The organism is Streptomyces kurssanovii (genome assembly GCF_040677245.1).
In the GTDB taxonomy this organism is placed as follows: Bacteria; Actinomycetota; Actinomycetes; order Streptomycetales; family Streptomycetaceae; genus Streptomyces; species Streptomyces kurssanovii.
On the sequence record NZ_JBFAQK010000022.1, the window covers coordinates 1 to 55,898 of the forward strand.

At 71.7% G+C, this 55,898-nt stretch carries 51 protein-coding genes and 2 pseudogenes (1 of these 53 running past the window's edge); 29 read left to right on the plus strand and 24 right to left on the minus strand.

The features are described from left to right. Positions 1-98 (plus strand): annotated as a pseudogene (locus AB0K36_RS34725) (ROK family protein); the annotation flags it as partial. A 10-nt stretch (positions 99-108) separates the two neighbouring features. Here the strand turns inward: AB0K36_RS34725 and AB0K36_RS17530 are convergent. Together AB0K36_RS17530 and AB0K36_RS17535 are read right to left on the minus strand one after the other, a co-directional pair. Continuing rightward, positions 109-315, minus strand: a complete 207-nt coding sequence (locus AB0K36_RS17530; RefSeq protein ID WP_189466524.1) for an acyl-CoA carboxylase epsilon subunit — start codon at positions 313-315, stop codon at positions 109-111. 31 nt (positions 316-346) lie between these two features. Further along, complete coding sequence (locus AB0K36_RS17535; RefSeq protein ID WP_364594721.1) at positions 347-1,954, minus strand: acyl-CoA carboxylase subunit beta; 1,608 nt, start codon at positions 1,952-1,954, stop codon at positions 347-349. A 149-nt stretch (positions 1,955-2,103) separates the two neighbouring features. Here AB0K36_RS17535 and AB0K36_RS17540 point away from each other — a divergent pair, with 149 nt between their 5' ends. The 5 genes from AB0K36_RS17540 (at position 2,104) to hutH (ending at position 8,230) form a co-directional block, all read left to right on the plus strand. Then, positions 2,104-2,961 (plus strand): biotin--[acetyl-CoA-carboxylase] ligase, encoded by an 858-nt coding sequence (locus tag AB0K36_RS17540; protein WP_364594724.1) that lies wholly within the window; start codon positions 2,104-2,106, stop codon positions 2,959-2,961. A gap of 142 nt (positions 2,962-3,103) precedes the next feature. Then, complete coding sequence (locus AB0K36_RS17545; RefSeq protein ID WP_364594727.1) at positions 3,104-4,318, plus strand: adenylate/guanylate cyclase domain-containing protein; 1,215 nt, start codon at positions 3,104-3,106, stop codon at positions 4,316-4,318. A gap of 227 nt (positions 4,319-4,545) precedes the next feature. Next, on the plus strand, positions 4,546-5,346 hold the full coding sequence (locus tag AB0K36_RS17550; protein ID WP_364594730.1) for an enoyl-CoA hydratase/isomerase family protein: 801 nt from the start codon (positions 4,546-4,548) through the stop codon (positions 5,344-5,346). A gap of 83 nt (positions 5,347-5,429) precedes the next feature. Next, the gene (locus tag AB0K36_RS17555) at positions 5,430-6,596 is read left to right on the plus strand and encodes a GGDEF domain-containing protein (RefSeq protein ID WP_364594733.1); all 1,167 of its coding nucleotides are present in this window, start codon (positions 5,430-5,432) and stop codon (positions 6,594-6,596) included. 92 nt (positions 6,597-6,688) lie between these two features. Beyond that, a complete protein-coding gene (hutH, locus tag AB0K36_RS17560) occupies positions 6,689-8,230 on the plus strand; it encodes a histidine ammonia-lyase (RefSeq protein ID WP_189467248.1) in 1,542 nt (513 codons plus the stop codon). Between the two features lie 67 nt (positions 8,231-8,297). On the opposite strand, the gene AB0K36_RS17565 is transcribed toward hutH, so the two are convergent. Further along, positions 8,298-8,585, minus strand: coding sequence for an LPXTG cell wall anchor domain-containing protein (locus tag AB0K36_RS17565; RefSeq protein WP_364594736.1), 288 nt, complete (start codon positions 8,583-8,585; stop codon positions 8,298-8,300). A gap of 107 nt (positions 8,586-8,692) precedes the next feature. Here AB0K36_RS17565 and AB0K36_RS17570 point away from each other — a divergent pair, with 107 nt between their 5' ends. From AB0K36_RS17570 to AB0K36_RS17590, 5 genes are all read left to right on the plus strand, one after another. After that, a complete protein-coding gene (locus AB0K36_RS17570) occupies positions 8,693-9,106 on the plus strand; it encodes a hypothetical protein (protein WP_364594739.1) in 414 nt (137 codons plus the stop codon). A gap of 308 nt (positions 9,107-9,414) precedes the next feature. Further along, complete coding sequence (locus tag AB0K36_RS17575) at positions 9,415-10,680, plus strand: L,D-transpeptidase (protein ID WP_364594742.1); 1,266 nt, start codon at positions 9,415-9,417, stop codon at positions 10,678-10,680. Between the two features lie 134 nt (positions 10,681-10,814). Continuing rightward, a complete protein-coding gene (locus AB0K36_RS17580; RefSeq protein ID WP_364594745.1) occupies positions 10,815-11,807 on the plus strand; it encodes a GNAT family N-acetyltransferase in 993 nt (330 codons plus the stop codon). A gap of 99 nt (positions 11,808-11,906) precedes the next feature. Beyond that, on the plus strand, positions 11,907-12,260 hold the full coding sequence (locus AB0K36_RS17585; protein ID WP_364594748.1) for a DUF1330 domain-containing protein: 354 nt from the start codon (positions 11,907-11,909) through the stop codon (positions 12,258-12,260). A 191-nt stretch (positions 12,261-12,451) separates the two neighbouring features. Continuing rightward, positions 12,452-12,859, plus strand: coding sequence for a helix-turn-helix domain-containing protein (locus tag AB0K36_RS17590; protein ID WP_364594751.1), 408 nt, complete (start codon positions 12,452-12,454; stop codon positions 12,857-12,859). Positions 12,860-12,916: 57 nt separating this feature from the next. On the opposite strand, the gene abc-f is transcribed toward AB0K36_RS17590, so the two are convergent. Continuing rightward, complete coding sequence (gene abc-f / locus AB0K36_RS17595; RefSeq protein WP_364594754.1) at positions 12,917-14,575, minus strand: ribosomal protection-like ABC-F family protein; 1,659 nt, start codon at positions 14,573-14,575, stop codon at positions 12,917-12,919. 365 nt (positions 14,576-14,940) lie between these two features. On the opposite strand from abc-f, the gene AB0K36_RS17600 reads away from it, so the two are divergent. Further along, entirely contained in the window at positions 14,941-15,288 is a 348-nt protein-coding gene (locus AB0K36_RS17600) for a DoxX family protein (protein WP_364594757.1), read from the plus strand. Positions 15,289-15,349: 61 nt separating this feature from the next. On the opposite strand, the gene AB0K36_RS17605 is transcribed toward AB0K36_RS17600, so the two are convergent. From AB0K36_RS17605 to AB0K36_RS17625, 5 genes and pseudogenes are all read right to left on the minus strand, one after another. After that, positions 15,350-16,261 carry a DUF5829 family protein gene (locus AB0K36_RS17605; protein ID WP_364594974.1) on the minus strand — a complete coding sequence of 304 codons (912 nt, stop codon included), beginning with the start codon at positions 16,259-16,261 and terminating at the stop codon, positions 15,350-15,352. A gap of 105 nt (positions 16,262-16,366) precedes the next feature. Next, on the minus strand, positions 16,367-17,029 hold the full coding sequence (gene msrA, locus AB0K36_RS17610) for a peptide-methionine (S)-S-oxide reductase MsrA (RefSeq protein WP_364594760.1): 663 nt from the start codon (positions 17,027-17,029) through the stop codon (positions 16,367-16,369). A 61-nt stretch (positions 17,030-17,090) separates the two neighbouring features. Next, positions 17,091-17,411, minus strand: a pseudogene (locus AB0K36_RS17615) (hypothetical protein); the annotation flags it as partial. Positions 17,412-17,523: 112 nt separating this feature from the next. Next, complete coding sequence (locus tag AB0K36_RS17620) at positions 17,524-17,676, minus strand: hypothetical protein (protein ID WP_364594763.1); 153 nt, start codon at positions 17,674-17,676, stop codon at positions 17,524-17,526. A gap of 113 nt (positions 17,677-17,789) precedes the next feature. Further along, the gene (locus AB0K36_RS17625; protein WP_364594766.1) at positions 17,790-18,893 is read right to left on the minus strand and encodes a hypothetical protein; all 1,104 of its coding nucleotides are present in this window, start codon (positions 18,891-18,893) and stop codon (positions 17,790-17,792) included. A gap of 70 nt (positions 18,894-18,963) precedes the next feature. Between AB0K36_RS17625 and AB0K36_RS17630 the strand changes: the two genes are divergently transcribed. Then, positions 18,964-20,118 carry a cystathionine gamma-synthase gene (locus AB0K36_RS17630; protein ID WP_189466488.1) on the plus strand — a complete coding sequence of 385 codons (1,155 nt, stop codon included), beginning with the start codon at positions 18,964-18,966 and terminating at the stop codon, positions 20,116-20,118. Positions 20,119-20,184: 66 nt separating this feature from the next. On the opposite strand, the gene AB0K36_RS17635 is transcribed toward AB0K36_RS17630, so the two are convergent. From AB0K36_RS17635 to AB0K36_RS17650, 4 genes are all read right to left on the minus strand, one after another. Continuing rightward, positions 20,185-20,376: a DUF1059 domain-containing protein gene (locus AB0K36_RS17635; protein ID WP_364594769.1), complete on the minus strand. Its 192-nt coding sequence runs from the start codon at positions 20,374-20,376 to the stop codon at positions 20,185-20,187. Positions 20,377-20,439: 63 nt separating this feature from the next. Then, the gene (locus AB0K36_RS17640; RefSeq protein ID WP_364594772.1) at positions 20,440-20,688 is read right to left on the minus strand and encodes a hypothetical protein; all 249 of its coding nucleotides are present in this window, start codon (positions 20,686-20,688) and stop codon (positions 20,440-20,442) included. After that, positions 20,685-21,137 (minus strand): sigma factor-like helix-turn-helix DNA-binding protein, encoded by a 453-nt coding sequence (locus AB0K36_RS17645; protein WP_435877881.1) that lies wholly within the window; start codon positions 21,135-21,137, stop codon positions 20,685-20,687. The genes AB0K36_RS17640 and AB0K36_RS17645 overlap by 4 nt, the downstream gene beginning before the upstream one ends. Before the next feature lie 53 nt (positions 21,138-21,190). Next, positions 21,191-21,721 carry a MarR family winged helix-turn-helix transcriptional regulator gene (locus tag AB0K36_RS17650; RefSeq protein ID WP_189466479.1) on the minus strand — a complete coding sequence of 177 codons (531 nt, stop codon included), beginning with the start codon at positions 21,719-21,721 and terminating at the stop codon, positions 21,191-21,193. Positions 21,722-21,968: 247 nt separating this feature from the next. Between AB0K36_RS17650 and ilvA the strand changes: the two genes are divergently transcribed. The 3 genes from ilvA to AB0K36_RS17665 all read left to right on the plus strand — a co-directional run bounded on the left by ilvA (position 21,969) and on the right by AB0K36_RS17665 (position 25,266). Further along, positions 21,969-23,195, plus strand: coding sequence for a threonine ammonia-lyase (gene ilvA, locus AB0K36_RS17655; protein ID WP_364594778.1), 1,227 nt, complete (start codon positions 21,969-21,971; stop codon positions 23,193-23,195). A gap of 197 nt (positions 23,196-23,392) precedes the next feature. Next, on the plus strand, positions 23,393-24,418 hold the full coding sequence (locus AB0K36_RS17660) for an ATP-binding cassette domain-containing protein (RefSeq protein WP_364594781.1): 1,026 nt from the start codon (positions 23,393-23,395) through the stop codon (positions 24,416-24,418). Then, positions 24,415-25,266, plus strand: coding sequence for an ABC transporter permease (locus AB0K36_RS17665; RefSeq protein ID WP_364594784.1), 852 nt, complete (start codon positions 24,415-24,417; stop codon positions 25,264-25,266). Before AB0K36_RS17660 ends, AB0K36_RS17665 begins: the two co-directional genes overlap by 4 nt. A gap of 61 nt (positions 25,267-25,327) precedes the next feature. Here the strand turns inward: AB0K36_RS17665 and greA are convergent, their stop codons facing one another. Continuing rightward, positions 25,328-25,825, minus strand: coding sequence for a transcription elongation factor GreA (gene greA, locus AB0K36_RS17670; protein WP_364594787.1), 498 nt, complete (start codon positions 25,823-25,825; stop codon positions 25,328-25,330). 162 nt (positions 25,826-25,987) lie between these two features. Continuing rightward, positions 25,988-26,395 (minus strand): DUF4307 domain-containing protein, encoded by a 408-nt coding sequence (locus AB0K36_RS17675; RefSeq protein WP_364594790.1) that lies wholly within the window; start codon positions 26,393-26,395, stop codon positions 25,988-25,990. Between the two features lie 97 nt (positions 26,396-26,492). Here AB0K36_RS17675 and mca point away from each other — a divergent pair, with 97 nt between their 5' ends. Both mca and AB0K36_RS17685 read left to right on the plus strand, forming a co-directional pair. Then, a complete protein-coding gene (gene mca, locus AB0K36_RS17680; protein WP_364594793.1) occupies positions 26,493-27,374 on the plus strand; it encodes a mycothiol conjugate amidase Mca in 882 nt (293 codons plus the stop codon). Continuing rightward, positions 27,367-27,612: a hypothetical protein gene (locus AB0K36_RS17685; protein WP_364594796.1), complete on the plus strand. Its 246-nt coding sequence runs from the start codon at positions 27,367-27,369 to the stop codon at positions 27,610-27,612. Before mca ends, AB0K36_RS17685 begins: the two co-directional genes overlap by 8 nt. 233 nt (positions 27,613-27,845) lie before the next feature. Here the strand turns inward: AB0K36_RS17685 and AB0K36_RS17690 are convergent, their stop codons facing one another. Next, positions 27,846-28,751, minus strand: coding sequence for a LysR family transcriptional regulator (locus AB0K36_RS17690; RefSeq protein WP_364594799.1), 906 nt, complete (start codon positions 28,749-28,751; stop codon positions 27,846-27,848). A gap of 113 nt (positions 28,752-28,864) precedes the next feature. On the opposite strand from AB0K36_RS17690, the gene AB0K36_RS17695 reads away from it, so the two are divergent. Further along, the gene (locus AB0K36_RS17695) at positions 28,865-29,215 is read left to right on the plus strand and encodes a DoxX family protein (protein ID WP_364594802.1); all 351 of its coding nucleotides are present in this window, start codon (positions 28,865-28,867) and stop codon (positions 29,213-29,215) included. A 71-nt stretch (positions 29,216-29,286) separates the two neighbouring features. Here AB0K36_RS17695 and AB0K36_RS17700 read toward each other — a convergent pair whose 3' ends face one another. After that, positions 29,287-32,499 (minus strand): tetratricopeptide repeat protein, encoded by a 3,213-nt coding sequence (locus AB0K36_RS17700; RefSeq protein WP_364594805.1) that lies wholly within the window; start codon positions 32,497-32,499, stop codon positions 29,287-29,289. A 190-nt stretch (positions 32,500-32,689) separates the two neighbouring features. Here AB0K36_RS17700 and AB0K36_RS17705 point away from each other — a divergent pair, with 190 nt between their 5' ends. Then, entirely contained in the window at positions 32,690-33,391 is a 702-nt protein-coding gene (locus AB0K36_RS17705) for a helix-turn-helix domain-containing protein (protein ID WP_364594808.1), read from the plus strand. Positions 33,392-33,503: 112 nt separating this feature from the next. Continuing rightward, a complete protein-coding gene (locus tag AB0K36_RS17710; RefSeq protein ID WP_364594811.1) occupies positions 33,504-34,058 on the plus strand; it encodes a dihydrofolate reductase family protein in 555 nt (184 codons plus the stop codon). Here the strand turns inward: AB0K36_RS17710 and AB0K36_RS17715 are convergent. Then, positions 34,040-34,273, minus strand: a complete 234-nt coding sequence (locus AB0K36_RS17715) for a hypothetical protein (protein ID WP_364594997.1) — start codon at positions 34,271-34,273, stop codon at positions 34,040-34,042. The two genes, AB0K36_RS17710 and AB0K36_RS17715, sit on opposite strands and share 19 nt — an antisense overlap. A 52-nt stretch (positions 34,274-34,325) precedes the next feature. Here AB0K36_RS17715 and AB0K36_RS17720 point away from each other — a divergent pair, with 52 nt between their 5' ends. From AB0K36_RS17720 to AB0K36_RS17740, 5 genes are all read left to right on the plus strand, one after another. Continuing rightward, the gene (locus tag AB0K36_RS17720; protein ID WP_364594814.1) at positions 34,326-36,344 is read left to right on the plus strand and encodes a thioredoxin domain-containing protein; all 2,019 of its coding nucleotides are present in this window, start codon (positions 34,326-34,328) and stop codon (positions 36,342-36,344) included. A 168-nt stretch (positions 36,345-36,512) separates the two neighbouring features. Beyond that, complete coding sequence (locus AB0K36_RS17725) at positions 36,513-37,784, plus strand: glycosyltransferase (protein WP_364594817.1); 1,272 nt, start codon at positions 36,513-36,515, stop codon at positions 37,782-37,784. Beyond that, positions 37,781-39,457, plus strand: coding sequence for an ArnT family glycosyltransferase (locus AB0K36_RS17730; RefSeq protein WP_364594820.1), 1,677 nt, complete (start codon positions 37,781-37,783; stop codon positions 39,455-39,457). The genes AB0K36_RS17725 and AB0K36_RS17730 overlap by 4 nt, the downstream gene beginning before the upstream one ends. Next, positions 39,454-40,659 carry a glycosyltransferase gene (locus AB0K36_RS17735; RefSeq protein WP_364594823.1) on the plus strand — a complete coding sequence of 402 codons (1,206 nt, stop codon included), beginning with the start codon at positions 39,454-39,456 and terminating at the stop codon, positions 40,657-40,659. The genes AB0K36_RS17730 and AB0K36_RS17735 overlap by 4 nt, the downstream gene beginning before the upstream one ends. Before the next feature lie 117 nt (positions 40,660-40,776). Next, positions 40,777-43,155 (plus strand): galactose oxidase family protein, encoded by a 2,379-nt coding sequence (locus AB0K36_RS17740; protein ID WP_364594977.1) that lies wholly within the window; start codon positions 40,777-40,779, stop codon positions 43,153-43,155. A gap of 102 nt (positions 43,156-43,257) precedes the next feature. On the opposite strand, the gene AB0K36_RS17745 is transcribed toward AB0K36_RS17740, so the two are convergent. Continuing rightward, positions 43,258-46,704, minus strand: a complete 3,447-nt coding sequence (locus AB0K36_RS17745) for an ABC transporter substrate-binding protein (RefSeq protein WP_364594826.1) — start codon at positions 46,702-46,704, stop codon at positions 43,258-43,260. Positions 46,705-46,788: 84 nt separating this feature from the next. Here AB0K36_RS17745 and AB0K36_RS17750 point away from each other — a divergent pair, with 84 nt between their 5' ends. After that, on the plus strand, positions 46,789-47,805 hold the full coding sequence (locus tag AB0K36_RS17750; RefSeq protein ID WP_364594980.1) for a chitinase: 1,017 nt from the start codon (positions 46,789-46,791) through the stop codon (positions 47,803-47,805). Positions 47,806-47,811: 6 nt separating this feature from the next. On the opposite strand, the gene AB0K36_RS17755 is transcribed toward AB0K36_RS17750, so the two are convergent. From AB0K36_RS17755 to trhA, 3 genes are all read right to left on the minus strand, one after another. Then, positions 47,812-48,435 carry a TetR/AcrR family transcriptional regulator gene (locus tag AB0K36_RS17755; protein ID WP_435877882.1) on the minus strand — a complete coding sequence of 208 codons (624 nt, stop codon included), beginning with the start codon at positions 48,433-48,435 and terminating at the stop codon, positions 47,812-47,814. A 5-nt stretch (positions 48,436-48,440) separates the two neighbouring features. After that, the gene (locus AB0K36_RS17760) at positions 48,441-49,904 is read right to left on the minus strand and encodes an MFS transporter (RefSeq protein WP_364594983.1); all 1,464 of its coding nucleotides are present in this window, start codon (positions 49,902-49,904) and stop codon (positions 48,441-48,443) included. A gap of 140 nt (positions 49,905-50,044) precedes the next feature. Further along, a complete protein-coding gene (trhA, locus tag AB0K36_RS17765; protein ID WP_364594832.1) occupies positions 50,045-50,722 on the minus strand; it encodes a PAQR family membrane homeostasis protein TrhA in 678 nt (225 codons plus the stop codon). 207 nt (positions 50,723-50,929) lie between these two features. Between trhA and AB0K36_RS17770 the strand changes: the two genes are divergently transcribed. Further along, positions 50,930-52,750: a phosphoenolpyruvate carboxykinase (GTP) gene (locus tag AB0K36_RS17770; RefSeq protein ID WP_364594835.1), complete on the plus strand. Its 1,821-nt coding sequence runs from the start codon at positions 50,930-50,932 to the stop codon at positions 52,748-52,750. Positions 52,751-52,969: 219 nt separating this feature from the next. Next, positions 52,970-54,706, plus strand: a complete 1,737-nt coding sequence (locus tag AB0K36_RS17775; RefSeq protein WP_364594838.1) for an Ig-like domain repeat protein — start codon at positions 52,970-52,972, stop codon at positions 54,704-54,706. Between the two features lie 150 nt (positions 54,707-54,856). Here the strand turns inward: AB0K36_RS17775 and AB0K36_RS17780 are convergent, their stop codons facing one another. Together AB0K36_RS17780 and AB0K36_RS17785 are read right to left on the minus strand one after the other, a co-directional pair. Then, entirely contained in the window at positions 54,857-55,243 is a 387-nt protein-coding gene (locus AB0K36_RS17780; protein ID WP_364594841.1) for an SCO4983 family protein, read from the minus strand. A 92-nt stretch (positions 55,244-55,335) separates the two neighbouring features. Continuing rightward, positions 55,336-55,898, minus strand: partial view of a pyridoxal phosphate-dependent aminotransferase gene (locus AB0K36_RS17785; RefSeq protein ID WP_005312781.1) — the 3' end only. 649 nt of this gene lie beyond the right edge of the window; only the last 563 of its 1,212 coding nucleotides appear in the window; its start codon lies beyond the right edge, outside the window — the gene reads right to left on this strand; it ends in the stop codon at positions 55,336-55,338.

Sequence of the window (55,898 nt, forward strand, 5' to 3'; positions counted from 1 at the left end):
AGGGCTGCTGGGAGCAGTACGCCTCCGGCCGCGCGCTCGTCCGCTACGCCAAGCAGCGCGCCAACGCCACACCGGAGAACGCGACGATCCTGCTCACCCCGCTGTCCGTCACACAGGCCAGTAGCTGCGTGCCCACGCCCGCGGGCCGGGGAGCGGCCTGCTGCTGCGGGCGATACGCGCCGGGTCCGACCAGCCCTCCGGCATCCGCGGTTCCCCGGCCGCGGCACCGGCGCTCGCCGCGGCGCGGGCCTGGACCACCGCCAGTGCGGCGGCCAGCTCCTCGGGGGTCGGGTTTCCCCGTACGACCCTGATCATCGTCGCGTCCCTTCCTCGTGCCTCGGAGCCCCTACAGGGGGATGTTCCCGTGCTTCTTGGGGGGCAGACTTTCCCGCTTGGTGCGGAGCTGGCGCAGGCCCTTCACGATCTGCGCCCGGGTCTCCGAGGGCATGATCACGGCGTCGATGTAGCCGCGCTCGGCCGCCGTGTACGGGTTGAGCAGCGCGTCCTCGTACTCCTGGATGAGCCGCGCCCTCGTCGCTTCCTGCTCCTCCGCGCCCTCGACGGCGGCGATGGTGCGGCGGTGCAGGATGTTGACCGCGCCCTGGGCGCCCATGACGGCGATCTGGGCGGTGGGCCAGGCCAGGTTGAGGTCGGCGCCCAGGTGCTTGGAGCCCATGACGTCGTAGGCCCCGCCGAACGCCTTGCGGGTGATGACGGTGATCAGCGGGACGGTGGCCTCGGCGTACGCGTAGATCAGCTTGGCGCCGCGGCGGATGATGCCGCCGTACTCCTGGTCCACGCCCGGCAGGAAGCCGGGGACGTCGACGAAGGTCAGCACCGGAACGTTGAACGCGTCGCAGGTGCGCACGAAGCGTGCGGCCTTCTCGGAGGCGTTGATGTCCAGGCAGCCGGCGAACTGCATCGGCTGGTTGGCGACGATGCCGACCGGGAAGCCCTCGACCCGCCCGAAACCGGTGACGATGTTCGGGGCGAACATCGACTGGGTCTCGAGGAACTCGCCCTCGTCCAGGACGTGCTCGATGACGGTGCGGATGTCGTACGGCTGGTTCGCCGAGTCCGGGATCAGCGTGTCCAGCTCGCGGTCCTCGTCGCTGACCGCCGTGTCCGCCTCCTCGGGGAACGACGGCGGCTCGGAGAGGTTGTTGGACGGCAGGTACGACAGCAGGGACTTGACGTACTCGATCGCGTCCTTCTCGTCGCCCGACATGTGGTGCGCGACACCGGAGGTGGTGTTGTGGGTGCGGGCGCCGCCCAGTTCCTCGAAGCCGACGTCCTCACCGGTGACCGTCTTGATGACGTCGGGGCCGGTGATGAACATGTGCGAGGTCTGGTCGACCATCACCGTGAAGTCGGTGATCGCCGGCGAGTAGACCGCGCCGCCCGCGCAGGGGCCGACGACGAGCGAGATCTGCGGGATGACGCCGGAGGCGTGGGTGTTGCGGCGGAAGATCTCGCCGTACATGCCCAGCGCGCTGACGCCTTCCTGGATGCGGGCGCCGCCGGAGTCGTTGATGCCGATGACCGGGCAGCCGGTCTTCAGCGCGAAGTCCATCACCTTGATGATCTTCTGTCCGAACACCTCGCCGAGAGCGCCGCCGAAGACGGTGAAGTCCTGCGAGAAGACCGCGACCGGGCGGCCGTCGACCGTGCCGTAGCCGGTGACGACACCGTCCCCGTACGGCCGTGTCTTCTCCAGCCCGAAATTGGTCGAGCGGTGGCGGGCGAACTCGTCGAGCTCCACGAAGGAGTCCTCGTCCAGCAGCAGACCGATCCGCTCCCGGGCCGTCAACTTGCCCTTCGCGTGCTGCTTTTCCACCGCGCGGGCGGAGCCGGCGTGCGTCGCCTCTTCGATACGGCGCTGAAGATCCGCGATCTTTCCCGCGGTGGTGTGGCTGCTCGGACTCTGGGAGAGGGCGTTTTCCGGCTCGGACATCGGGATGCGGCTCCCTGGCTGGTCACGGGGACGGCTTACGGGGGACTGGGTAACCGGGACGTGTTAACGATCGGTTGCTACTGACTCGTAGCGTATCGGCGCGGATACGGTTCAGCAGTGCGGCGTTGGCCACACCTAACCTGGCTTGCATGACGCCTCCCAATGCGCCCGAGAGCCGCTGGTCCGACCTCGAGCGACCCCCTCTGAACGCCTCCGTGCTGCGCCGTGCCGTCGTCGTGCCCGGCGGCCTGTGGACCTCGCTGGACGTGGTGGCGTCCACCGGCTCCACCAACTCCGACCTGGCCGCACGGGCCGTCTCCCTGCCGGAAGGGGCGGTGCTCGTCGCGGAGGAGCAGACCGCGGGACGGGGCCGGCTGGACCGCATCTGGACCGCCCCTGCCCGTTCCGGCCTCTTCTTCTCCGTACTCCTGCGGCCCGGCCCCGACGTGCCCGTGACGCGCTGGGGGTGGCTGCCGCTGCTCGCCGGTGTCGCGGCCGCGACCGCCCTCGCGCGGGCCGCCGGCACGGACATGTCCCTCAAATGGCCCAATGACCTGCTGGTGGTCGTCGACGGCGAGGAACGCAAGGCCGGCGGCATCCTCGCGGAACGCGCCGGGGACGACGGCGTGGTGCTCGGGCTCGGCATCAACGTCTCCCTCCACGCCGACGAGCTGCCCGTCCCCACCTCGGGTTCCCTGGCGCTCGCCGACGCGGTGTCCACCGACCGTGACCCCCTGCTGCGGGCCGTACTGCGCTCCCTGGAGAAGTGGTACACCGCCTGGCGCACCGCCGGCGGCGACCCGGCCGCCTGCGGGCTCCAGGAGGCGTACGTGGCGGGCTGCGCCACCCTCGGCCGCGACGTCCGCGCCGAGCTGCCCGGCGGCACGGCCCTGACCGGGGAGGCGGTCGCCCTGGACGGCGACGGCAGGCTGGTCCTCGCCACCGCGGAGGGCGAACGTCACTCGGTGAGCGCGGGCGACATCGTGCACCTGCGGCCGGCCCGCTGACGGCCACCGCGGTGTCCCCGGCGGCAGCGGACGAACCTCCTCGGCCGCCGGGACGTGAGCTGGGGCACACCTGCCGTATCGTTGAGGCGATCGCGCGACAGATCGGCAGGGCATTGCGCAGGGAACGGGCAGGAGGCGGCTGGTGACCGTCGACGACACCACTTCCGGCGCGGGCGCGCAGCCGCCGTCGGACGGCTCTTCCGGCGCGTCCGCCTCGTCATCGGGGTCCTCGGGATCCGGGGCCGGGCCCTCCGGGTCGGTGCACCCGAAGCCCCACCACGAGGTCGACCACACGGCGGAGCCGTCGGACGACCCGCTGGCCATACGTCTGGAACACCTGATCCTCGGCGCCGAGCGCCGCTACACCGCCTTCCAGGCGGCCCGCACCGCCGGCGTCTCCATGGAGCTCGCCGCCCGCTTCTGGCGGGCCATGGGCTTCGCCGACATCGGACAGGCCAAGGCCCTCACCGAGGCGGACGTGCTCGCCCTGCGCCGGCTCGCCGGCCTTGTCGAGGCCGGCCTGCTCAGCGAACCCATGGCGGTCCAGGTCGCCCGCTCCACCGGGCAGACCACGGCGCGGCTGGCCGACTGGCAGATCGACTCCTTCCTCGAAGGGCTCACCGAGCCGCCCGAGCCCGGCATGACCCGCACCGAAGTGACCTATCCGCTGGTCGAGCTGCTGCTGCCCGAGCTGGAGGAATTCCTCGTCTACGTCTGGCGGCGGCAACTGGCGGCGGCGACCGGCCGCGTCGTGCAGGCCGCGGACGACGAGGAGATGGTCGACCGCCGCCTGGCCGTCGGCTTCGCCGACCTGGTCGGCTTCACCCGGCTGACCCGCCGCCTGGAGGAAGAGGAGCTCGGCGAGCTCGTCGAGTCCTTCGAGACCACGTGCGCGGACCTGGTCGCCGCCCACAGCGGCAGGCTCATCAAGACCCTCGGCGACGAGGTGCTGTACGCCGCGGACGACGCCGGCACGGCCGCCGAGATCGCCCTGCGGCTCATCGAGACGATGACGGACGACGAGTCGATGCCGGCGCTGCGGGTGGGCATCGCCTTCGGCACGGTCACCACGCGCATGGGCGATGTCTTCGGCACGACGGTGAACCTGGCGAGCCGGCTGACGTCGATAGCTCCGAAGGACGCCGTACTGGTCGACGGGGCGTTCGCCGAGGAAGTGATCAGGACAGGGGACGCGCCGGCCTCGGAGGCGGAGGCGGCGGAGGAAGCGGTCAAGGCGGAGAAGGAGGGCCGTGAGGTCCCCACGTACCGCTTCGCGCTCCAGCCGATGTGGCAGCGGCCGGTGCGAGGTCTTGGCGTGGTGGAGCCGTGGCTCCTGTCCCGCCGCCCGTCCTCCTGACGGAGCCGCCTGCCGCGCTCCGCGCGGTGTCCTCGGCCCGGCGGCCGTGGGAGGTGCCCCCATGCGGGCTGGATCTGCCTGGCAACTTGAGCCCCGCCGGCGATCGAGGCGCGGGGGTCCGGGGGCGGAGCCCCCGGTTACGGGAAGGGGCGGGTGGGGAAACGGCCCCGCGGAGCGGAGGCGCGCCTATGATCCCGGTGAACCATCGTTAACCGGGAGGGTGCCCCATGTCCGAGTCCGAGCAGCGGTTCGGCGAGTTCGTCGTCGTACGCAGGCATGAGCAGGGCCACGTCGCCGAGCTCGTCCTCGACCGCCCCAAGGCCATGAACGCGGTCTCCACCGAGATGGCCCGTTCCATCGGTGAAGCCTGTGACGCGCTCGCTGCGGACCGGGACGTGCGGGTGGCCGTGGTCGCGTCGAGCAGTGAGCGTGCCTTCTGCGTGGGCGCCGACCTGAAGGAGCGCAACTCCTTCTCCGACGCCGAGTTGGTGCGGCAGCGGCCCACGGCCCGGCGCGCGTACACCGGCGTGCTGGAGCTGCCGATGCCGACCGTCGCCGCCGTGCACGGCTTCGCGCTCGGTGGTGGCTTCGAGCTGGCGCTGTCCTGCGATGTGATCGTCGCCGACGCGACCGCGGTCGTGGGGCTGCCCGAGGTGTCCGTCGGTGTCATCCCCGGCGGTGGCGGTACGCAGCTGCTGCCCCGCCGGGTAGGGGCCGCCCGCGCCGCCGAGCTCGTCTTCACGGCGCGGCGCGTGGAGGCCGCGGAGGCACGGGAGTTGGGGCTCGTCGACGTCCTCGGGGAGGACGCCCGCGCCGAGGCGCTCGCGCTCGCCGCCCGTATCGCGGTGAACTCCCCGGTCGGCCTGCGCAACGCGAAGAAGGCCATGCGGCTCGGGCAGGGGCTCGACCTGCGTGCCGGGCTCGAGGTCGAGGACGCGGCATGGCGGGCCACGGCGTTCTCCGGGGACCGTGCGGAGGGCGTCGCGGCCTTCAACGAGAAGCGGAAGCCGCAGTGGCCCGGGGAGTGAGCGGGGGACCGGTTTCGCGGCCGGTCCACGTCCCGGGTCAGCAGATCTGATCAAATCGGCCGAAACCTCCCTAAGCTGGGTGGATGGCTGTGGATGGGCGGTTGCGAGCCGTGGTGGCGCTGGCGCAGGCGATGGCCGCGGCCACGACCCCGCGTGAGTCCTGGCGGGCGGCGGCCCTCGGCGCGTGCGGCGCGCTCTCCGGGTCGTTCGCGGCCCTGTCCGTGTGGGAGCGCGAGCGCGGGCGGCTGAGGGTGCTCGTGAACGCGGGTGAACGCGCGCCGGACGAGGAGGAGTTCCCGGAGTCGGAGACCTACCCGGTGAACCGTTTCCCCGAGATCACCGAGTTCCTGCACGAACGCTGGGCGGGCGGGGGCGAGCCGGACGCGTGGGTGGAGACCGCCCAGGGTCCCGCGACGCCGGGGCACGGCTACTGCCACCAGCGGGTGGCGGCGTTGCGCCGGCGCGGCCGGGGCTGCTGCGTCGTCGCGCCGATCGTGCTGCACGGCAGGGCCTGGGGCGAGCTGTACGTGGCCAGGCCGGAAGCGGCGCCCGTGTTCGGCAGGGAGGACGCCGATTTCGCGACCGTCCTGGCGTCCGTCGTGGCCGCGGGCATCGCGCAGACCGAGCGGCTGGAGGAGGTCCGCAGGCTCGCGTTCACCGATCCGCTCACGGGCCTCGCCAACCGCCGCGCCGTCGACACCCGGCTCGACGAGGCGCTCGAGCAGCACCGGGCGGACGGTTCCGTGGTCAGCCTGGTGGTGTGCGACGTCAACGGCCTCAAGCAGGTGAACGACACCCAGGGGCACGCGGTCGGTGACCGGCTGCTGGAACGATTCGGCTCCGTCCTGTCCCTGTGCGGGGCGATGCTGCCGGGCACCCTGGCGGCCCGGCTCGGCGGGGACGAGTTCTGCCTGGTCACGCTGGGGCCGAGCGCCGACGAGGTGGTCGACGTCTCCGACGATCTGTGCGTACGGGCGAAGGAGCTGGAGCTCGGCGAGGGCGTCGCGTGCGGCGTCGCGTCGACGGGTGACCCGATCGGGGAGGTGCGGTCGGCCCGGCGGCTCTTCCGGCTGGCGGACGCGGCGCAGTACCGCGCCAAGGCCGCGCGCTCCCCGAAGCCGGTGGTGGCCGGGCGGGACGGCACGGTGATGCGGCTGGCGGACTCCCCGCCCCGGTCCGCGCAGGACCGCCGCCGCTTCCGGGACGCCCGTCCGGAGGCGGAGGAGGACGAGCCGTGGAGCGAGCCGTGACGGCCGGCGTGCCGTGACCAGCTTGTAAGGGGCCGGACCGCGTACCGGTGGTGACAGGTTTGGATTCAATCCGTACGCTGCTGAATATGGATATGCAAACAGTCGTGGTGGGGACGTCCGGTACCACCGCCGATGACGTCATCGCCGTGGCCCGCCACGGCGCCCGGATCGAGCTCTCCGCCGAGGCCGTCGCCGCCCTCGCCGCGGCCCGCGGGATCGTGGACGCGCTGGCCGCCAAGCCCGAGCCCGTCTACGGCGTCTCCACCGGATTCGGCGCCCTCGCCACCCGCCACATCAGTCCCGAGCTCCGTGCCCAGCTGCAGCGCAACATCGTGCGCTCCCACGCCGCGGGCATGGGCCCCCGCGTCGAGCGCGAGGTCGTGCGCGCGCTGATGTTCCTGCGCCTGAAGACCGTGTGCTCCGGCCGTACCGGCGTACGCCCCGAGGTGGCGCAGACGATGGCCGACGTACTGAACGCGGGCATCACGCCCGTCGTCCACGAGTACGGCTCCCTCGGCTGCTCCGGCGACCTCGCGCCGCTGTCCCACTGTGCCCTGGCCCTCATGGGCGAAGGCGACGCGGAGGGGCCCGACGGCTCCGTGCGCCCCGCGGGCGAGCTGCTCGCGGAGCACGGCATCGCGCCCGTCGAGCTCCGCGAGAAGGAGGGCCTCGCCCTCCTCAACGGCACCGACGGCATGCTCGGCATGCTGGTCATGGCCCTCGCCGACCTCCACCGCCTCTACAAGTCGGCCGACATCACCGCCGCCCTGACGCTCGAGGCACTGCTCGGCACCGAGAAGGTCCTCGCCCCCGAACTGCACGCCATCCGCCCCCACCCGGGCCAGGGCGCCGCCGCCGCCAACATGCTCGCCGTCCTCGAGGGCTCGGGCCTCACCGGCCACTTCCAGGAGGAGGAGGCGCCCCGCGTCCAGGACGCGTACTCGGTGCGCTGCGCCCCGCAGGTCGCCGGCGCCGGCCGGGACACCATGGCCCACGCCCGCCTGGTCGCCGACCGCGAGCTCGCCTCCGCCGTCGACAACCCGGTCGTGCTTCCCGACGGCCGCGTCGAGTCCAACGGCAACTTCCATGGCGCGCCCGTCGCCTACGTCCTGGACTTCCTCGCCATCGCCGCCGCCGACCTCGGCTCCATCGCCGAGCGCCGCACGGACCGGCTCCTCGACAAGAACCGCAGCCACGGACTGCCGCCGTTCCTCGCCGACGACGCCGGGGTCGACTCGGGCCTGATGATCGCCCAGTACACGCAGGCCGCGCTGGTCAGCGAGCTGAAGCGGCTCGCCGTCCCCGCCTCCGCCGACTCCATCCCGTCCTCCGCCATGCAGGAGGACCACGTCTCGATGGGCTGGTCGGCCGCCCGCAAACTGCGCACCGCCGTGGACAACCTGACGCGCGTCATCGCCGTCGAGCTGTACGCGGCGACCCGTGCCATAGAGCTGCGCCGCCACCTCACCCCGGCCCCGGCCTCGCGTGCCGCCATCGAGGCGCTGCGCGCGGCAGGCGTCGAGGGCCCCGGCCCGGACCGGTTCCTCGCTCCGGACCTCGCCGCCGCGGACGCGTTCGTACGGGACGGACAGCTCGTCGCCGCCGTGGAGAAGGTGACGGGGCCGCTCGCCTGACCCCACGCGACACCGAGGCCGCCCCCGCCGTCACGGCGGGGGCGGCCTCGGTGTGTCGGCGGACCGGTCAGGCGGTGCCGGGTTCGCGCCGGCGCATCGAGTACGCGACGAAGCCCGCCCCTATACCGAGGGACAGCGTGCCGCCGATCACGTACGGGGTGGTGTCCACGCTGCCGGTCTGCGCAAGCAGGAGCCCCTCGCCGGCCGACTGCGCCGCCGCCCCGGAACGCGAACCGCCGGACTCCTGCGCGGCCTGTCTCTCGGCGGTGGCGTTCGCCGAAGGAACGAACCACAGCGCACACAGGAGAGTCCCTGCGGCAGCGGCGGTGAGCAGCGGTCGACGTGCGACGGACACGAAGTCGATCCCCCTTGAGGCATCCTCGAATTGGCCGGTGGGGCGATGCTAGTGAAAGCAGCGGGTCGTGGGAAAGCCGCGGCCCGAAGGGCCATACCCTCCGTCGTATGACCACCTCTGAGACATCACGCTATGTGCGCCTGCGAGTGGAATTGGTGATCGAGGTCGACGACTCCGGCGCCCTGACCGGGGCGGCGCTCGAGCGGATCGCCGACGACGAGTTCATGCCCGACGACGAGCGGACGCACGCGCAGTCCGCGGTGCGCGAGGAGGAGGCCGAGGCCCTGGCGTACCTGGTCGACCCCTTCGACCTGGTCAGCGAGGTGCCCGGGATCGAACTCGCGCAGGCGTCGTGGAGCTGCGAGCAGATCGACTACGACCCGGACTCCGCCGACTGGGAGCTCGACATCGACGAGGACGAAGTCGATGGTTACGAACCGGGCCCGGACGGTTACCCGCTGCTGGAGAACGACCGCGGCGTCGAGGGTGACGGCGACGGCGACACCGGCCGGTGGCCGTAACGGGACCGGGAAGTGACCTGTTACACGCTTCGGGCCCGGATCGCCGGGCAGGCACCCCCGTACTCCCGCCCGGGCTTTCCCGGGCAGGAGCGCGGGGGCGACAATCGAAAGACGAAGCCGGACCGGGAACGGTGCAACCGATGAGGCGGATGCAGCGTCGATCAGTTCGGTGGGAGGTGTACCCGGCGGGCGCGGTGTCCGGCGGGCGCACCCGGTGAGGTGTTGTTCCCCACATCGTGCACCGATGTGGAACCGGATGACCTGAAATGGGGGTTGTCCACAGTGGTTGATCAGGGGACTCGGCAACGATGGAGACGCGTGTGATGACGGACAGCAAGCGGCGCAGCGGATGGAAGGTCGCATCCGTGCTGCTCGGGGGTGTGCTGGCCCTGTCGGCCTGCAGCGGCGAGGACGGCAAGGACGCGGCTGCCGAGGCCTCCAAGACGTCACAGGCGCAGATCGACGAGGCTGCCGCGAAGGCGGTCTCGAAGGCGCGAATAGCGATTTCGCCGAAGAACGGCACGAGCAACGCGAGCATCAACAACGCGGCCAAGGTCACCGTCACCGACGGCACCCTGTCCGAGGTCACGATGACGACCGCGGACGGCACCGCCGTGGCCGGCACTCTCGCCGCCGACGGCAAGAGCTGGAAGCCGGACGGCCAGCTCGAGCGCTCGACGACGTACAAGATCTCCGCCACGGCCAAGGACGCCGACGGCCTCGAGGCCCACGAGAACGCGTCGTTCACGACCGTCTCGCCGGCCAACAGCTTCATCGGCAACTTCACGCCGGAGGACGGCTCCACCGTCGGCGTCGGCATGCCCGTGTCGATCAACTTCAACAAGGCGATCACGGACCGCAAGGCCGTCCAGTCCGGGATCACCGTGACGTCCAGCAGCGGCCAGGAGGTCGTCGGTCACTGGTTCAACAGCCAGCGCCTCGACTTCCGCCCCGAGCAGTACTGGGCGGAGGGCTCCACCGTCACCATGAAGCTCGAGCTCGACGGCGTCGAGGGCGCCGACGGTGTCTACGGCGTGCAGCAGAAGACGGTCACCTTCAAGATCGGCCGCAACCAGGTCTCCACCGTCGACGCCGCCAGCAAGATCATGACGGTCACGCAGGACGGCAAGACGATCAAGACCATCCCGATCTCCGCCGGCTCCTCCGAGAACCCGACCTACAACGGTCAGATGGTGATCTCCGAGAAGTTCAAGGAGACCCGGATGAACGGTGCGACGGTCGGCTTCACCGACGACGACGGCAAGGGCGAGTACGACATCAAGGACGTCCCGCACGCCATGCGGCTGTCCACGTCGGGCACGTTCATCCACGGCAACTACTGGGGACCCGACTCGGTCTTCGGCAGCGCCAACACCAGCCACGGCTGCGTGGGCCTGAACGACGTCAAGGGCGCCGGCGACCCGAAGCAGCCCGCCGCCTGGTTCTACAACAGCTCGATCGTCGGTGACGTCGTCATCGTCAAGAACTCCAAGGACACCACCATCAAGCCGGAGAACGGCCTGAACGGCTGGAACATGAACTGGGCGCAGTGGAAGGCCGGCTCCGCCGTCTGACCCGCCCGTGACACCTGACGGTGGCGGCACCCGCGAGGGGTGCCGCCACCGTCGTCGTTCCGGGCCGCCCGCGCCGGCGCCGGGCGGCCGTAATTCCGAGCGGCCGCGAGGGAGGGAGACGTACTCTCCCCGGCATGACGATCACCACTCTCCCCACGTCGCCCTCCGACTCCGCCGTGGACGCCTGGCACACCGTCGTGCGTGCCGCGCACCTCCACGACCTGCCGGGGCATGTGCCCGCGCCGGGCCGGGTGGAGACCGAGGGGAAGCTGCGGACGGCGTCGGTCAACAGCCGGGCCGTCCATCGCGCGGTCGTGGCGGCCGACGGCTCGTACGACGGCGTGGCATCGGTGGTGCTCTTCACCGACGAGAACAACCGGCACACCGCCTTCCTCGACCGGCTGACCGTCCACCCGAGGGCCAGACGCCGCGGGGTCGGGAGCCGGCTCTGGGCGGCCGTGCGCGACGATCTCGCCGCGGACGGCCGTACTTCGGTCACTTCGGAGACCGAACTCGGCGGGCCCGGCGAGGAGTTCGCCGCCCGCCACGGCTTCGACAAAGCCCTCCGGCTGGCCTGGCACGTGCAGAACCTCCAGGACGCGCTCGCCGCCCACCCGGTGCGGCCCGCACTCCCCGACGGATACGCCTACGCGCACTGGACCGGCGTGGTACCCGACGGGCTCGCCGACGCCTTCGCCGAGGCCCACAACGCCATGGACGACGCGCCCATGGGGGACGTGGACCGCGCCATGCCGAAATGGGACGCGGAACGGGTACGGGCAGCGGCCCGCGTGATCGAGGACCGCGGCGGCGTCATACTCTCCTCGGCCGTCGTGCACACGGCCGACGGCGCCGACACCGTCGCCGCCTACACCGAACTGGTGCTGCGCGACCCGTCCGACGTCCGGGCCCTGCAGTACGACACGGCCGTCGTGCCCGCCCACCGCGGCCGCCGCCTCGGCCTGGCCGTCAAGCGCCACATGATGGGCGTCGTTGCCACCGAGTGCCCCGGAGTCCGCGAGACGGCCACGACCGTCGCCGACGAGAACGGCCCGATGCTGGCCGTCAACGAACAGCTCGGCTACCGGCGCGAACGCGAGATCGGGTACGTCCAGGCCAAGCTGTGAGCCGTCCGGCCCGCCCCCTTACCCGGCAGGTAATCGCCTGACGCGCCCCCTCCCGGCAGGATCGAGGCACATCGAGCCGCCGATCCACGGGAGGACACCATGACCGCGTACGCCGTCGGCAATCTGCAGCCCGCCGCCCGCCTCGACGACGAGGTCTTCGACTACATGGAGCGCATCCAGTCGACCCTCGACCCCTATGAGGGCCGCTTCCTCGTCCACGGCGCGACCCTCGACGTCCGCGAGGGCGAGTGGCCCGGCGCGCTGGTCGTCATCGGCTTCCCGACGCTGCGTCAGGCAAGCGACTGGTACGAGTCGCCGGCCTACCAGGAGCTGATACCGCTGCGCACCCGCCACCTCACGGGCGACGTGATCCTCGTCGACGGAGTCGCCCCCGGCTACGACGCCTCGGCCACGGCGGCCCGCCTGCGCCGGGACCAGGAGGCGGTCTCCTGACCGCCGGCCCGTTCGGCCCGTTCGGCCCGTGCGGGGCCGGCCGAGGCGGCGGCCTGCTGAGCCGGGTACGGGGACGGCGCGGCGGGGCCCAGGCCGGGTACGGAAGGACGCGGACCGGGTCGCGCCGGGTTTCGCCCCTGGCGCAACCACTCCTGCTCCACAGCCCGTTGCCGCCCTTCTACGCTGGGCGGGTGAGCAGCCACGAGACGAACCGAGCCCGTGTCGTTCCCCTGCGCCCGGCCGCGGCGCCCGCCACCGACGGGCCGGCACGGGCACCGGGGCAGGCGCCCAGGGAGCCGCTCTGGCGGGACGTCGTCGGCGGCGTCCTGCGCCGGGAGCGGCTGGCGCAGGAGCGCACCTTGAAGGACGTGGCGGACGCCGCCCGGATCTCGGTGCCCTACCTCTCCGAGCTCGAACGCGGCCGCAAGGAAGCCTCCTCCGAGATCCTCGCCGCCGTCGCGCACGCCCTCGGCTTCGGCCTCGCGGACCTGCTCGCCCTGTCCCACCGCGAACTGGTCCGCCCGGCCCTCTCCACCACGGCCCGGCTCGGCCGGACCGTGGGGGCGGCACGGCAGGGGGACGTGCGCCTCGCCGCGTGACCGTCACGTCAGGGTCCCGGGCCCCGGACTGACGGGCTGCCAGGGGAGGGCGGAGCCTCAGTCCTCTCCAGCGGCACCGCCGCGGCCACTGTGTGCCACGGCGCGGCCGGCGCGGAGCTCCAGCCGGTCGCCGGTGAAACCGCCGCAGAAACGCCGGTCGTGGGAGACCGCGACCACGGCGCCCTCGTACGAAGCGAGCGCCTCCTCCAGATCCTCCATCAGGTCGGGGGCCATGTGGTTCGTCGGCTCGTCCAGGACGAGCAGATCGGCCGGTGACGCCAGCAGGCGGGCCAGTTGGAGCCGCCGCTGCTGCCCCACGGACAGGGCGCGGACGGGTACGTGCAGATCCTCCTCGCGGAACAGGCCCAGGCCGAGCAACTCGTCGGCGAACTCCTCCGGCAGGCCCGGCCGGCCCGCCGCGTAGGCCGACAGCAGCGGTCCGCGCGGCGCGGCCACGGGCAGCTCCTGCGCGAGATAGCCGATCGTGACCTGCTCCCCGTGCCGCACCGTGCCCTCGTCCGGCCGGAGTTCCCCGGCCAGCACCCGCAGCAGTGTGGTCTTGCCCGCGCCGTTCGGGCCGGTCACCAGCAGCCGCTGCCCCGACTCCAGCCGCAGACCCGCGAGACGCAGCCGGTCACCGACCCCGATGTCCGTGAGCTCGGCGAGCAGTCCGGCGCGGCCCGACGTGCGTGGCCGCGCCGTGAACCGCAGCGGCGGCGCCGGCGCGGCCACCGGCTCCCGCTCGAGCCGTTCCAGACGCTGCCGCGCCGCCCTGACCCGGCCCGACAGCTTCGCCTCGTGCGACCGGCGGTGCTTGCCGAAGCCCTGGCGCGGATCCTTACCCGTCGCCGCCAGGCGCTGCCCGGACGCGGCCACCAGCTCCCGCGTGCGCGCCAGTTCGTCCCGCCATTCCTCGTACTCCTGCTCCCGGCGGCGGCGTGCGGCGGCCTTCGCCGCCCGGTGGCCCGCCCAGCCGTCGCCGTGCCGGTGCACGGCGCGCGTGTCGCGGTCGACCTCGAGGATCGTGGTGGCGATCCGTTCGAGGAAGGCCCGGTCGTGGGTGACGGCCACCACCGTGCCGCGGTGGCCGCGCAGCTGCTCCTCGAGCCACTCGGTCGCCTGCCGGTCCAGATGGTTGGTCGGTTCGTCGAGGAGCAGCAGTTCGGGGGAGGCGGCCAGCACGCACGCCAGGGCGAGCCGTGACTGCTCCCCGCCGGACAGGGAGCCGAGGCGCCGCCCGGGCGGCAGCCCGCCGAGGCCCAGCGCGTGCAGGGCGGCGTCGGTCCGGGCGTCGGCCTCGTAACCGCCGCGCTCCTCGAAGGCGGTCAGCAGCTCGCCGTAGGCGGCGAGTTCGGCCTCGCCCGCGTCGGCGAGGGACGCCTCCGCCTGCCGCATCCGCCGTTCGAGGCCGCGCAGTTCGGCGAGCGCCGTGTCGATGGCGTCCCGCACGGTGTGGCGGGGACCGAGCCCGAGCGTCCGCTCGAGGGTCTGGTCGAGATGCCCGGTGCCGCCGGGCGCGCTGACCGTGATCCCACCCGAGTCGGGTGTCTCGTCGCCGGCCATGAGCCGCAGCAGCGTCGACTTGCCGGAGCCGTTCTCCCCGATGACGCCGGCGCGTTCACCGGGCCGCACGGTCAGCGACACCTGATCGAGGACGGCACGGCCGTCGTACGCCTTGGAAACGTCTTTCATGGTCAGTCGGGCGCGTTCGCGCATGGTCTTTCCCTGGGTGACAGGCCCGCTCGGCGGCATGCGCGCAGTGCGCCTGCGGGCATGCCGGGGCAGGGCCGGGTGCTGTCGGACGGACGCGGGAGGGACGTCAGCGGAGTCCTACGACTCGCACGCTGCGTCCGCGTCCGGAATCAGAGAAAGAAGTAGTGCTTGTGCGAACCCATACGCCCAGTGTGCCATCACCGGGCCGGCGACCGGCCGGGACCGAGGGGGTGACCACGGCCACCGGTCGCGACATCCGTGCCGGCTCGCCTGTCACATTCGCGCGGCCTCGCGGGTCAAGGCAGTGACGCACTCGAGACCCGTCCGGAGCGACCGGCTCCGGCGCCCGCCCGATGGGAGCATCTGTGATGTCCACCGCCTATGTCGTCGTCACCGTCCTGGCCGCCGCCATGGTGGGTTTCTCCGCCGTCTCCGTCTTCCTGCGCACCCGGTGGGTCGTGCAGCCCATGGCCGACTACGGCGTCCCCATGTCCTGGCTGCCCTGGCTCGGTACGGCCAAGGCGGCCGGCGCCGCGGGCCTGCTCGTGGGCCTGTTCGTGCCGGTCGTCGGTGTCCTGGCCGGGGCCGGCCTGGTGCTGTACTTCACCGGGGCCGTCGCCACCGTGGTCCGGGCGCGCTGGTACGCGCACATCCCGTTCCCGCTGGTGTACGCGGCCCCGGTGGTCGCGGCGCTGGTGCTGGGGACGGCCGGCTGAGGCTCGCTCGGGGTCCCGTGCTCCGGGTCCCAGCTCGGGGTCCCGTGCTCCGGCTCCCGTTCTACGGGGTCCCGGCGAAGGTCCACACGGCACGGGAGCCCGGGCCGACGACGAGGGTCGAACGGCCGATCCGCTCCTCGTGCCGGTACTCCACTGCCCGGTTGAGCGACAGACCGACCTGCCGCAGGCCCGCCTCCTCGCGAGGGACGGCGTCGAACCGGAGCGTGGTGCCGCCCCGCACCGCGAGGACGCCACCGGCCACGGGCCGTACGACGAACCCGCCGGCCCGCAGCAGCGGCTCCGTGTTCGCGAGGTCCGCCTCCGTGACCGCGAGGCGTATGTACGTCACGTCACGCATCAGCCGGTCCTGGTAGCCGTCGGACAGATAGCGCTCCCGGCCGACGTCGCCCGGGTAGGAGGCAGGCTCGGTGTTGCCGCGCGGGTCGGCGAAGTACTCCGGCAGGTACTCCATCCCCCAGGCGCCGAAGGCGTCGTACCGGGCGGAGGTGAAGACGGCGTCGAACCACGGCACGGGCACGCCGTCGCCGAAGTCCCGTGTCTGGCGGAACCGCACCGGTTCGGCGATCCCCTGGTCGCGCAGCCGCTGGATGACCGTCGCCAGGTCACCGGCGCGCTCGGTGGACAGACCCGTCCCGGCGGCGCCGAAGGTGCCGTCCTGGCCGGGCAGGTCCCCCACCCCGAACAGTTCGAGGTAGGTCTCGCGGCCCAGCAGGTAGCGGCCGGTCCAGGTCTGCCCGTCGGCTCCGGTCGTGGTGCGGACCTGGAAGTCGGCGAACGTCCGCAGATAGCCGGAGTGCTCGATCGCGTCGGCGGTCTCCCGGTCGAGCACCCCGTAGGCGTGGTTGTAGAACAGCAACTGCCGGTCGGCCGGCGGCCGGCTCTCCTCGGCCAGCGCCGTGCTCGTACCGCCCCCGACGGCACCCGCGAGGGCCAGAACGAGGACCATGGTCATCCGTAACACCCGGCGAAGCAGCATGCCAGGGATCGTAGGAGGACCGCCTCGCATCCGCCGTCGATTCACCGAAACCCGGCCCGCGCCCCGGCCGGCGGCCCGGGGTCAGCCCTCGGCGCGTGCCACGCCGATCGGGCAGGAGACGCCCGTACCGCCGATGCCGCAGTAGCCCGCCGGGTTCTTGTCCAGGTACTGCTGGTGGTACGCCTCTGCCGGGTAGAACGGCCGGCCCTCCGCCGGGAGGATCTCGGTGGTGATCGAGCCGTAGCCGGAGCCCGTCAGGACCTTCTGGTAGGCGTCGCGGGAGGACGCCGCCGCCGCGGCCTGGGCGGGGGAGTGGGTGTAGACGGCCGAGCGGTACTGGGTGCCCACGTCGTTGCCCTGGCGGAAGCCCTGGGTCGGGTTGTGGGACTCCCAGAACAGCTTCAGCAGCGACTCGTACGTGACCTGCGACGGGTCGAAGACGACGCGGACCGCTTCCGTGTGGCCGGTCAGGCCCGAGCAGGCCTCTTCGTACGTCGGGTTGGGCGTGTAGCCGCCCTGGTAGCCGACGAGCGTCGTCCACACACCCGGTGCCTGCCAGAACTTGCGCTCCGCGCCCCAGAAACAGCCGAGCGCGAAGTCCGCGGTCTCCAGGTGCTCCGGGTAGGGGCCGAGCAGGGGGTTGCCGAGGACGGTGTGACGGTCGGGGACCGTGAAGGTCGGCTCCGGGCGGCCCTTGAGGGCCTGCTCGGGGGTGGGCAGCACGGGCGTACGGCCGAAGAGCATGGCTGGTTCTCCTTCACGGTGACGGCACCGGGACAACGTCCCGGGGCCGTCCGGAATTCCGTCAGTTCGCGGCGGCGGCCTGGAGCACCGTCATGTCGCGCAGCCGGCAGTACTCGCTCGCCGGGTCGCCGCGGTATCGCCAGGGCAGGGCGTCGACATGGCCGTCCACGAGGCGGAACTGCTCGACCGCCGCCTCGTCCCGGTCCTGAAGGGAGAGGTAGTACGCGAGGAGGTGGCGCACCTCGGGCAGCCGTGGATGGCCGGGGTCCGCCGCGGCCGCGTCGGCGAGGCAGGCGTCGACGAGGGCGCGCATCCCGGGCGTCCGGTCGCCCTCCGCGGAATCGGAGTCGTCGTGCTCGAAGTGGGCGATCAGGGGGAACACGCCGGGGATGCGGGCGCGGCGGGGCGCTCGGTGCGCAGGGGGCGAGTTCCGGTTGGCGGGCGGTGAGCAGGTGGCCGAAGCCGCCGAAGACCTCACCGCGGGGCGACAGCACTCATGTGGGGACGCCGAGCATCGCGTAGCCGTTCATGAACATCCCGCCGGCCGCGACGGCCGGCGGCAGCAGGACGCCGAGCGGATGGAAGCCGGCGAGCAGGGCGAGCACGGAGCGCTCGCAGGATCGAGCCCATCGGGCGGTGCCCCCCACGGGAATGAGAATGGACATGGCGACGCGTGGGGGGAAGCGGAGTATCGCCTACCGGATGCACCGGGGGCAAGAACCCTCCCCGGCCGGCATGGATCCCTGCCGGCCGGCGGGGATCAGCGCAGCAGTGTCGCCGGGCTGCCGCCGTTCGCCTCGTAGCCGGCGACCGCGAGGGCGCGGTAGACGGTGTACGCCGCCGCCGGGTCGGGCTCCGTCGTCCAGGGCAGCGCGCCCACGTGGCCGTCCACCTGCACGAGCTGGTGCATCGCCTCGGCCCACCGCTCGGAGTTCACCAGGAACACGATGAGCAGGTGGCGTACGTGCGCGAGCATCGGGTCGTCCGGGCGGGCGGAGTGCACGGCGAACAGCGCGCCCTCCATGGCCTTGGTGACCACCGCGCTCTGGTAGAAGGAGCGCACGAGGTTCACCTCGGGCAGGTGCTCGTAGACCGCGAAGAGCGGGAGCGCCGCGAGCAGCGACCCGCGCGGGGCGCGGGCCGCCGCCGTCGTGGCGAAGTGGTCGGCCTCCTCGCGGGAGCCGTGCCACTTCTCGCACAGGTGGTGCAGCGCGGCCAGGTGGGCGCCCATGTGGTCGGGCGCGCGGTCGATGACCTTCGCCCAGAGCTGGTCGAACTGCTCGTGGCTGTAGCCGAGTCCGCGGGCGACGGCCAGCTCGATGATGTAGGGCACGGGGTCGCCGGGCGCGAGCAGCGCGGCCTCGCCGCAGACGGTCCGGGCCTCCTCCAGGATGATCCGGAAGTCGTCCGCGCCGACGGCCGACGAGCGCCACGCCTGCTGCACCAGGAACTCGGCGTGCACCTGCGCCGCGCCCGCGTCCTTCGGCGCCTCCGAGCGCCACCTGCGCAGCCACGCGCCGCCGACGCCGGGCTGCCGGGCCAGTTCCAGGGACGCGGCCCCGGCGAAGGCCTGGACGCGCTGCCAGCGCCGCTCGCCCTCCTTCGGCGTACCGGCGAGCAGCTGGGAGGCGGCCTTCCAGTCCTGGGTCCGCTGGACGACGTCCAGTACGTCGAGGAGGTCCTGGTCCGGTCCGGGCATCCGGACGTCCAGCTGCTCCTGGCGCACGAATCCGTAGGTGTCCGGGTCTGCGGCGTCGGGCGAGCCGGGCCGGGCGAGCCGGATGCCGTTCCGGCGGCGCAGCACGACGGGGCCGATGATCGCGGTCAGCATGCACAGTGCGATCAGGAACCAGAGAATCTCCATGGGCCCATTGTCCCGGACGCCCGCGGCGTGCGGCCACGGCCGGTCCCGCACCGGACTACGCTCGGGCCTCATGAGCGACCAGCACAGCTTCCACAGCTTCGAGACCCGCGCCATCCATGCGGGCAACACCGCGGACCCGCTGACCGGCGCGGTCGTACCGCCCATCTACCAGGTGTCCACGTACAAGCAGGACGGCGTGGGCGGTCTGCGCGGCGGGTACGAGTACAGCCGCAGCGCCAACCCGACGCGCACCGCGCTGGAGGAGAACCTCGCCGCGATCGAGGGCGGACGCCGGGGTCTGGCCTTCGCCTCCGGCCTCGCTGCCGAGGACTGCCTGCTGCGTACGCTGCTGCGCCCCGGCGACCACGTGGTGATCCCGAACGACGCGTACGGCGGCACCTTCCGGCTCTTCGCCAAGGTGGTCGAGCGGTGGGGCGTCGACTTCTCCGTGGCCGACACCTCCGACCCGGCGGCCGTCCGCTCCTCGGTCACCGACCGCACGAAGGTGATCTGGGTCGAGACGCCGTCGAACCCGCTGCTCGGCATCACCGACATCGCGGCCGTCGCGGACATCGCCCGCACGGCGGGCGCGAAGCTCGTCGTCGACAACACCTTCGCCAGCCCCTACCTCCAGCAGCCGATCGCGCTCGGCGCCGACGTCGTCGTGCACTCGCTGACCAAGTACATGGGCGGCCACTCGGACGTCGTGGGCGGTGGGCTGATCGCCGCGGACGCCGAGCTGGGCGAGGAACTGGCGTACCACCAGAACGCGATGGGGGCGGTCGCCGGACCGTTCGACGCGTGGCTGGTGCTGCGCGGCATCAAGACCCTGCCGGTGCGTATGGACCGCCACAGCGAGAACGCGACGCGGGTCGCGGAGATGCTCACCAGCCACCCGAAGGTCACCCAGGTCCTCTACCCGGGTCTGCCGGAGCACCCGGGCCACGAGATCGCGGCGAAGCAGATGCGGGCGTTCGGCGGCATGGTCTCGTTCCGCGTGCAGGGCGGCGAGCAGGCGGCGGTCGAGGTGTGCAACCGGGCGAAGCTGTTCACGCTGGGTGAGTCGCTGGGCGGTGTGGAGTCGCTGATCGAGCACCCGGGCCGGATGACGCACGCATCCGTCGTGGGCTCCGCCCTCGAGGTGCCGGCGGATCTGGTCCGTCTCTCCGTGGGCATCGAGGCGGCCGACGACCTTCTCGCCGATCTCCAGCAGGCACTGGGCTGACCTGCCCCGACGCTCCCTCGGGCCCCGGCGAACCCGCCGGGGCCCGAGGGCCGGACCGGGATCCGGTCAGACGGGGGCCTTCTCGTCCTGCAGGGAATCGCGCACCATCTGCCTCAGCTCGGGGGTGTCGGTGTGCTCGTGCACGGAGATCGCGTGCTCCACGGCCGCCCGCACGACCTCCTCCTCCTCACCACTGATCGTCAAGGTGCATCCGGAGACGCTGGGAGTGTTGCGGCAGTCGGCGACTTTCCTGGTCATGACGGCCTCCTGGGCTCGTTCGTCCCACCCCTCTCTTCAGAGTAGATCCGCGACGAGCGGCCGCTACCAGTCGAGCGGCGGTGTCGTGTCCGACGGAGGCACCGCCCACGGTTCGGTCACCGTCGCCCACACCGCGCACGCGATCACCAGCACCACCAGCAGCCCGATCCACGCCCGGCGGACCGCCCGGTGGCGGCGCAGCAGCCTCGCGCCCTGTTCCGCGGCGCGCGGGCCGAGGCCGGCGGGGACCACGGGATGGGGTACCTCCATCATCCGCCTGACCTCGTCCTCCTTGCGCTCCGGGCCGTTCACGAGGCCGTCCTCAGGAGCGGGCGGCCGGGGGCCCGGCGGGCGCCGCGCATGGTGGAGACCGCCCGGCTGCAGATGGCCCGCACCCGGTCCGCCGGAAGCCCGATGATCGCGGCGGTCTGCTCCTCCTCGACCCCCTCGTACAGGCGCAGCACGAGGATCAGGCGTTCCTGCGGGGTGAGACGGTCCAGTACACCGCCGCGCACCCGGTGGTAGCGCCAGGCGCTGCGGGCGAAGCGGAGGGCGAGTTCCTGGCGGGTGCGGTTGTACGGGTCCTCGCCGCGCAGCCGGTCCCAGTGCGCGTAGGTGCGGGCCAGGGCACCGGTCAGCAGCCGCTGTGCCAGCGGGTTGGCGGTGGGGGGCTCGGCCGTGAGCAGGGTCGCGGCGTGCAGCAGTCGGCTCGACGCGCCCGCCACGAAGGCTTCGAACTCATGGACGCGACGGCGGTCCATGGCTGAATTCCGCTCGCTCACGTCCTCATATAGGGCCCGGCGACGGCCCTGGGTCAAGAGGTCGGCGGCGTCTCCGTCTCACCGGCGGGAAGACCGGCCTGGCGGGCGGAGAGCGCCGTGTTGAAACGGGTGAGCAGAGTGCAGAAGGATTCCCGCTCGTTCTCCGTCCAGCCGTCCGTCACCTGGGCCATCAGTTCACGGCGTGAGGCGCGGACCTCTTCGAGCTTGGCCAGGCCGCGCGGGGACAGCTGGAGCACGACCGCGCGGCCGTCCTCCGGGTGCGAGGTGCGTTTGACCAGGCCGCTGTCGACGAGCGGCGCCACCTGCCTGGTGACGGTCGAGGAGTCGATGCCCATCCCGGCGGCCAGCGCCTTGACGCCCATCGGACCTTCGAGGTCCAGGCGGTTGAGCAGCAGGTACGCGGCACGGTCCATCGAGTTGCGGACCTGGCCGACTCCGCCGAGCCGTGTCTGTTCCGCGCGGCGTGCGAACACGGCCACCTGGTGCTGGAGGGCATCGAGGAGACCGGGGCCGCCGGGGGGTTCGGGGGAGGTCCCCCGAGAGGCAGACGCAGTGGTCGTCATGTCCTGAGAAGTGGGCATGGCTGCGGGGGCTCTCTTGTGCGGTGGTCGGTTGGTGGGGGACAGAGTACGCGGCCCCGGGTCCCCGCGTACCTGCGCTGCACAATCCGGTACGGGCCCCTTACGCGGCCGGACTCCGGGCCGGTCCGCCCGCCCCGCCGGCGGCCCCGTCCCGGGTGACGGCGGCGGCCGCCGGACCGGGATGCGGACGACGCCACCCGGCGGGACCCGAACTGCCAGACTTGGCAGCATGAGCTTCCGTACGCCCGAGATTCCTTCCGTGATCCTCGACGACATCCGGGGAGCGCAGAAGATGCTGTCCGGCGTCGCCAGAGTCACGGCGATGGAGGGCAGCAGGCATCTGTCGCAGCTGGTGGGGGCGCCGGTCCATCTCAAGTGCGAGAACCTTCAGCGCACCGGCTCGTTCAAGCTGCGCGGCGCGTACGTGCGGATCGCCGGCCTCCGGCAGGAGGAGCGGGCGGCAGGCGTCGTCGCCGCCTCCGCGGGCAACCACGCGCAGGGCGTGGCGCTGGCGTCGTCGCTGCTGGGAGTGCGCTCCACGGTCTTCATGCCGGTGGGCGCTCCGCTGCCGAAGGTCGCCGCGACCAGGGAGTACGGGGCCGATGTGCGTCTGCAGGGGCAGGTCGTCGACGAGACGCTGGCCGCGGCGCAGGAGTACGCGCGGGAGACGGGCGCCGTCTTCATCCACCCCTTCGACCACCCGGACATCATCGCCGGGCAGGGCACGGTGGGGCTGGAGATCCTCGAGCAGTGCCCGGAGGTGCGGACGATCGTCGTCGGTGTCGGCGGCGGCGGGCTGCTGGCCGGGATCGCGGTCGCGGTGCGGGCGCTGCGGCCCGACGTGAAGCTGATCGGCGTGCAGGCCGAGGGCGCCGCCGCTTATCCGCCGTCGCTGGCGGCGGGGCATCCGGTGTCCGTCGAGCGGCCCTCGACGATGGCGGACGGCATCAAGGTGGGGCGGCCGGGCGATGTGCCCTTCAAAATCATTGGCGATCTTGTCGACGAGGTTCGTACCGTCTCCGAGGACGCGCTCTCCAGTGCGCTGCTGCTGTGCCTCGAGCGGATGAAGATGGTCGTCGAGCCGGCCGGGGCGGCCACGGTGGCGGCACTGCTGAGCGATCCGAGGTCCTTCGATGGCCCGGTCGTCGCCCTGCTGTCGGGCGGCAACGTGGACCCGTTGCTGATGCAGCGCATCCTCCGGCACGGCATGGCCGCGGCGGGCAGGTACCTGTCGCTGCGGCTGCGGCTGACGGACCGGCCGGGTGCGCTCGCGGGTCTTCTCGGCCTGTTGTCAGTGGCGGATGCCAATGTTCTCGATGTGAGCCATGTACGGACCGACCCGCGGCTCGGGCTCACGGAGGTGGAGGTGGAGCTGCACCTGGAGACCAAGGGGCCCGAGCACTGCGAGGAGGTCGCGGCGACCCTGCGCGCCGCGGGTTACACGGTGATGGTCTGAGCGCTTCCGCGCCCGCGGGAGGGCGAGGCGCCTGTATCGCGATACCCGGCGCGGACGACAACGCGACACCCTCTTGAGAGACGCGATGTATCGCGTTACGGTGTGGGCCCTGCCATGCTCCCGCAAAGGGAGCGGCCGAGCCGGCCTTTCACGCGCAAGCACTCATCCGACCCACCCGTCACCATGGGAGACCCCCTATGCCAGGCGCCATCTACGCCGAAGGTCTGGTCAAGACCTTCGGTGACGTAAGGGCACTGGACGGCGTCGATCTCGACGTCCCCGAAGGCACGGTCCTCGGACTTCTCGGCCCGAACGGCGCCGGCAAGACCACCACCGTGCGCGTACTGACCACGCTCCTCCAGCCGGACAGCGGCTCCGCGGTCGTCGCCGGCATCGATGTGCTCAAGCACCCCAACGAGGTGCGCCGGTCGATCGGCCTCTCCGGCCAGTTCGCCGCCGTCGACGAGTACCTGACCGGCCGGGAGAACCTCCAGATGGTCGGGCAGCTCTACCAGATGAGCGCCAGGGACGCGAAGAAGAGGGCAGGTCAGCTGCTCGAGCGGTTCAACCTGGCCGACGCCGCCGACCGCCCCGCCAAGACCTACTCCGGCGGTATGCGCCGCAGGCTCGACCTCGCGGCGGCGCTGGTCGTGTCCCCGCCCGTGATGTTCATGGACGAGCCGACGACCGGCCTCGACCCGCGCAACCGGCAGCAGTTGTGGGAGGTCATCCAGGAACTCGTCGGCGGCGGTACGACGCTGCTGCTGACCACCCAGTACCTGGAGGAGGCCGACCACCTCGCCGACGACATCTGCGTCGTCGACCACGGCAAGGTCATCGCCCGCGGCACCTCCGACCAGCTCAAGGCCCGCACCGGCGGCGAGCGGGTCGAGGTCGTCGTCCACCAGCCCGACCAGATCGCGCCCGCCCGCGAGGTCCTCGCCGGCTACGGCAAGGGCGAGGTCGCCGTCGCCGAACACACCCGCAAGCTCACGGTCCCGGTCACCGGCGGCGCCAAGCTGCTCGCCGAGGTCATCCGCGACCTCGACGCGCGCGGCGTGGAGATCGACGACATCGGCCTGCGCCGCCCCACCCTCGACGACGTCTTCATCTCGCTGACCGGCCACGCGGCGGAGGCCGCGGAGGGCAACGGCGAGAACGAGGACGCCGTGGCCGGCAAGCCCGGACAGGGCAGGAAGTCCCAGAAGGAGACCGCGCAGTGAGCACCCAGGTGGAAGCCGCCCCGATCGCGGCCCCCAGACCCCGCGGCGGCATCGCGCAGTCGGTCAACGACTCGCTCGTCGTCGCCAAGCGCAACCTGATCCGGATGACCCGGATTCCGGAGATGATCATCTTCGGCATGATCCAGCCGGTCATGTTCGTGGTGCTGTTCAGCTACGTCTTCGGCGGCTCGATGCAGATCGGGAACTCGACCTCCCCTGAGGTCTACCGCGAGTTCCTGATGGCCGGCATCTTCGCCCAGACCGTCACCTTCGCGACGGCGGGCGCGGGCGCCGGCATCGCCGACGACATGCACAAGGGCCTCATCGACCGCTTCCGCTCGCTGCCCATGGCGCGTGGCGCGGTCCTCACGGGCCGTACGCTCGCCGACCTCGTGCAGACCACGCTCACCGTCGTCGTGCTCGTGGTCGTTGCCCTGCTCGTCGGCTGGCGGGTGCACGAGGGCATCCCCAAGGCGCTGGCCGCTTTCGCCCTGCTGCTCCTGCTCGGCTACGCCTTCTCCTGGATCGGTGCGCTCATCGGCCTGTCCGTGCGCACGCCGGAGGCGGCCACGTCCGGCGGTCTGATCTGGCTCTTCCCGGTCACGTTCATCTCGAACGCGTTCGTGGACTCCAGCAATCTCACACCGTGGCTGCGGCACATCGCCGAGTGGAACCCCTTCAGCGCCACCGTCCAGGCCTGCCGCGAGCTGTTCGGCAATCCGGGCGTCTCCACGTCGGACGCCTGGCCGATGCAGCATTCGGTGCTGGCGTCGGTGATCTGGTCCGTCCTGATCATCGTTCTCTTCCGCACGCTCGCGGTGCGCAAGTACCGCTCCGCGACGGCCTGACCGGCGCACGAAGGGGCCGGACCGCTTCCGCGGTCCGGCCCCTTCGTCGTCCGTGTCCCGCTCAGCCCGAGTAGGGCTTGGCCGCGAGGATCTTCACCGCGGCCTTCTTGCCGTTGGGCAGTTCGTACTCGGCGTCGTCGCCGACCTTCTTGCCGTTCACACCGACGCCCAGCGGCGACTGCGGCGAGTACGTCTCGATGTCCGCGGTCGCGTACTCGCGGGACGCCATCAAGAACGTCAGGGTGTCGTTCTCGTCGCCGTCGAAGGCGATCGTGACGACCATGCCGGGCTCGACGACGCCGTCGTCCGCCGGGGCCTCGCCGACCTTGGCGTTGTCCAGGAGCTGGGTCAGCTGGCGCACACGGAGTTCCTGCTTGCCCTGCTCCTCCTTGGCCGCGTGGTACCCGCCGTTCTCCCGCAGGTCGCCCTCCTCGCGCGCCGCCTCGATCTTCTTGGCGATCTCGGTGCGCGCGGGACCAGACAGGTACTCCAGCTCGGCCTTGAGCTGGTTGTACGCCTCCTGGGTAAGCCAGGTGACGTTGTCGCTGGTCTGGGTCACAGGTGCTCCTCGTAGGTACTGGGAATACAAAGCATCGCCCTACCCACAAGGATGTACCCCCATGGGTGGGCGAAACCACGAGCCTAACAATTCCGGCGGGAAAGGGGGAGGACAAAGGCCTCGGTACCTGCAGAACCCCTGCTCAGCGAGGGGTGCGGGGTGTCACGCGGCGTTGCAGCCCATCAGCTCGGCGCTCGTCGCCTGCCGCGTCGTACGGATCTTCACGACCTCGTCGATGCGGTTCTCACCCTCTTGGCCGATCGCCACGTCCAGCCGGCCGACCTCGGCGCCGTCCTCCGCGAGGGCCCGCACCGTGCAGCTGCCGGCGGCCCCCGCGTCCTTGCGGACCTCGAGATGGACCTGGACCTCGTCGACGCCCTCCATGACGTCGAACTTGATCACCTCGGCGCTGATCCGCGTACCGGCGACGTAGTCGTAGCCGAACCAGCCGACGAGAGCGAGCATGCAGGCGCCGAGAACGGCCCCCACGATCCGCAGCTTGCGGTCCGCGCGCTCGTCCGCCGTGCGCCCGTAGCGCCCCCGCGGAAGCTTTTCGCCGACAGCCGCCATGATCGTTCCTCTCGAGAGCCGGAGGCAGGAATTTTCCGTCCGCCGATTCGGTCACTATAGAAGTTGCACGACGCGACTATTCATTGAGGATCGAGTCTTGACTGAGCAGCTGCGACTGATGGCCGTGCACGCCCACCCCGACGACGAGTCGAGCAAGGGCGCGGCGACGATGGCCAAGTATGTGTCCGAGGGGGTGGACGTGCTGGTCGTGACCTGCACGGGAGGCGAGCGCGGCTCCATCCTCAATCCCAAGCTCCAGGGCGACGCCTCTATCGAGGAGAACATCCACGAGGTGCGCAGGAAGGAGATGGACGAGGCCCGCGAGATCCTCGGGGTCAAGCAGGACTGGCTCGGCTTCGTCGACTCCGGTCTGCCGGAGGGCGACCCGCTGCCGCCGCTCCCGCAGGGCTGCTTCGCCCTCGAGGACGTCGACAAGGCGGCCGGTGAGCTGGTGCGCAGGATCCGCGACTTCCGTCCCCAGGTCATCACGACCTACGACGAGAACGGCGGCTACCCGCACCCCGACCACATCATGACCCACAAGATCACGATGGTGGCGTTCGAGGGCGCGGCCGACGCGGAGAAGTTCCCCGAGTCCGAGTACGGGCCGGCCTTCCAGCCCCAGAAGCTCTACTACAACCAGGGCTTCAACCGTCCCCGCACGGTCGCCCTCCACGAGGCACTGCTCGAGCGCGGTCTCGAGTCGCCGTACGGCGAGTGGCTCGAGCGCTGGAAGGAGTTCCAGCGCGCGGAGCGGACGCTGACCACGTACGTGCCCTGCGCCGAGTTCTTCGAGACCCGTGACCGGGCGCTGATCGCGCACGCCACGCAGATCGACCCCGAGGGCGGCTGGTTCCGCGTCCCCATGGAGATCCAGAAGGAGGTCTGGCCGACGGAGGAGTACGAGCTCGCGAAGTCGCTCGTCGAAACCTCCCTCCCCGAGGACGACCTCTTCGCGGGCATCCGGGACAATGCCTGACATGAGCGCAAGCGCACACCTCGCAATGACGCACATGGCCACCCTCGCCAAGGAGCTCGACGAGAACAAGGTCACCCCGGGTGTCCTCGGCTTTCTCGTCTTCGCGGCGCTGGCTGTGGGCGTGTGGGCCCTGATGAAGTCCATGAACCGCCACATGGGCCGGGTGAACTTCGAGGAGGCCCCCGACCCGGAGGCGGCCGGCGCCCCGGAGAAGCAGGCCCGCGGCTCGGCGGCCTGACCGGCCGCACGTTCGTCACCGCGTGACTCCACGGCACCGCCGGTGCCGTGGAGTCACGCGGTGTGCTGTCCCGTCCCCACGGCGCAGCCGGGCGGTGGAGGCCGAGGGGGTTCGCCCTTGCGGAGCCGGTACGCGCGAGCTCGTACAGGGCGTGGCCGCGGTCACCGCGTTCTCTTCGAGGCACGAGAAGCTCGAACCTCACAGGCGGCGTCTTGTCGTGAGGCCGGCCGCTGTCAGGCGGCGGGGCCGCCATGGGCTTCCGTGAGGCAGCAGCGGACGAAGTCCTGGACCGTCGGGTCGGTGGTCGGGGCCGAGGCCCAGGCGACGCCGACGCGGGTGGGGGTGAGGCCGCTGACCGGGCGGTAGGTGACGCCGGGGCGGCGGTAGAAGCGGGCGGAGGCCGCGGGCGTGAGGCTGACGCCGTGGCCGCCCGCGATCGCCGCCAGCCATTCGTCCGTGTTGCGGGCGACGGCGCCGATCACGGCGGTGCGGCCGTCGCCGGCGTCGTCGCCGACCCAGAAGTCCCGCCAGGCCCCGGTTTCGAGAGGCGCCGCCACAAAGGGCTCGTCGCGCAGCCGGCCGAACGGGACCTCGTCCAGCGCGGCCAGCGGATGGGCGTCCCACAGGGCGACCCAGCGGGGTTCGGTGAAGAGGACTTCGACGCGGAAGGCGTCCTCGCCGGGGAACGGCAGGCGGACCAGTGCGGTGTCCACCTCTCCGTCGGCGAGGCCCGCGGACGGGTCGGTCCAGTCGGTGTGCCGCAGGGAGACCCGCCATTCCGGGCGTCTGCGTGCGAACTCCGCGAGGATGCGCGGCGTCGCCTCGTTGGCCGCGCTGGCGACGAAGCCGACCCGCAGGACACGGGCCTCCCGCCCGGCCGCGCCCCGGGCCTCCCGTACCGCCCGGTCCCAATGGGACAGCACTCCGGCCGCCTCGCCGGCCAGGGCACGGCCCGCCGCCGTGAGCTCCATCCCCGCCCGGGAGCGGATGAACAGCGGAACACCCAGCCGGCTCTCCAGCTGCTTGATCTGCTTGGTCAGGGCCGGCTGCGCCACGAAGAGCCGCTGTGCGGCGCGCGTCAGGTTCCCCTCCTCCGCCACGGCGTTGAAGGAACGCAGCAACCGGGTGTCGATGTCCATGCCGCCAGGTTATGGAAACGGCTATTGGACCCGCCGGTGGCCGACTCGTCAGGGTTGACGTCACGGGGCGTCGGAGCGGCCCGGTCGTCGTCCCGTCTGCCTGGAGTCCGGTCATGTTCACGGCCTACCTCGTCGTCACCCTTCTCGCCGCTGCGACCAGCGGCTACTCGGCCGCCAACCACCTGATCCGACCCCGGTGGATGCTCGACAACCTGGCGGGTTACGGCGTGCCGCTCACCTGGGTGCCCGCACTGGGCGTGCTGAAAGGGGCCGGTGTCCTGGGACTGCTGATCGGCATCGGACTGGTCCCGATCGCCGTCGCGGCGTCGGTCGGACTGATCCTCTACTACGTGGGTGCGGTGATCGTGATCGCGCGCTCGGGCCGCTGGGCCCATCTGCCCGCCCCGCTGCCGTTCCTCCTGCTGGTCGCGGCATCTCTGGCCCTGCGCCTGGCGTCGTCCTGAACGGGCCGCAGGCCGCCCCCGCCCAGCCGCCCCCGTGCAGCCCGCCCCGTTCCGCCGCAGCGGCCCGCCCGTCAGCGGCCCGCTTCCACCGGCACGCCCATGACCTCCCGGGCGTGCCGGTTCGGGACCAGTCCCAGCTGCCACGCCTGCCAGCCGTCCTCCAGGCGCACGCCGCGTTCCAGCATCACCGCCAGGGCCTCCGCGCAGTCCTCCAGCTTCCCGTCACGCGACGCGTGCCCTGCGGCCATCAGACGCGACAGTTCCTCCTGGGCCACGACCGTGCCGACCTCGATGCCGCCGGGCGAGGCGTACGGCAGCAGGGTGCAGCGCAGGAAACGCGCCCAGTCGCCGCCGCGTTGGTCGCCGTAGGAGGCGAACAGGGCCGCCGCCTCGTCGCACAGCTCCAGCGCCTGCGGCGCACGGCTGTTCCCGGCGTCGATCATCGCCAGCTCCAGGCACGTCCAGGCCTCGCCGTGCGCGACGCCGATCCGGGCGAAGTCCGCGCGGGCGTCGACGAGGAGCTGGCGGGCGAAGCCGGAGTTGCGCAGGCTGCCCGTCCTGGCCGCGAGTTGGTCGCGGGTGACCCGGCCGGAATGGTGCCGGGCGCAGGCCAGCCCGTACACGTCCCGCATCCGGGAGAACATCGTCCGCGCCCGCTCCAGCTCCCGTACCGCCTGGTCGCGGTCGCCGGACTCCTCCAGGGCCTGGCCCAGGTAGTACAGGGTCCACGCCTCACCGCGGGCGTCCTCGTTCTCGCGATGCCTGGCCAGCGCCTGACGCAGGTCGTCCACCGCGGGCGCCGGGTCGCCGTCGACGAGCCGGGCGCGCGCCAGCTGGGTCAGCGCCCACGCCTCACCGCGGCCGTCGCGGGTGCGGCCGTACAGGTCCAGGGCCACCTCCAGCGCCGTCCGCGCGGCGGGCACGTCGCCCGTGCGCAGGAACACCTGGCCCAACTGGAACTGCGACCAGGCCTCACCGTGCAGGGACTCGCCATCCCGGTGCAGCGCCAGCGCCGTCTCCAGCAGCCGCAGGGCCTCGGCGAGATTCGCCCGGTCGCGCTCCACGGCGGCCAGCGCGTGCAGCGACCAGGCGCGGTCCTCCGCCTGCTCCTGCGAGTCCTGCAGCGCGATCGCCTCGTGCAGCTTCGCCGCCGCCTCTGTGAGGTTGCCCTGGTGGTGCAGGGTGATCCCGAGCGAGCACAGCGCGAGCGCCGCGCCGGCGTCGTGGTGCGCCTCCCGGTACAGACCCACCACCGACGACAGCGTCGTACGCGCCTTGTCCAGCTCGCCCAGCTGCCGGGCCGCGATGCCGGTGCGCCAGCGCACGGAGCGTTCCAGCAGCCCCTGGTCCACGGCCTGGGTGAGCTCGCTGATCTCACCCAGCCGGTACAGGTCGCCGCGCAGCAGGCAGTAGTCGCACAGCGCGCCCAGCAGCCCGAGCACGGCCTGCTGGTCCACACCCTCCGCGTGCCGCAGCGCCGAGGTGATGAAGCTCGACTCGTCGTCGAGCCAGCGCAGCGCCGCGTCCAGCGAGGGGAAGCCGTACGCACCGAACTGCCCGGCCCGCGTCGACATCTTGCCGTCGACCATCCGGATCACCGCGCCGGCCAGCTCCGCGTAGTTCCGGATCAGCCGCTCCTGCGCCGCGCCGCGGTCGGCGGCGTCCTCCTCGTCCGTCAGCCGGTTCCCGGCGAAGCGGCGCACCGCGTCGTGCAGCCGGTAGCGTCCCGAGCGCACATGGTCGATCAGCCCCGCCTCCGCGAGCGACGCCAGCAGCCGCTTCGCCTCCTTCTCGTCGGTCGCCAGCAGTGCCGCGGCCGCCGCCGGACCGAGCGAGGCCCGGCCCGCCAGTGCCAGCCGGCGCAGCAGCCGCCGCCCCTGCTCCGGCTGGTCGGTGTAGCGCAGCAGCAGCGCCCGCTCGACCGGATCCAGCGGTCCCAGGGCGCGGAGGTCCGCCGCCAGGCGGTCCGCGGAACGCTCGCCCAGGGACGAGCCCGCCGTCCGCAGCGCCAGGGGCAGGCCGCCGCACAGCTCCCGGACCTCCTCCGTGGACCGGACGTCGTACGGCTCCGGTGCGGGCCCGGCCGCCGCGGCCCGCAGCAGCTCCTCCGCGCCCGCCGCGTCCAGCGCCTCCACCGGCAGCTGGTGCACCCGGGCCGGGATGTCGTCGGGCAGGTCGAGCGGCGCGCGGGCGGTCACCAGCACCAGACTGTCCGACCGTTCCGGCAGCAGCGTGCGCACCTGGTCCGGGTCGCTCGCGTCGTCGAGCACCACCGTCACCGGCAGCCCGGTCAGATACTGGTGGTACAGCTCGCTCAGCCGCCGCACCTGCTGCTCCGCGGAGGCGCGTTCACGGAAGAGCAGCTGCTCGCGCGGTGCGCCGAGCCGGTTCAGCAGGTGCAGCAGGGCGTCACGGGTGGGCAGCGGCTGCTCGCCGTCGCCCCGGAGATCGACCACGCACGCGCCGCGGAACAGGTCCTTGAGATGGTGCGCGGCGCGCACCGCGAGAGTCGTGCGTCCCGAGCCCGGATCTCCGTGGAGGACCACCACCACCGGAAGGGTCTGCGTCGCCGCGCGCGCCGCGTGCACCCACTGGGTGATCTGCGCCATCTGCGAGCGGCGCCCGGCGAACGGGCCCCCGGGATCGGGGAGATGGCCGAACGACTGCTCCAGCACGGACCTGCGCCGTGCCGCCGCCGACCGGTCGGCGCCACGCAGCTGCGGCACGACGGACGCCTTCTTGGCGGTGACCGGGCGGTTCGAGGCCGCCAGCATCCGCTGCTGGTCCAGGAACGGGCGGATGCCCCGTACCTCCAGCGCCGTCAGCCACTGGAGCCGCAGCTGCTCCACGCCGCCGGGCTGCGCGAGCGCTCCCGCCCTGCGGTGCGCCGCGGGCCAGTGCGTGGCGGTCACCTTGGCGACGGTGGTCGCCGCCCCGGCGACGGCCACGACGGCACCGGCCCCGAGCGCGGTGCCCGTCGCCGTCCCGAGGGCGACGTCCGCGCCGATCGCGGCGACGGCGGCGACGGCGGTGACCAGCACCGGAGCGCCCAGCGTCTCCCGGCTGAAGCGCCGCGACAGCGGCAGCTGCCCGGCCTCGGCCTCGGTGAGCGCCTGCTCGTAGGCCGCGTACTCCTCGCTCGCGCTCGCCGCCATCGAGTCGAGAGCGGCACGTCCCCGCGCGAGCAGTGTCCCGGCGTCGGAGCTGCCGCCCGAGCGCCGCACCTCCTCCTCCACCGCTCGTGCCAACAGCCGTTCCGCTTCAGCCCGATGGCCGTCCCGCATGCGTGTCCCCCGTCCCCGTGGAAAATCCCGGATCCTGTCTCGCTACCCATGTGGCGCGCCGTCAAGTGTCGTTGTCCTGGGGAGGATGTGCGAGAGGTTCCGGCGGCGGAGTCGCTGAGCGGGGTGGCAGACTGGCGGCTCTTCCGGGATTCCGGGACATCGGGATCCGGGCCGTGCGAGGGGGACCGGGATGAGTCTGGTGATCGAGAGCCGGACGTCGGAGCTGCCGTACATCGAGCGGGTGTGGCGCAGCCGCAGCGACGACGTCGCCCGGATGATGTCGGTCGCCACGGCCCACTGGGAGCTGGTGTTCTGGGAGCACCGGGGCCGGACGCAGGCCGCCGTGCTGGGCCCGGAGCCGAGGGCGTCCCGGGCGCCGGTGCCGGACGACGCCGTCTTCTTCGGGATCAGTTTCGCGCTGGGCACCTCGATGCCGCACCTTCCCGTGAGCAGTCTGGTGGGCGGCAACGCGGAGATCCCCGACGTGACGCGGCGTTCACTGTGGCTGAAGGGTTCGGCCTGGCACGTGCCGGACTACGACAACGCGGAGGCGTTCGTCCTGCGGATGGTGCGGGAGGGGATCGTGGACCAGGACCCGATCGTGCCCGCCGTGCTCGGCGGCGCCCGCCCGGACGTCTCCGACCGCACCCTGCAACGGCGTTTCGTCGCGGCGACCGGCCTGACACAGGGTGCCGTCCGGCAGATCCAGCGCGCACGGCAGGCGGCGGTACTGGTCCAGGAGGGGGTGCCGGCCCAGGACGTCGTCCACCGTCTTGGGTACTTCGACCAGCCGCACCTGGCACGGTCGTTGAGCCGGTACATCGGCCGGAGCGCCACTCGGCTGAGCCTCCCGGACGGCGCGGAGCCGCTGTCGCTTCTGTACAAGACCTGAGTCCCGTCCCGGCCTAGTGTTCACGACGTGGCCGAAGGGGTCGGCCCGTCCCGGCCGGAGCGCCGTCAGGGCCGGGACGCACGGCGGACTCCGCACTCATCATGGAGGAATCATGCGCAAGGTTGTCTCGGGTCTGTTCATCTCGCTCGACGGTGTCGCACAGGCCCCCAACGAGTGGCAGTTCGCGTTCGACGAGGAGATGGGCGCGGCGATGGCCGACACGCTGGAGACGGCCGACACGATCCTGCTGGGCCGGGTGACGTTCACCGAATGGGCCGGGTACTGGCCCACCGTGACCAGCGGCGAGGACGCCGGTTTCGCCAAGTGGATCAACGAATCGCCTAAGTACGTGTTCTCGTCGACGCTGGACGGCGTCGACGACTGGTCGAACAGCACGCTGGTCAAGGGCGACCTCGCGGCCGCTGTCGATGAACTCAAGTCGGGCGAGGGCAAGGACATCACCGTCGCCGGCAGCCCGACGCTGGTGCGCTCGCTGCTGGAGCAGGACCTGTTGGACGAGCTGGTGCTGCTGATCCACCCGGTGGTGGCCGGCGAGGGACGCAAGAAGCTGTTCGACGACGACGCCGCGATGAAGAAGCTGGAGCTGGTGAGCGCGAAGCCGACCAGCAGCGGCGTGATCATCGCGACCTACCGCCCGGTGCGCTGAGCGGCGGGCCGGGCGGGTTCGCCGGCGCGGGCTCGGAGCGCGTCGAGGCCGACCTCGACGGCGAAGGGCGCCACGGCCTTCACCACGCCGGTGAACACGTCCCCGTCCCGGTGGACGCGGGCTGCCGGGTCAAGGACGTACGTGCATCCACCCGGGCGGTAGGAACGGCACCCGGCGCCGACGACCTGGCCGCCGGCCGGGACGGCCGACGCCACGCCCCCGCGGTGCCGCTCCGCGCCCCCGGCCCCCGTGCGCAAGGATGGAGGTATGGCGAACCGACTTGCGCAGGCCACGTCCCCCTACCTCCTCCAGCACGCCGACAACCCCGTCGACTGGTGGCAGTGGGAGCCAGCGGCCTTCGACGAGGCGCGGCGGCGCAACGTGCCCGTGTTCCTCAGCGTGGGGTACAGCTCCTGCCACTGGTGTCATGTGCTCGCCCACGAGAGCTTCGAGGACGCGGAGACCGCCGCGTACATGAACGAGCACTTCGTCAACATCAAGGTCGACCGTGAGGAGCGGCCCGATGTGGACGCCGTCTACATGGAGGCCGTGCAGGCCGCGACCGGGCAGGGCGGCTGGCCGATGTCCGTGTGGATGACGGCCGACGGGGAGCCGTTCTACTTCGGGACCTACTTCCCGCCCGAGCCCCGCCACGGCATGCCGTCCTTCCGGCAGGTGCTGGAGGGCGTCAGCGACGCCTGGACCGGCCGGCGGGACGAGGTCGGCGAGGTCGCGCGGCGGATCGCCTCCGATCTGGCCGCGCGGTCGCTGGTGGCCGGCGGCGACGGGCTGCCCGGCGAGGAGGATCTGGCACGGGCGCTGCTCGGACTCACCCGTGACTACGACGAGCGGCACGGCGGCTTCGGCGGCGCGCCGAAGTTCCCGCCGTCGATGGTCCTGGAGTTCCTGCTGCGGCACCACGCGCGCACGGGCGGCGAGGGTGCGCTGCAGATGGCCGCCCACACCGGTGAGGCGATGGCCCGGGGCGGGCTCTACGACCAGCTCGGCGGCGGGTTCGCGCGCTACTCGGTGGACCGCGAGTGGGTCGTCCCCCACTTCGAGAAGATGCTCTACGACAACGCCCTGCTGTGCCGGGTGTACGCCCACCTGTGGCGTGCCACCGGCAGTGATCTGGCCAAGCGGGTGGCGCTGGAGACCGCCGACTTCATGGTGCGCGAACTGCGCACCGCCGAGGGCGGGTTCGCCTCCGCGCTGGACGCGGACAGCGACACGGCGGACGGCGGTCACGCCGAGGGCGCGTTCTACGTGTGGACCCCCGCGCAGCTGCGTGAGGTGCTCGGCGACGAGGACGGGGCACGGGCGGCGGAGCTCTTCGCGGTGACCGAGGAGGGCACCTTCGAGGAGGGTTCGTCGGTGCTGCGACTGCCCGTCGGCGAACCGGACGCGGACCTGCGCGCCCGTCTGCTCACGGCCCGCGAGGAGCGTCCGCGTCCCGGCCGTGACGACAAGATCGTCGCCGCCTGGAACGGCCTCGCCGTCGCCGCCCTCGCCGAGACCGGTGCGTACTTCGGCCGGCCGGACCTCGTCGAGCGGGCGACGGAGGCCGCCGACCTGCTGGTGAGGGTGCACATGGACTTCGAGGCCGGCGGCGTGCGCCTGCACCGGACGTCCAAGGACGGGCGGGCCGGGGACAACGCCGGGGTGCTGGAGGACTACGCGGACGTCGCCGAGGGCTTCCTCGCGCTGGCCGCGGTCGGCGGTGAAGGGGCGTGGCTGGAATTCGCCGGGTTCCTGCTGGACATGGTGATCGACCGGTTCCGGGGGGAGGGCGGCCAGCTGTACGACACCGCCCACGACGCGGAGCCCCTGATCCGGCGCCCGCAGGACCCCACGGACAACGCCGCTCCCTCGGGCTGGTCTGCGGCAGCCGGCGCGCTGCTGACGTACGCCGCGCACACCGGCTCCGAGGCACATCGCACCGCCGCGGAGGAGGCCCTGGGCGTGGTGAAGGCGCTCGGGCCGCGTGCCCCGCGGTTCATCGGCTGGGGTCTCGCGGTCGCGGAGGCGCTGCTGGACGGGCCGCGCGAGGTGGCGGTCGTCGGCCCGCAGGGCGACCCGGCGACGCGGGAGCTGCATCTGACGGCACTGATGGGTACGGCGCCGGGGGCGGCGGTCGCGGTGGGGGAGCCGGACGGTGACGAGTTTCCGTTGCTGCGGGACCGTCCTTTGGTGAACGGCAGTTCGGCCGCGTACGTCTGCCGTGGCTTCGTGTGCGATTCACCGACCACAAACGCAACAGAACTTGCCCGGAAACTCACCGACTGAGACGAGAAGAGCTGAATTTAACGGTCAGGCCCCGGAACGAAATCCTCCGCCTCTATTGTCCTGAACGCAGGTGAGTTGACGCGCGTACTGGGGAGTGACGCGCGTGGGGGAAGTACGTGCCGACGGCCAGGGGGGTCCTGCCGCGGCGCAGTGGCAGGGGGGCCATTCATGCTCATATCGCTGTTCGTTGCTGCCATTTCGGTGGCGCTCTTCTGGATGGCGGCGTTCACGCTCTGGTGGCAGATGCACGCCTGGCGTACGCCGGAGACTCTCGCGGCGACACGGTTCGACCGGCCCGACGGAGGGGTCGGTCTCTCCTTCTCGCTGCTGCTGCCGGCCCGCCACGAACAGGCGGTGCTGGAGCACACCATCGAGCGGCTGCTGGAGTCCAGCCACTCCAACTTCGAGATCATCGTGATCGTCGGACACGACGACCCGGAGACCGCCGCGGTCGCCGAACGCGCCGCCGCCCGCGATCCGGTCCGGGTGCGCGTCATCACCGACACCCACGAGACCAAGAACAAGCCGAAGGCGCTCAACACGGCACTGCCGCACTGCCGCGGCGACATCGTCGGGGTGTTCGACGCCGAGGACCAGGTCCACCCGGAGCTGCTGGCCCACGTCGACCACGCCTTCACCTCCACCGGCGCCGACGTGGTGCAGGGCGGGGTGCAGCTGATCAACTTCCACTCCAGCTGGTACAGCCTGCGCAACTGCCTGGAGTACTTCTTCTGGTTCCGCAGCCGGCTCCACCTGCACGCGCAGAAGGGCTTCATCCCGCTCGGCGGCAACACCGTCTTCGTACGCACCCCGGTGCTGCGCGAGGCCGGCGGCTGGGACCCGAACTGTCTCGCGGAGGACTGCGACCTGGGGGTGCGGCTGTCGTCCGTCGGCAAGAGGGTCGTCGTCGCGTACGACAGCGACATGGTCACCCGGGAGGAGACCCCGGGCACCCTGATGAGCCTGCTCAAGCAGCGCACCCGCTGGAACCAGGGATTCCTCCAGGTCTACCGGAAGAAGGACTGGAAGCAACTGCCCGGGCGCGGGCAGCGCATGCTGGCCCGTTACACCCTGATGACGCCGTTCCTCCAGGCGTACTCGGGCGTGATCATCCCGGTCAACGTCGCGATCGCGCTCTTCCTCGACGTCCCGGTGGGCGTCGCCATCGTGACCTTCCTGCCGCTGATCACGGCGATGGTCACCTTCGTCTTCGAGATCGTCGGACTGCACGACTTCGGCAAGCAGTACGGCCTGCGGGTCCGTGCGATCCACTACGTCAAGCTCGTCGTCGGCGGCCCCTTCTACCAGGTCCTGCTCGCCGGCGCCGCCGTGCGCGCGGTCTGGCGCGAGCAGCGCGGCCGTAACGAGTGGGAGCTCACCAGCCATGTCGGCGCGCACCTCACCGAGGTGTCCGGGACCAGAGAGGACGCCCGCCGGTGACCACCACCCTGCCTCCGGCCCCTGAAGCCACCGAGCCGGTGTCCGCCGCACCCGCGAAGGCGACCACCACCACCGCCGCGCCCGCGCACGTCCGCCCGGTCGTGCGGTTCCGCAGTTCGCGGCCCGACCTGCTGCTGTGCGGCGTGCTGCTGTGCGTGATCCTTCTCGTCCAGGGCTGGAACATCACCCAGTTCCCGACGCTCAGCGACGACGAGGGCACCTACCTCGCCCAGGCGTGGGCGGTCCAGCAGGGCGAAGGGCTCGCCCACTACACGTACTGGTACGACCATCCGCCGCTCGGCTGGATCCAGATCGCGTTCCTGACCTGGATACCCTCGCTGATCGCCCCCGAGACGATGAGCGTCGCCTCCATGCGGTTCGCGATGCTGGCGGTCAGCGCGGCGTGCGCGGTGCTCCTGTACGTGCTGGCGCGCCGGCTGTTCCTGCCGCGGTGGGCGGCCGGGCTGGCGATGGCCCTCTTCGGTCTCTCGCCGCTCTCCGTCGTGCTGCAGCGCGAGATCTTCCTCGACAACATCGCCGTGATGTGGATGCTGCTGGCGTTCTGCCTGGCCGCGTCGCCCAGCCGGCATCTGTGGCACCACTTCGCCGCGGGGCTCACCGCCGCCGTCTCCGTGCTGACCAAGGAGACCATGCTGGTCGTGCTCCCCGCGCTGCTGGTGACGATGTGGCGGCACAGCCACCGCGACACCCGTAAGTTCGCGGTGACCGGAGCGATCACGGCCTGTGCGCTGATCGGCCTGTCCTATCCGCTGTACGCACTGCTGAACAGCGAGCTGTTCCCCGGCGCCGGCCATGTGTCGCTGATCGACGGCATCACCTACCAGATGAGCCGGCCCGGCTCCGGATTCATCCTCGACGAGGGCACCGGCTCCCACGGGGTCCTCACGTCCTGGCTCTACTACGACACGGTGCTGCCCGTCGGCGGACTGGCCGGCGCCGCGCTCCTGCTCGTCACGGTCCGCTGGTCGGTCACCGCACGGGCACTCGCCGGCCCGGCGCTGGTGGTGGCGATCCTCGCGGTCGTCGCGATGCGGCCCTCGGGCTATCTCCCGGCGATGTACGTGATCCAGGCGCTCCCGTTCCTCGCGCTGGTCCTGGCGGCCGCGGCGGCCAGCGTGGCCCACGCCGTACTGCGCCGCGGCAACTGGGGCGCGGGACAGGCCCGGCCGGGCCTGTCCACGGCGCCAGCCCGGGCGCGCGCCGCACGCCTCACCGCGGCGGCTCTGCTGGCCGTGGCGGCGGTCGGGTACGTCGTTCCCCGCTGGTACGACGGCAACAGGGCCGCGCTCACCGTCGACGCCAACGCCCCGTACCGGGCCGCGGCCGCCTGGATGCAGAACGAGGTCGACGACCCGGCCAACACCCGGGTGCTCGTCGACGACGCCCTCTGGCTGGATCTCGTGCACGACGGTTTCGAGCCCGGCACCGGGGCGATCTGGTTCTACAAGGCGGACCTCGACCCGGCGGTGGCGGAGACGATGCCGCGCGGCTGGCGCGACCTCGACTACGTCGTGTCGTCACCGACCGTACGGCGTGACGCCGTCGACCTGCCCAACGTCAAGTCCGCGCTCGAACACTCGACGCCGGTCGCCGTCTTCGGCACGGGCGAGGACCGTATCGAGATCCGCCGGATCGCTGGAGGCGAGCTGTGACCACCCCCCGTACGGGCGCCGAGGAACTCGGCGATCCGGAGCTGAGTGCTACCCAGGTCGCCGAGCCCGGCGCCGTCACCATCGTCGTCCCCACCTACAACGAGTCCGGCAACATCCGTGAACTCCTGCGCAGACTCACCGACTCGGTCCCGTCCCGGCTGCCCTGCGAGGTGCTGTTCGTCGACGACTCGACCGACGACACCCCGGACGTGATCCGCAGCGCCGCGCAGGACTGCCCGTTCCCGGTCGGCGTGCTGCACCGGGACACTCCGGACGGCGGGCTCGGCGGGGCCGTCGTCGAAGGCATGCGGAGGGCCGGCTCCGACTGGATCGTCGTCATGGACGCCGACCTCCAGCATCCCCCCGCCCTGGTACCGGACCTGGTCGCGGCGGGCGAACGCGCGGGCGCGGACCTGGTCGTCGCCAGCCGCTACATCCGCGGCGGCAGCCGCGAGGGCCTCGCCGGCGGCTACCGGATCGCCGTCTCGCGCGGCGCGACCTGGCTCACCAAGGCACTGTTCCCGCGGCGGCTGCGCGGGATCAGCGACCCGATGAGCGGCTTCTTCGCGATCCGGCGCAGTGTGGTGACGGCCGACGCGCTGAAGCCGCTCGGCTACAAGATCCTGCTGGAACTGGCGGTGCGCTGCCGCCCGGAGACCGTCACCGAGGTGCCGTTCGTCTTCCAGGACCGGTTCGCCGGCGAGTCGAAGTCGACGGCGAAGGAGGGCATGCGGTTCCTCGGTCATCTCACCGGGCTGCGCACCGCGTCCGCGATGGCCAGGATGGTCGCGTTCGGCCTGATCGGGCTGACCGGCTTCGTGCCGAACCTTCTCGCGCTGCACCTGCTGACCGGTGCCGGCATGCACTACCTGCCGGCCGAGATCGTGGCCAACCAGTTCGGTGTGGCCTGGAACTTCCTGCTCATCGAGATGCTGCTGTTCCGGGACCGCAGGCGGCACCGGCACTGGGCGGACCGGGCCGGCCGCTTCGCGCTGCTGGCCAACGCCGATCTGCTGCTGCGGATCCCGCTGATCGCGCTGTTCGTGTCCTGGCTGGACATGGCGGTGCTCCCGGCGACGGCGCTCGCGCTGCTGACCACGTTCGTCGTGCGCTTCGCCGCGACGGAGGCGCTCGTCTATCTGCCGCGTGGGAAGAGCGCCCCGCGCGCCGCCCGGCAGGACATGCGGGTCACCAGCTCCTGAACCACCCCACCGACATCCCTCGGAAGAGAGCCGCACGAAGGGAACCCGCTCATGCCGCCACCGCTCCGGATCCCCCGCCGACCCAGACGCAGGACCGCCCTGCTCGCCGTCGGCGCCATGACCACGGCGCTGCTGATGTCCGTCCCGCAGACGGCCCAGGCCGGCCCGCCCAACCTGATCTCCAACCCCGGCTTCGAGACGGCGGGCACGGGTGACATGCCCGCCTGCTGGTCCAAGTCCGGCTGGGGGGACAACGACTTCACGTTCGAGACGGTCGCCGACGCCCACTCCGGCACCAAGGCGATGAAGGTCTCGCTGACCCGCCGTGTCGACGGCGACCGCAAGGCCCTGATCACCGAGACCACGGCCTGCGCGCCGCAGGTGACGCCGGAGCGGCAGTACGACCTGTCGCTCTGGTACAAATCGACCACTCCCGACGCCTCCGTCACGCTCTTCCGCCACGACACCACGGCCGGCTGGCAGTACTGGACGGACCTCAAGACCCTCGAGACGAGCGCCGGTTACCAGCGCGCCGAGGTCCGCACCCCCGCCGTCCCGCCGGGCACCGACCGGATCGCATGGGGCGTGTCCGTGTACGGCACGGGCTCGGTCACCACCGACGACTACGTGATGGAGGAGGTGTCGGTCCCGGCTCCGGATCCCACCTGCACGGGCACGCCGCAGGAGTGCCTCAAGGGCCGCTGGGACGTCCTTCCGGTGCAGAACCCGGTGCGCTCCATGCACTCGGTGGTCATGCACAACGGCAAGGTCCTCGTCATCGCCGGCTCGGGCAACGACCCGGCACTCTTCGAGGCGGGCACCTTCACCTCGGCCGTCCACGACCCGGCGACCGGCACCTTCAGGACGATTCCCACGCCCGTCGACATGTTCTGCGCGGGCCATGTGCAGCTCCAGGACGGCAAGATCCTGATCATGTCCGGCAACAAGGGCTACCCCTCCGCGGACGGTTCGATCGGCTACCAGGGCCTGAAGGACTCGTTCGTCTTCGACCCGGAGACCGAGACCTACACCCGCACGAACGACATGAACGGCGGCCACTGGTACCCGTCGGCGACCATCCTCGGCAACGGTGACGTCATCTCCTTCGGCGGGCTGAAGGAGGACTCGACGGGCAATGTGACCGCGGAGAAGTTCTCCGCCGCCCAGAACAAGTGGCTCCCGATGAACGAGGTCAACCAGACCTGGTCGTACTGGGGCCTGTACCCGTCGATGATCCTCATGCAGGACGGCCGCCTCTTCTACTCTGGCAGCCACACCTTCGGAAACGGCACCCCGGGCACCGGCGCCTCGATCTACGACTACGAGGCCAACACCATCACCGACGTGCCCGGCCTCCGGGCCAAGGACGAACGCGACGAGTCGGCGAGCGTGCTCCTGCCGCCCGCGCAGGACCAGAGGGTGCTGACGATCGGCGGCGGCAACAACGAGACCAACCCGGTCGCCAACCGCTACACCGACATCATCGACCTCAAGGTGCCGAACCCCGCGTACGTGCACGGCCCTCTGCTGCCGCAGGGCGAGGTCGACCAGGGCCTCGGCCGGCGCCCGCAGACGGGCGCCGAGGGCAAGATGTACGTCTCGGCGGTGCTGCTGCCCGACGGCAAGGTCTTCGAGACCGGCGGCGCCCTGCACGACCGGGCCGACCCGGTGTACGAGGCGTCGTTCTTCGACCCGGTGACCAACACCTACGAGGCGGGGCTCGCGGCCGACCCGATCCCGCGCGGCTACCACTCCTCCTCCTTCCTGCTGCCCGACGGCCGCGTCATGTCGGTCGGCGACAACCCCGGCAACGGCACCTACAACCACAACGTCTCGATCTACACGCCGCCGTACCTGCTCAAGGGGGCGCGGCCGCAGATCACCTCGGTGATCGACGGGCAGTGGACGTACGGCGACACCCAGCGGATCACCGTCGACCGGCCGATCGCGAAGGCGGAGCTGATCCGCCCGGCGGCGGTGACGCACTCCTCCGACCCCAACCAGCGGTTCGTGGACCTGCCGATGACGGTCGACGGCAACAACGTCGACCTGAACGTCACCAGCAACCCGAACCTGGCGCCGCCGGGCTGGTACATGCTCTTCGCGGTCGACGCCAACGGCGTGCCGTCGGTGGCGGAGTGGGTGCACCTCGGCGGCCCGCCCGCCATGGCGAAGGCGGCGGCCGGCCATCCCTCCGCCCATGTCCACGACTTCGCGGACGATCTGGCGCGGGCTCCGAAGAAGCCGCTGAAGAAGCGGAGTTCGGTGGCGGTGGACCCGCAGATCGCCGGCTGCGACCGGCACTACGGCAACGCGGGCGTCTGCGTCCCGACCACCTTCCCGAAGGCGGTTGCCCGCACGACGGCCGCCCGCTGCGCCTGGCTGGCAGCGCACGACTACGGCCGCCTGAAGGTCAACGGCGGGGACGACCCCCTGCGGCTCGACCCGAACCGGGACGGTGTGGCGTGCGGGAAGGGAGACGTGCGCAGGCGGTGAACGACCGCCGGTGAGCCACGCGTACGAGCCCTGTCCGCCGGCCGGCGGACAGGGCTCGGCCTGTTTCCCGGCCATGGGCCGGCCGGCTCGGTCGGTGCCCGGTCAGCCGGAGGCGCCGCTGGTGCCGAGGGCCTGGAAGTCGACCATGCCGAAGGCCTGGTGGACGTAGACGTTGGTCAGTCGCGGGTTGCGGTAGTTCAGGGACTTGCCCGCGGTGATCGGCAGGTAGTACGCGCCGTCGGTGACCGCGTGGTTGACGCGGCGGTGGATCCGTGTGGCCTCGGCGGGGTCCGTCGCGGCCGCGGCCCGGTCGAAGAGGTCGTTGATCTCGGGGTCGTCGATCCCGGAGTGGTTGGTGTTGCCGGTCTGTGTGATGAGGCGGCCGTCGGCCAGGGGCTGGAGGAAACCTGAGCCGGTCGGGTAGTCGGCGCCCCACGCCAGCATCAACAGGCCGTAGCCCTTGTCCTCGACGGTGCGGGGAGAGCCGACCTCGTCGTAGTACCGCAGTGCGTCGTACTGCTCGATCTCGGCGGTGATGCCGACGGCCTCCAGGGCGCTCTGCAGCACGACCGCGGACTGGACCTCCTTCTCCCTGACGCTGCGTACGGCGATCGTGGTGGTGAAGCCGTCGGGCTTTCCGCACGCCCGCAGTTCCGCCTTGGCCTTCTCGCGCTCGGGCTTGCCGTCGGTCAGACCGAACGGGTCGTAGTCGTCGGCACCCAGGACCGTCGGGGGGAGCATGCTGCCGCGCAGCGAACCGGTCTTCGGGCCACCGCGCGCGTAGTGGAGGGCGGTGGGGTCGGCCGCGTACAGCACGGCCTTGCGGCAGTGCACGTTGTCCAGCGGCGCGGTCTTCGAGACGAGCGAGACGTAATGGAGGTAGCCGTTGTGCGGGTTGTCCGCGTCGGACTTCAGCTTCGGGTCCCCCAGCACCTTGCGCGCGGCGGTCTGCGTCAGGCCGGCCTGCCGGGCGTCGAGGTCGGCGGTGCCCGCGAGGAGCCGTGAGGCCACGTCGTCGTCGGAGGAGACGGTCAGTTCGATCCTGTCCGGCAGCGCCTTGCGCAGCGGGTCGGTGGCCCGGTCCCAATGCCCGTTGCGGACGAGGAGCAGCGACTTCCCAGGCCGGTAGGACTCGAACCGGTACGGGCCGGAGGAGACTGGCTTCTCACCGTAGCGGGCGCCGGTGTCCTTCTGCCGTGGCACGGGGGCGGTGGCGCCCATGGCCAGCAGGTACGGGAAACGGGAGTCGGCCTTGGCCAGCCGGAACACGAGGGTCAGGTCGTCCGGTGTGCCGACCGACTTCAGACCGCCGTTCCCGGCGTCCTCGTACGGGCCCGGATAGTTCTGCTTCTGGTCCAGTGCCTCGACGAGGTAGGTGGGGCCGCCGCTGACGGTGTCCTGCGCGAAGACCCGCTCGATGCCGTACTTGACGTCCCTGGAGGTGATCGGCGTGCCGTCCTCGAACTTCAGGCCGGGCCTCAGCTTGACGGTGTAGGTCCTGCCGTCCGGCGAGACCTCCGGCCGGGCCGCCGCCAGATCCGGTACGAGGCCGAGTCCCTTGCTGCCCGGCCCGGCCTCGTACGTCAGCAGGGTGCGGGCGTAGAGGCGCTGCATGTTCCACACCCACCCGTAGTAGGAGCGCGCCGGGTCCCAGGAGTCGGCGTCGCCGGAGCTCGCCAGGCGCAGGGTGCCGCCCTTCCTGTCGGACGCGTTGACCACGGCACCGACCGCGGCGTCGAAGCCGCGTGCGGAGGAGGCCGTGTCATCCCGTTTCCCCTCGGACTTGTCCCCGTCGCCGCCCCGGTCGGCGAGCAGGGCGGTGATCCCGCCACCGGTGACGAGGACGAGGGTGAGAGCGATCGCCGCAAGACGGCGCCGCTTGGCGCGGCCGGGCGCCTGGGCGGGGAGGCGGCCGGGTGATGTGGGGCGCGTGGCCAGCGGCCGGTCGGTGACGACGGGCGGCTCGGTGGCAGGCGGCGCGGGCTGCTCGTCGGTGTCGGCCGGTGGCCGGCTCGCTGCCTGCTCGTCGGTGACGGCCGCCGGCTCGCTCGGGGGTGTGGACGGCGCGGGGGGTTCCTCGGCGGCGACGGACGGCTCGGCCACGGCTTGCTCGTCGGTGGGCGGCGCGGGCCGTTCCTCGGCGGCGACGGACGGCTCGGCCACGGCTTGCTCGTCGGTGGACGGCGCGGGCTGCTCGTCAGTGGCGACGGGCCGCTCGGTGGCAGGCGGCGCGGGCTGCTCGTCGTCGGCGGCCGCCGGCACGCCCGGGGGCGCGGTCGGTGCGGTCGGTGCGGTCGGTGCGGGCGGGGCCGCGGGGCTCTTGGCGAGGTGGATGCGCGGATCGGGCGCGGGCGCCGTCGCGGCTCGGAGCACGGCGCCTCGCGTGAGACCGGAGCCGGGCTCCGGGCGGCCGCCCGCGCCGACGGGATCCGACCGGTCCCGCGCCGGGTCCTCAGCGGGCGCGGGTTCCGGGGCGGCGGTCCGGCCGGGAAGGGCCGACGCCACCGCTTCCGGGAGCCAGTCGGTCTCCTTCGGCAGCCCGCCCGCGTAGGTCTGTCCGCCCGTCTCGCCGAGGATCCGCGCGAGCTCCGTCAGCAGTTCCGGCACGGTGGGCCGGCGGCCGGGGTCCTTCTCGAGACACCGGCCGACGAACTCCGTACCCGGCGGCAGACCGCCCAGGTCGGGTTCCTCGTAGACGGCGCGGAAGTTCACCGAGTGCGGGGCGCCGCTCCCGAACGGTCCGGCCCCGGTGCCGGCGAAGGCCAGCACCGCACCGAGGGAGAACACGTCGCTGGCGGGGCCGACCGTCCTTCCCGTCACCTGCTCGGGCGACATGAACCCGGGTGTTCCGATCACCATCCCGGTCTGTGTCAGCACACTCGCCTCTGAGGCGATGGAGATGCCGAAATCGATCACCCGGGGGCCGTCGCCGGCGATCAGCACGTTCGACGGCTTCAGGTCCCGGTGGATCACTCCCGTGCCGTGGATGGCCTCCAGGGCCTCGGCCAGCCCGGCCCCCAGGTGGACCAGCGACCGGCGGGGCCATGTCCCGTGGGCGCGTACCGCGCCGTCGAGCGGCAGCCCGGGGACATAGGCGGTGGCGAGCCAGGCGGGGGATCCGGTGGGATCGGCGTCGACCACGGCCGCGGTGAAGAAGCCGTTGACGCGCCGCGCGGCCTCCACCTCGCGGGCGAAACGGCGCTGGAAGTCCGGGTCCTCCGCCAGTTCGGCGCGCACCACCTTGACCGCGACCATCCGGCCGCTGGTGGAGCGACCCAGGTACACGCGGCCCATGCCACCCGCTCCCAGGCGGGCGAGGATCCGGTACCGCCCCACCTGACGCGGATCCGCCGCATCCAGCTCCCGCAACGCCGGCCCCCAGCCTCTGACCCCGCCCCCCGGGGATCGTCGGAAACGATTAGACCAGATCACCGCGGCCGGCGCCCCGCCGCAACTCTCCTGCGTTCCCCACCCGTTGACGATAGGTCTGGACCAATCTACGGTGGTCGGCGCACCCCCCGGACCTACCCCCACAGGCCGAAGGAGCACCGCATGCCGACCCGACGGTTCGCACGGTTCACACAGATCGCACGGTTCACACGGCTCACACGGTTACCGGTCATCGGTGCGGCGATGCTGCTCGCCACGACCGCCCTCACCGGCGTCACGACCACGGCGTCAGCCGCCGCGCAGGAAACGTGCCCACTGAAGCCCAGGCCCACCGGCAAGGTCCTCCAGGGCTACTGGGAGAACTGGGACGGCGCCGCCAACGGCGTCCATCCGCCCTTCGGCTGGGCCCCGATCGACGACCCGCGGTTCCGCGCCCACGGGTACAACGTCATCAACGCCGCCTTCCCGGTGATCCGTTCGGACGGCACCGTCCTGTGGGAGGACGGCATGGACCGCACGGTCAAGGTCGCCACCCCCGCCGAGATGTGCGCGGCCAAGGCGGCCGGGGCCACGATCCTGATGTCCATCGGCGGTGCCACGGCCGGTATCGACCTCAGCTCGGGCGCCGTGGCCGACCGGTTCGTCGAGACGATCGTGCCGATCCTGAAGAAGTACAACTTCGACGGGATCGACATCGACATCGAGACCGGCCTCGTCGGCAGCGGAAACATCAACCAGTTGTCGCCGTCGCAGGCGAACCTGATCCGCATCATCGACGGCGTCCTCGCACGCATGCCCGCGGGCTTCGGCCTGACGATGGCGCCGGAGACGGCGTACGTCACCGGCGGCAGCGTCGTCTACGGCTCTATCTGGGGCGCGTACCTGCCGGTCATCAAGAAGTACGCCGACAACGGCCGCCTCTGGTGGCTCAACATGCAGTACTACAACGGCAGCATGTACGGCTGCTCCGGCGACTCGTACGCGGCCGGGACGGTCGCCGGATTCACCGCCCAGACCGACTGCCTCGCCAGGGGCCTGGTGATCCAGGGCACCACGATCAGGGTCCCGTACGACAAGCAGGTACCCGGTCTGCCCGCCCAACCGGGCGCGGGCGGCGGTCACATGGCGCCCGCGGCGGTGGCCCAGGCCTGGAACCACTACAGCGGCGCGCTGAAGGGCCTGATGACCTGGTCGGCCAACTGGGACGGCTCCAAGGGCTGGACGTTCGGCGACAACGTCAAGGCGCTCCAGGGGAGGTGAGGGCCGTCAGAGCGGCAGACCGCCCTCGAGCACGTCCAGCGTGCGGTCCACGAGAGCGACCAGGTCGTCCTGCTGGCCGCGCTCGCCCCAGTGGATCAGGGCCTCGCGCAGCGCGGCCATCACGGCGGCGGTGAAGACCCGTACCTCCAGGTCGTCCGGTTCCCGGCCCGCGCGGTCGGCGATCGGGCGGGCGAGCAACTGGGAGGTCTCCGCCATCGTCTCTGTCATCCGGGCCCGCAGGGAGGGGACCTCCAGCATGAGCCGGGTGCGCATCTGCATCTCCTCGGGCTCGTGCTCGAGGATCGAGGCGACGGCGCCGGTCAGGATGATCCGCAGGGACTGGAGCGGCGGTTCGTCCGCCGGCCTGGCCCGCAGCACCGCTTCCATGACCGGGTCGTACTCGTCGGTGAGGACGATGTCTTCCTTGGTGGGGAAGTAGCGGAAGACCGTGGAGGGGGAGACCTCCGCCGCCGCCGCGATCTGCTCGACCGTGGTCGCCTCGTACCCCTGCTCGGCGATCAGCCGGTACGTGGCCTTGCGGATCGCGATACGGGTCTTGAGCTTCTTACGCTCCCGCAGCCCCATCGGGGGCTGATGCTGTTCGAACGGGAGAGGTGCGGTGGCGGCCATGGTCGTCATTGTCGGGCATCCGCCGCCGCCCCGGCCACGTCCGGGGCGGCGGCCGGTGTGCTCCCCGGCCTCGGCAGCAGGGCCGCCGCGAGGAGCGCCGTGATCAGCGCGGCGATCCCGGAGACCAGCAGCACCACACCCATGCCCCTGGCGTACGCGGCGTCCGCGGCCGCGGTGAGCGCCGGGTCGCCCAGCAGATGCGCGGCGACCACGGAGTCACCGGCCGCGTCGGGCGCGCCGGCCGGCAGCCGGCTCTCGTAGACGGCCGCCAGCAGCGACCCGATGAGCGCGATCCCGATCGCGCTGCCGACCTGGCGTACGGTCGTCAGCAATCCGGAGCCGGAGCCCGCGCGGTCCGGCGGCAATGTGTCGATGGCGGCCGTCATCGCCGGCACCATCGAGAAGCCGAAGCCGAGCCCGGCGACCGACAGCCACAGCGCGGTGAAGCCGTAGCCGCTCTCCAGGGTGACGCGGCTGCCGAGGAAGCCGGCGAAGGCGAGGACGACGAGCCCGGCGGTGATCACGGCGCGGGCGCCGAACCGTCCGGCCAGCGGGGCGCTGCCCTTCGCGGCGACGATCAGCCCGCCCATCAGCGGCAGCATCCGCACCCCGGTGCCGAAGGCGTCGTTCCCGAGGACGGCCTGCAGATACGGCGGCAGCACGAACATCAGCCCGGCGAGCACGAACATCGCCAGGGTCACGGTCAGGGTGTTGAGCAGGAACGGACGGTCGGCGAGGAGCGCCATGTCGAGCATGGGGCGCGCGGCGCGTCTCTCCCGTACGACGAGGGCGGCGATCAGCACCGCGGCGGCGGCGAGGGCGCAAAGGACCGCCGGGTCCGTCCAGCCGCGGACGGGCGCCTCGATGATCCCGTAGATCAGCGCGCCGAGGCCGGTGGCGGTCAGCGCCGTGGACAGGACGCCGACCCGGGGTGCCGAGGGGTCGCGGGTCTCCGGCAGCAGGAACAGGCAGGCGGTGATCCCGATCGCGACCATCGGGACGTTGACGACGAAGACGGAGCCCCACCAGAAGTGGTCGAGCAGCCAGCCGCCGACGACCGGGCCGAGGGGCAGTCCGAGCGCGGAGGCGGCGGTGACGATGCCGACGGCCTTGGCCCGCTCCTGGCCGGCGAACAGCGACGGCACGACGGCCATGCTCAGCGGCATCACGAAGGCGGCCCCGACGCCCATGGCGGCGCGCGCGGCGATGACGGTGGCGACGTCGCCGGCCAGCGCGCCGAGGAGTGAACCGGCCAGGAAGACGCCCAGGCCCGTCACGAGCATCCGCCGGCGGCCGAACCGGTCGCCGAGGAGCCCGGCGGGGAGCATCAGGGCGGCGAAGACCACGACATAGCCGTCCGCCATCCACTGCTGCTGCCCCGTGGTGGCGCCGAGCTGTTCCGCCATGGCGGGCAGGGCCACGTTCAGGATGGTCATGTCGAAGCCCAGGACGAGCAGGCTCGCGACCATCGCTGCCAGGGCCCACCAGCGACGGGGGTCGGGTGCGGACACGGCGCACCTCCTTCGGAGAGTGAGTGTCAAGTGACAGTAACTCTCAAAAAGAAGTGAGCGTCAATATGTGGTTGGGTCCTCGCGTCGGGCGTCCGGGCTCAGGAGTGCTGGTAGGCCACCAGGGAGATCCCCACGTAGTGGACGATGAACGCGGCGAGCGTGAGGGAGTGGAACACCTCGTGGAAGCCGAACCAGCGCGGCGACGGGTTCGGTCGCTTGAGCGCGTAGATCACGCCGCCCGCGCTGTAGAGCAGTCCGCCGACGATCACCAGCACGAGCACGGCGATGCCTCCCTCGCGCATGAAGTCGGGGAGGAAGAACACCGCGGCCCAGCCCATCGCTATGTAGCAGGGCGTGTACAGCCAGCGCGGAGCGCCCACCCAGAACACCCGGAAGGCGATCCCGGCCACCGCCGCCGCCCAGACCGCCCACAGCAGCACCCGCCCGGTGGACGGCGGAAGCAGGAGCAGCGTGAGCGGCGTGTAGGTGCCGGCGATGATCAGGAAGATGTTGGCGTGGTCGAGCCTGCGCAGCACGGCCGTGGCGCGCGGGCCCCAGTCGCCGCGGTGGTAGAGCGCGCTGACGCCGAAGAGCAGGCATGCGGTCACCACGTAGACGCCGCAGGCGATCTTGGCCTTGGTCGAGTCCGCCAGTGCGGTGAGGACGATCCCCGCGATCACCACGGCGGGAAACATCCCTGCGTGCAGCCATCCGCGCAGCCTCGGTTTCACCGGGGGCGGGTCCATCTCGGTCACGTCGGGCATGGCTGCAGTCATGCCCGAATGCTACCTACGCAACCGTAGGTAACAGTGACGAGTGGCGATGCTCACGTGAGAGGGCCTCTGGACATATGGGCATTCGGCATCGATGATCAGATGAGTGCGGTCGGCACCGGATGAGCGCCAGCCAAAAGTAGGTACGAAGCATCCGGGTCGCGGCCCCCACGGGGCACAAACCAAACAAACCCTCACTTAGGAGCGATCGTGGCGCGCGACATCGCGGCTCCCAGCGTCCCCACCCATCACCAGGAGCTCATTTCCTGGGTCGACGAGATCGCAGCTATCACGCAGCCGGACAACATCGTCTGGTGCGACGGCTCGGAGGCCGAGTACGAGCGGCTGGCCGAGGAGCTGGTGGCCAAGGGCACGTTCAAGAAACTGGACCCGATCAAGCGCCCCAACTCCTACTACGCCGCGTCCGACCCCTCCGACGTCGCCCGCGTCGAGGACCGCACCTTCATCTGCTCCGAGAAGGAGGAGGACGCCGGCCCGACGAACCACTGGAAGGCGCCCGCGGAGATGAAGGACATCTTCGCCGGTGAGAAGGGCATCTTCCGCGGCTCGATGAAGGGCCGCACGATGTACGTCGTGCCCTTCTGCATGGGCCCGCTCGGCTCGCCGCTGTCCGCGATCGGCGTCGAGATCACCGACTCCGCGTACGTCGCCGTGTCCATGCGCACCATGACCCGCATGGGGCAGGCCGTCCTCGACGAGCTCGGCACCGACGGCTTCTTCGTCAAGGCCGTCCACACGCTGGGCGCGCCCCTGGCGGAGGGCGAGGCCGACGTCCCGTGGCCGTGCAACTCCACCAAGTACATCTCGCACTTCCCCGAGACCCGTGAGATCTGGTCCTACGGCTCCGGCTACGGCGGCAACGCCCTGCTCGGAAAGAAGTGCTACGCGCTGCGCATCGCGTCCGTCATGGCCCGCGACGAGGGCTGGCTCGCCGAGCACATGCTGATCCTCAAGCTCACCCCGCCGCAGGGCGAGTCCAAGTACGTGGCCGCCGCGTTCCCGTCCGCCTGCGGCAAGACCAACCTCGCCATGCTGGAGCCCACGATCTCCGGCTGGACGGTCGAGACCATCGGCGACGACATCGCCTGGATGCGCTTCGGCGAGGACGGCCGCCTCTACGCGATCAACCCCGAGGCGGGCTTCTTCGGCGTCGCGCCCGGCACCGGTGAGCACACCAACGCCAACGCCATGAAGACGCTCTGGGGCAACGCCGTCTTCACCAACGTCGCGCTCACCGACGACGGCGACGTGTGGTGGGAGGGCATGACCGAGGAGCCCCCGGCCCACCTCACGGACTGGAAGGGCAACGACTGGACGCCCGGTTCCGCGACCCCGGCCGCCCACCCCAACGCCCGCTTCACCGTCCCGGCCTCGCAGTGCCCGATCGCCGCGCCGGAGTGGGAGGACCCGAAGGGTGTGCCGATCTCGGCGATCCTCTTCGGTGGCCGCCGCGCCTCCGCGGTCCCGCTGGTGACCGAGTCCTTCAACTGGCAGCACGGCGTCTTCCTGGGCGCGAACGTCGCCTCCGAGAAGACCGCCGCCGCCGAGGGCAAGGTCGGCGAGCTGCGCCGCGACCCGTTCGCCATGCTGCCGTTCTGCGGCTACAACATGGGCGACTACATGGCCCACTGGCTCAAGGTCGGCGCCGACGCGGACGCCTCCAAGCTGCCGAAGATCTACTACGTGAACTGGTTCCGCAAGAACGACGCCGGCAAGTTCGTCTGGCCCGGCTTCGGCGAGAACAGCCGCGTGCTGAAGTGGATCGTGGAGCGCCTCGAGGGCAAGGCCGAGGGTGTGGAGACGCCGATCGGCATCCTGCCGACGCGTGACGCGCTCGACACCGAGGGCCTGGATCTGCCGGAGGAGGACCTCGAGTTCCTGCTCAAGGTCGACACCGAGGTCTGGCGCGAGGAGGCGGCTCTGGTTCCCGAGCACCTCAACACCTTCGGTGACCACACGCCCAAGGAGCTGTGGGACGAGTACCGCGCACTGGTGGCCCGCCTCGGCTGAGCCACCCCGCAGGCCGCGTGGCGGGGCGCCCCGACATCCGCCCTGACCAGTGGGGGTCACGAACGACCCGTCACGTGTGAACGGCCCCCGGAGCCCCCTCAGGCTCCGGGGGCCGAAACCTTTGATGTCCGGCGGCGCGGCGTCTTGTGCCCACGCCTCGCTCACATGTTCCATGGGATCTTCACGTTCAACGATGAACTGAGCCTGTGGGGGGCATAGTTGAGCACGTTTCAGCACACCCGACGACGCATCGCCGCCATGGTGGCGGCCGCGGTCGTCAGCGGCAGCGGCATGGTCCTCGCGGCGCCCGCCGCGCACGCGAGCGAGGCGTCCGACGTGGTCGCCAAGCTGCCGGTCTCCTCGTTCTCCGACATGGTGGTCGACTCGCGGAACCAGCGCGTCTTCATCTCCGACAAGTCGACAGCCGCCCTGTACGGGGGCGTGGTGGTCGCCTACGACTTCGAGGGCCACCGGGTCGGTTCGTTCAGCACCGTGACCCGCGCCTCCGGTCTCGCGCTGAGCGAGGACGCGACCACCCTGTACGTGGGCCAGCGCGAGGGCGTCTTCGCCTACGACACCCTGACCCTTCAGGAGACCGGCCGTACCGCCGCCTACCAGGACTACTGCGGCCGGGAGCTCGCGGTCACCGGAACCAAGCGCTGGCACACCACCACCCCGGCCTCCAACGACTCCTACTGCGACCAGAACCGGACCGACCTGGACTCGGTGGTGGGCGGGGTGCACACACGCACCGACTGGAACGCCGCGGGCAGGCTGCTGCTGGCGACCGGCGACGGGGCGGCGGACCGGCTGTTCATGGGCCAGGCCAAGGGGCCGGTGGCGCCCGACCCGTTCCTCACCTCGTTCGACACCTCCGGCGACTCGCCGGTGCGTGGCGACGCCCGCCGTTTCGCGGACGCGGAGGGCAAGGGAGCACTGGAGCTGAAGGACATCGCCGTCAGCGCGGACGGCACGCGCCTCGCGGTCGCCGACGCCGCGTACGGCACCCGGCTGCTGAACTCCGGGGACCTGAGCGACGCCGGCACCGGCTACCAGCCGCTGCCCACGGGCGCGACCGCGTCGGCCGTCGCCTTCAGCGGCGACGGGAAGTTCGTGGCGCGCGGCGCCTCGGCCGCGGGCAGCACCGCCGACCTGCTGATCCAGCCGGCCGACCCGGCGAACGGCACGACGGCCATGGAGTTCGCCTACGAGGGCGACCTCGACGGCAACCGGATCGTGCCGCGCGGTCTGGAGTGGTCGAAGGACGGTTCCCGGCTGTTCGCCGTCACCACCAACGCGTACGGCAACGCCTTCTGGCTCCACATCGTGCAGCCGCCGGCCGCCCAGTACGACTCCCGCTTCTCCGGTGCGCTGACCCACACCCCGGGACAGGCCGTCGTCGGCGAACCGGTCGGCATCCGCGGCCGCCTCGAGCTCGACGGCACCGCGCCGGCCGAGCCCGTCAGGGTCGGCGCCGTACGCACCACGGCCGACGGCACCCGCAAGCTCGCCGAGGCCGAGGTGGCGGCGGACGGGACCTTCACGGTGCTGGACGTGCCCGACGCCGTCGGCAGCACGACCTACACGGTCTCCTTCCTCGGCGACATGACCCACCGGCCGGCCGAGGACGTCTCGGTCACGATCGACGTGGCGAAGGCCGCGACGTCGGTCTCCCTCACCGCCCCGGCGGAGGCGTCGATGAGCGCAGGGGTCACGATCACCGGCAAGCTGACGGCCCAGGGGCGGGCGCTCCCGGCCGGCGCCACCCTCGCGGTCGAGCGCACGGACCGGCTGGGCACGGGCACCCTGTCGTCGGTGCCGGTCGCGGCGGACGGCACCTTCACGGTCAAGGACGTGCCGCGCGCACGGCGCGACGTGACGTACACGGTGTCGTACGGAGGCGACGACCTGCACACCGGCAGCGAGGCGTCGGCGACGGTGTTCGTCACGCGCTGAGCCCGGACATACGTGTGCCGTACCCCGGAGCCCCGGGGCACGGCATGTCCGGCGGGATCCGGGGCTCAGGCGCCGGGTGGCACCCGGTCCGCGGCCTCCCCGGCCGGGGGCACCTCCCGCGCGAAGGATGCGGGAGGAGGACCGGGCCCGTCAGGGGGCGCCCACCAGCTGCTGGTCCTTGAGTGCGGCGGTATGCGCGTCCATCCGCTCGGCGGACAGGATCGCGGCGGCTGTGTCGGCGCGCGACGCGGCGACGACGAGGGCGCGGCCGGCGAGCGCGAGAGCGCGCCGGTGCAGATCGGCGGGGTCGGCGCCGCTGAGGCCCGCGTGGCGGGCCGGCGGCGCGCCACGGAGCCTCGAGACCTGCTCGGCGATGGCGTCCGCCGCCTGGTCGAGGCCGAGTTCGTCGGTCACGGCGAGGAGCGCGGCGAGGTGACCTGCCAGCTGGATGTCCAGCTCTTCCTCGCGGCTGCGGTGGGGGTACTGCGCCTCGTCGGCCATCGAGTGGACCGACTTGGTGCGGATCGGCTCGTACATGGGGATGGCCTCCTGCTCACAGTCAGGAGACCATCCTACATTGGATCGAGTCTAAAGTTGAGTCGCTTCGGGAGTCCCGTCGCCGGGAAGCCCTACGGCTGCCCGTATCCGTCCAGGAACGTGCCGATCCGGGTCACGGCGTCCGCCAGGTCCTTCGCCGTCGGCAGGGTCACGATCCGGAAGTGGTCCGGCTCCGGCCAGTTGAAGCCCGTGCCGTGGACGACCATGATCTTCTCGGCCCGCAGCAGGTCCAGCACCATCTGCCGGTCGTCCTTGATCTTGTAGACCTTGGGGTCGAGCCGGGGGAACAGATAGAGCGCCCCCTTCGGCTTCACACAGGTCACCCCCGGGATCTGCGTCAGCAGGTCGTACGCGACGTCCCGCTGCTCCAGGATCCGTCCGCCCGGCAGCACCAGCTCCTCGATCGACTGCCGTCCGCCGAGCGCCGTGGCCACCGCGTGCTGCGAGGGCATGTTGGCGCACAGCCGCATGTTGGCGAGGATCGTCAGACCCTCGATGTACGAGGACGCGTGCGCCTTGGGGCCGCAGACCGCCATCCAGCCCGCCCGGTACCCGGCCACCCGGTAGTTCTTGGACAGCCCGTTGAAGGTGAGCACCATCAGGTCCGGGGCGAGGGCGGCCGTGGGCGTGTGGG

Excerpts from the sequence above, each read along its gene's own strand:
- AB0K36_RS17580 (WP_364594745.1), top strand. The coding sequence starts at position 10,815 with ATGACGATCACCACTCTCCCCACGTCGCCCTCCGACTCCGCCGTGGAC.
- AB0K36_RS17705 (WP_364594808.1), top strand. The coding sequence starts at position 32,690 with ATGAGTCTGGTGATCGAGAGCCGGACGTCGGAGCTGCCGTACATCGAG.
- hutH (WP_189467248.1), top strand. The coding sequence starts at position 6,689 with ATGCAAACAGTCGTGGTGGGGACGTCCGGTACCACCGCCGATGACGTC.
- AB0K36_RS17550 (WP_364594730.1), top strand. The coding sequence starts at position 4,546 with ATGTCCGAGTCCGAGCAGCGGTTCGGCGAGTTCGTCGTCGTACGCAGG.
- AB0K36_RS17755 (WP_435877882.1), bottom strand. The coding sequence starts at position 48,435 with ATGGCCGCCACCGCACCTCTCCCGTTCGAACAGCATCAGCCCCCGATG.
- AB0K36_RS17535 (WP_364594721.1), bottom strand. The coding sequence starts at position 1,954 with ATGTCCGAGCCGGAAAACGCCCTCTCCCAGAGTCCGAGCAGCCACACC.
- AB0K36_RS17575 (WP_364594742.1), top strand. The coding sequence starts at position 9,415 with ATGGAGACGCGTGTGATGACGGACAGCAAGCGGCGCAGCGGATGGAAG.
- AB0K36_RS17720 (WP_364594814.1), top strand. The coding sequence starts at position 34,326 with ATGGCGAACCGACTTGCGCAGGCCACGTCCCCCTACCTCCTCCAGCAC.
- AB0K36_RS17530 (WP_189466524.1), bottom strand. The coding sequence starts at position 315 with ATGATCAGGGTCGTACGGGGAAACCCGACCCCCGAGGAGCTGGCCGCC.
- AB0K36_RS17725 (WP_364594817.1), top strand. The coding sequence starts at position 36,513 with ATGCTCATATCGCTGTTCGTTGCTGCCATTTCGGTGGCGCTCTTCTGG.
- trhA (WP_364594832.1), bottom strand. The coding sequence starts at position 50,722 with ATGACTGCAGCCATGCCCGACGTGACCGAGATGGACCCGCCCCCGGTG.
- AB0K36_RS17740 (WP_364594977.1), top strand. The coding sequence starts at position 40,777 with ATGACCACGGCGCTGCTGATGTCCGTCCCGCAGACGGCCCAGGCCGGC.
- AB0K36_RS17760 (WP_364594983.1), bottom strand. The coding sequence starts at position 49,904 with ATGGTCGCGAGCCTGCTCGTCCTGGGCTTCGACATGACCATCCTGAAC.
- AB0K36_RS17635 (WP_364594769.1), bottom strand. The coding sequence starts at position 20,376 with ATGACCAGGAAAGTCGCCGACTGCCGCAACACTCCCAGCGTCTCCGGA.
- AB0K36_RS17605 (WP_364594974.1), bottom strand. The coding sequence starts at position 16,261 with ATGACCATGGTCCTCGTTCTGGCCCTCGCGGGTGCCGTCGGGGGCGGT.
- AB0K36_RS17780 (WP_364594841.1), bottom strand. The coding sequence starts at position 55,243 with ATGTACGAGCCGATCCGCACCAAGTCGGTCCACTCGATGGCCGACGAG.
- AB0K36_RS17600 (WP_364594757.1), top strand. The coding sequence starts at position 14,941 with ATGTCCACCGCCTATGTCGTCGTCACCGTCCTGGCCGCCGCCATGGTG.
- AB0K36_RS17695 (WP_364594802.1), top strand. The coding sequence starts at position 28,865 with ATGTTCACGGCCTACCTCGTCGTCACCCTTCTCGCCGCTGCGACCAGC.
- ilvA (WP_364594778.1), top strand. The coding sequence starts at position 21,969 with ATGAGCTTCCGTACGCCCGAGATTCCTTCCGTGATCCTCGACGACATC.
- AB0K36_RS17650 (WP_189466479.1), bottom strand. The coding sequence starts at position 21,721 with ATGACGACCACTGCGTCTGCCTCTCGGGGGACCTCCCCCGAACCCCCC.
- AB0K36_RS17570 (WP_364594739.1), top strand. The coding sequence starts at position 8,693 with ATGACCACCTCTGAGACATCACGCTATGTGCGCCTGCGAGTGGAATTG.
- AB0K36_RS17660 (WP_364594781.1), top strand. The coding sequence starts at position 23,393 with ATGCCAGGCGCCATCTACGCCGAAGGTCTGGTCAAGACCTTCGGTGAC.
- abc-f (WP_364594754.1), bottom strand. The coding sequence starts at position 14,575 with ATGCGCGAACGCGCCCGACTGACCATGAAAGACGTTTCCAAGGCGTAC.
- AB0K36_RS17750 (WP_364594980.1), top strand. The coding sequence starts at position 46,789 with ATGCTGCTCGCCACGACCGCCCTCACCGGCGTCACGACCACGGCGTCA.
- AB0K36_RS17645 (WP_435877881.1), bottom strand. The coding sequence starts at position 21,137 with ATGGACCGCCGTCGCGTCCATGAGTTCGAAGCCTTCGTGGCGGGCGCG.
- AB0K36_RS17630 (WP_189466488.1), top strand. The coding sequence starts at position 18,964 with ATGAGCGACCAGCACAGCTTCCACAGCTTCGAGACCCGCGCCATCCAT.
- AB0K36_RS17710 (WP_364594811.1), top strand. The coding sequence starts at position 33,504 with ATGCGCAAGGTTGTCTCGGGTCTGTTCATCTCGCTCGACGGTGTCGCA.
- AB0K36_RS17675 (WP_364594790.1), bottom strand. The coding sequence starts at position 26,395 with ATGGCGGCTGTCGGCGAAAAGCTTCCGCGGGGGCGCTACGGGCGCACG.
- AB0K36_RS17540 (WP_364594724.1), top strand. The coding sequence starts at position 2,104 with ATGACGCCTCCCAATGCGCCCGAGAGCCGCTGGTCCGACCTCGAGCGA.
- AB0K36_RS17700 (WP_364594805.1), bottom strand. The coding sequence starts at position 32,499 with ATGCGGGACGGCCATCGGGCTGAAGCGGAACGGCTGTTGGCACGAGCG.
- msrA (WP_364594760.1), bottom strand. The coding sequence starts at position 17,029 with ATGCTCTTCGGCCGTACGCCCGTGCTGCCCACCCCCGAGCAGGCCCTC.
- AB0K36_RS17625 (WP_364594766.1), bottom strand. The coding sequence starts at position 18,893 with ATGGAGATTCTCTGGTTCCTGATCGCACTGTGCATGCTGACCGCGATC.
- AB0K36_RS17585 (WP_364594748.1), top strand. The coding sequence starts at position 11,907 with ATGACCGCGTACGCCGTCGGCAATCTGCAGCCCGCCGCCCGCCTCGAC.
- AB0K36_RS17555 (WP_364594733.1), top strand. The coding sequence starts at position 5,430 with ATGGCTGTGGATGGGCGGTTGCGAGCCGTGGTGGCGCTGGCGCAGGCG.
- AB0K36_RS17685 (WP_364594796.1), top strand. The coding sequence starts at position 27,367 with ATGCCTGACATGAGCGCAAGCGCACACCTCGCAATGACGCACATGGCC.
- AB0K36_RS17690 (WP_364594799.1), bottom strand. The coding sequence starts at position 28,751 with ATGGACATCGACACCCGGTTGCTGCGTTCCTTCAACGCCGTGGCGGAG.